This is a genomic window from Burkholderia sp. MSh2 (assembly GCF_000731655.1).
Taxonomy (GTDB): Bacteria; Pseudomonadota; Gammaproteobacteria; order Burkholderiales; family Burkholderiaceae; genus Burkholderia; species Burkholderia paludis.
Map to the genome: position 1 here is coordinate 172,420 of NZ_JPGM01000012.1, position 43,895 is coordinate 216,314.

The 43,895-nt window shown below is 69.0% G+C and carries 39 protein-coding genes and 1 pseudogene (1 of these 40 running past the window's edge); 12 read left to right on the forward strand and 28 right to left on the reverse strand.

What is annotated here, in order from left to right; translation table 11 throughout:
* Both GQ57_RS09645 and GQ57_RS09650 read right to left on the reverse strand, forming a co-directional pair.
* On the reverse strand, positions 1-1,507 hold the 5' portion of the coding sequence (locus GQ57_RS09645; protein ID WP_031399196.1) for an ABC transporter permease. It extends 245 nt beyond the left edge of the window; the window shows 1,507 of its 1,752 coding nt (coding positions 1-1,507); it begins with the start codon at positions 1,505-1,507; its stop codon lies off the left edge, out of view.
* An 80-nt stretch (positions 1,508-1,587) separates the two neighbouring features.
* Positions 1,588-3,177, reverse strand: a complete 1,590-nt coding sequence (locus tag GQ57_RS09650) for an inorganic phosphate transporter (RefSeq protein WP_034197722.1) — start codon at positions 3,175-3,177, stop codon at positions 1,588-1,590.
* A 255-nt stretch (positions 3,178-3,432) separates the two neighbouring features.
* Here GQ57_RS09650 and GQ57_RS09655 point away from each other — a divergent pair, with 255 nt between their 5' ends.
* The 3 genes from GQ57_RS09655 to GQ57_RS09665 all read left to right on the forward strand — a co-directional run bounded on the left by GQ57_RS09655 (position 3,433) and on the right by GQ57_RS09665 (position 5,987).
* On the forward strand, positions 3,433-4,377 hold the full coding sequence (locus tag GQ57_RS09655) for a metallophosphoesterase family protein (RefSeq protein WP_031399198.1): 945 nt from the start codon (positions 3,433-3,435) through the stop codon (positions 4,375-4,377).
* A 25-nt stretch (positions 4,378-4,402) separates the two neighbouring features.
* Positions 4,403-4,744: a cupredoxin domain-containing protein gene (locus tag GQ57_RS09660; protein ID WP_031399199.1), complete on the forward strand. Its 342-nt coding sequence runs from the start codon at positions 4,403-4,405 to the stop codon at positions 4,742-4,744.
* A gap of 106 nt (positions 4,745-4,850) precedes the next feature.
* Positions 4,851-5,987, forward strand: coding sequence for a patatin-like phospholipase family protein (locus tag GQ57_RS09665; protein WP_034197723.1), 1,137 nt, complete (start codon positions 4,851-4,853; stop codon positions 5,985-5,987).
* Positions 5,988-6,261: 274 nt separating this feature from the next.
* On the opposite strand, the pseudogene GQ57_RS09670 reads toward GQ57_RS09665, so the two are convergent.
* The 6 genes and pseudogenes from GQ57_RS09670 to GQ57_RS09700 all read right to left on the reverse strand — a co-directional run.
* Positions 6,262-7,230: pseudogene (locus tag GQ57_RS09670) on the reverse strand (D-2-hydroxyacid dehydrogenase family protein); the annotation flags it as partial.
* Between the two features lie 121 nt (positions 7,231-7,351).
* Positions 7,352-8,509, reverse strand: a complete 1,158-nt coding sequence (locus GQ57_RS09675; RefSeq protein ID WP_031399202.1) for an alpha/beta fold hydrolase — start codon at positions 8,507-8,509, stop codon at positions 7,352-7,354.
* Between the two features lie 337 nt (positions 8,510-8,846).
* On the reverse strand, positions 8,847-9,335 hold the full coding sequence (locus GQ57_RS09685) for a Dabb family protein (protein ID WP_034197726.1): 489 nt from the start codon (positions 9,333-9,335) through the stop codon (positions 8,847-8,849).
* Positions 9,336-9,374: 39 nt separating this feature from the next.
* A complete protein-coding gene (locus GQ57_RS09690; RefSeq protein ID WP_034197727.1) occupies positions 9,375-10,223 on the reverse strand; it encodes a helix-turn-helix domain-containing protein in 849 nt (282 codons plus the stop codon).
* A gap of 74 nt (positions 10,224-10,297) precedes the next feature.
* Complete coding sequence (locus tag GQ57_RS09695; RefSeq protein WP_031399206.1) at positions 10,298-10,972, reverse strand: HAD family hydrolase; 675 nt, start codon at positions 10,970-10,972, stop codon at positions 10,298-10,300.
* 83 nt (positions 10,973-11,055) lie between these two features.
* The gene (locus GQ57_RS09700; protein ID WP_031399207.1) at positions 11,056-11,367 is read right to left on the reverse strand and encodes a winged helix-turn-helix transcriptional regulator; all 312 of its coding nucleotides are present in this window, start codon (positions 11,365-11,367) and stop codon (positions 11,056-11,058) included.
* A gap of 55 nt (positions 11,368-11,422) precedes the next feature.
* On the opposite strand from GQ57_RS09700, the gene GQ57_RS09705 reads away from it, so the two are divergent.
* Positions 11,423-12,160: a carboxymuconolactone decarboxylase family protein gene (locus GQ57_RS09705; protein WP_235215042.1), complete on the forward strand. Its 738-nt coding sequence runs from the start codon at positions 11,423-11,425 to the stop codon at positions 12,158-12,160.
* A 34-nt stretch (positions 12,161-12,194) separates the two neighbouring features.
* On the opposite strand, the gene GQ57_RS09710 is transcribed toward GQ57_RS09705, so the two are convergent.
* Entirely contained in the window at positions 12,195-12,701 is a 507-nt protein-coding gene (locus GQ57_RS09710; protein ID WP_031399209.1) for a winged helix-turn-helix transcriptional regulator, read from the reverse strand.
* 161 nt (positions 12,702-12,862) lie between these two features.
* Here GQ57_RS09710 and GQ57_RS09715 point away from each other — a divergent pair, with 161 nt between their 5' ends.
* The 5 genes from GQ57_RS09715 to GQ57_RS09735 all read left to right on the forward strand — a co-directional run bounded on the left by GQ57_RS09715 (position 12,863) and on the right by GQ57_RS09735 (position 16,163).
* Positions 12,863-13,654, forward strand: coding sequence for an SDR family NAD(P)-dependent oxidoreductase (locus GQ57_RS09715; RefSeq protein WP_031399210.1), 792 nt, complete (start codon positions 12,863-12,865; stop codon positions 13,652-13,654).
* A 42-nt stretch (positions 13,655-13,696) separates the two neighbouring features.
* Complete coding sequence (locus GQ57_RS09720; protein WP_031399211.1) at positions 13,697-14,116, forward strand: tautomerase family protein; 420 nt, start codon at positions 13,697-13,699, stop codon at positions 14,114-14,116.
* Between the two features lie 88 nt (positions 14,117-14,204).
* The gene (locus tag GQ57_RS38135; RefSeq protein WP_052001191.1) at positions 14,205-14,528 is read left to right on the forward strand and encodes a hypothetical protein; all 324 of its coding nucleotides are present in this window, start codon (positions 14,205-14,207) and stop codon (positions 14,526-14,528) included.
* 185 nt (positions 14,529-14,713) lie between these two features.
* On the forward strand, positions 14,714-15,022 hold the full coding sequence (locus tag GQ57_RS09730) for an ArsR/SmtB family transcription factor (protein ID WP_031399212.1): 309 nt from the start codon (positions 14,714-14,716) through the stop codon (positions 15,020-15,022).
* A 79-nt stretch (positions 15,023-15,101) separates the two neighbouring features.
* The gene (locus tag GQ57_RS09735; protein ID WP_034197728.1) at positions 15,102-16,163 is read left to right on the forward strand and encodes an alkene reductase; all 1,062 of its coding nucleotides are present in this window, start codon (positions 15,102-15,104) and stop codon (positions 16,161-16,163) included.
* Positions 16,164-16,181: 18 nt separating this feature from the next.
* Here GQ57_RS09735 and GQ57_RS09740 read toward each other — a convergent pair whose 3' ends face one another.
* A complete protein-coding gene (locus GQ57_RS09740; RefSeq protein WP_031399214.1) occupies positions 16,182-16,709 on the reverse strand; it encodes a GNAT family N-acetyltransferase in 528 nt (175 codons plus the stop codon).
* A 244-nt stretch (positions 16,710-16,953) separates the two neighbouring features.
* Between GQ57_RS09740 and GQ57_RS43025 the strand changes: the two genes are divergently transcribed.
* A complete protein-coding gene (locus GQ57_RS43025) occupies positions 16,954-17,097 on the forward strand; it encodes a hypothetical protein (RefSeq protein WP_160257515.1) in 144 nt (47 codons plus the stop codon).
* 82 nt (positions 17,098-17,179) lie between these two features.
* Positions 17,180-18,145: an alpha/beta hydrolase family protein gene (locus GQ57_RS09745; RefSeq protein ID WP_031399215.1), complete on the forward strand. Its 966-nt coding sequence runs from the start codon at positions 17,180-17,182 to the stop codon at positions 18,143-18,145.
* Here the strand turns inward: GQ57_RS09745 and GQ57_RS09750 are convergent.
* On the reverse strand, positions 18,142-19,062 hold the full coding sequence (locus GQ57_RS09750) for a phosphatidylinositol-specific phospholipase C (RefSeq protein WP_152603226.1): 921 nt from the start codon (positions 19,060-19,062) through the stop codon (positions 18,142-18,144). The genes GQ57_RS09745 and GQ57_RS09750 overlap by 4 nt on opposite strands.
* A 6-nt stretch (positions 19,063-19,068) precedes the next feature.
* On the opposite strand from GQ57_RS09750, the gene GQ57_RS09755 reads away from it, so the two are divergent.
* Positions 19,069-20,091, forward strand: coding sequence for a LacI family DNA-binding transcriptional regulator (locus GQ57_RS09755; protein ID WP_034197730.1), 1,023 nt, complete (start codon positions 19,069-19,071; stop codon positions 20,089-20,091).
* A gap of 32 nt (positions 20,092-20,123) precedes the next feature.
* Here the strand turns inward: GQ57_RS09755 and GQ57_RS09760 are convergent, their stop codons facing one another.
* The 17 genes from GQ57_RS09760 to GQ57_RS09840 all read right to left on the reverse strand — a co-directional run bounded on the left by GQ57_RS09760 (position 20,124) and on the right by GQ57_RS09840 (position 43,617).
* Positions 20,124-20,984, reverse strand: coding sequence for a carbohydrate ABC transporter permease (locus GQ57_RS09760; RefSeq protein ID WP_031399218.1), 861 nt, complete (start codon positions 20,982-20,984; stop codon positions 20,124-20,126).
* Positions 20,981-21,850 (reverse strand): carbohydrate ABC transporter permease, encoded by an 870-nt coding sequence (locus GQ57_RS09765; RefSeq protein WP_031399219.1) that lies wholly within the window; start codon positions 21,848-21,850, stop codon positions 20,981-20,983. The genes GQ57_RS09760 and GQ57_RS09765 overlap by 4 nt, the downstream gene beginning before the upstream one ends.
* Positions 21,851-21,884: 34 nt before the next feature.
* The gene (locus GQ57_RS09770) at positions 21,885-23,123 is read right to left on the reverse strand and encodes an ABC transporter substrate-binding protein (RefSeq protein ID WP_031399220.1); all 1,239 of its coding nucleotides are present in this window, start codon (positions 23,121-23,123) and stop codon (positions 21,885-21,887) included.
* A 197-nt stretch (positions 23,124-23,320) separates the two neighbouring features.
* A complete protein-coding gene (locus GQ57_RS09775; protein ID WP_034197731.1) occupies positions 23,321-24,529 on the reverse strand; it encodes a porin in 1,209 nt (402 codons plus the stop codon).
* Positions 24,530-24,675: 146 nt separating this feature from the next.
* On the reverse strand, positions 24,676-25,614 hold the full coding sequence (locus GQ57_RS09780; RefSeq protein WP_031399222.1) for a helix-turn-helix domain-containing protein: 939 nt from the start codon (positions 25,612-25,614) through the stop codon (positions 24,676-24,678).
* 67 nt (positions 25,615-25,681) lie between these two features.
* A complete protein-coding gene (locus tag GQ57_RS09785) occupies positions 25,682-26,272 on the reverse strand; it encodes a DUF3156 family protein (protein WP_034197732.1) in 591 nt (196 codons plus the stop codon).
* Positions 26,269-27,771 (reverse strand): APC family permease, encoded by a 1,503-nt coding sequence (locus tag GQ57_RS09790; RefSeq protein WP_031399224.1) that lies wholly within the window; start codon positions 27,769-27,771, stop codon positions 26,269-26,271. Before GQ57_RS09790 ends, GQ57_RS09785 begins: the two co-directional genes overlap by 4 nt.
* Positions 27,772-28,001: 230 nt before the next feature.
* Positions 28,002-29,342 (reverse strand): aspartate aminotransferase family protein, encoded by a 1,341-nt coding sequence (locus GQ57_RS09795; protein ID WP_031399225.1) that lies wholly within the window; start codon positions 29,340-29,342, stop codon positions 28,002-28,004.
* Between the two features lie 70 nt (positions 29,343-29,412).
* Positions 29,413-30,915: an aldehyde dehydrogenase family protein gene (locus GQ57_RS09800; RefSeq protein ID WP_031399226.1), complete on the reverse strand. Its 1,503-nt coding sequence runs from the start codon at positions 30,913-30,915 to the stop codon at positions 29,413-29,415.
* A gap of 918 nt (positions 30,916-31,833) precedes the next feature.
* On the reverse strand, positions 31,834-32,535 hold the full coding sequence (locus GQ57_RS38140) for a DNA-binding protein (RefSeq protein WP_052001193.1): 702 nt from the start codon (positions 32,533-32,535) through the stop codon (positions 31,834-31,836).
* A gap of 827 nt (positions 32,536-33,362) precedes the next feature.
* Complete coding sequence (locus GQ57_RS09810; protein ID WP_235215043.1) at positions 33,363-33,998, reverse strand: hypothetical protein; 636 nt, start codon at positions 33,996-33,998, stop codon at positions 33,363-33,365.
* Positions 33,999-34,061: 63 nt separating this feature from the next.
* Complete coding sequence (locus GQ57_RS09815) at positions 34,062-34,802, reverse strand: helix-turn-helix transcriptional regulator (protein ID WP_031399229.1); 741 nt, start codon at positions 34,800-34,802, stop codon at positions 34,062-34,064.
* A 145-nt stretch (positions 34,803-34,947) separates the two neighbouring features.
* A complete protein-coding gene (gene ypfJ, locus GQ57_RS09820; RefSeq protein WP_031399230.1) occupies positions 34,948-35,829 on the reverse strand; it encodes a KPN_02809 family neutral zinc metallopeptidase in 882 nt (293 codons plus the stop codon).
* 377 nt (positions 35,830-36,206) lie between these two features.
* Positions 36,207-38,234 (reverse strand): sigma-54-dependent Fis family transcriptional regulator, encoded by a 2,028-nt coding sequence (locus GQ57_RS09825; RefSeq protein ID WP_244980400.1) that lies wholly within the window; start codon positions 38,232-38,234, stop codon positions 36,207-36,209.
* A 355-nt stretch (positions 38,235-38,589) separates the two neighbouring features.
* A complete protein-coding gene (locus GQ57_RS09830; RefSeq protein ID WP_034197734.1) occupies positions 38,590-39,096 on the reverse strand; it encodes an acetone carboxylase subunit gamma in 507 nt (168 codons plus the stop codon).
* 40 nt (positions 39,097-39,136) lie between these two features.
* Positions 39,137-41,461 carry a hydantoinase B/oxoprolinase family protein gene (locus tag GQ57_RS09835; RefSeq protein WP_034197735.1) on the reverse strand — a complete coding sequence of 775 codons (2,325 nt, stop codon included), beginning with the start codon at positions 41,459-41,461 and terminating at the stop codon, positions 39,137-39,139.
* Complete coding sequence (locus GQ57_RS09840) at positions 41,458-43,617, reverse strand: hydantoinase/oxoprolinase family protein (protein WP_174923100.1); 2,160 nt, start codon at positions 43,615-43,617, stop codon at positions 41,458-41,460. Before GQ57_RS09840 ends, GQ57_RS09835 begins: the two co-directional genes overlap by 4 nt.
* Positions 43,618-43,895 lie beyond the last annotated feature (278 nt).

Here is a 43,895-nt window from a genome sequence, read left to right on the forward strand (position 1 = left end):
TCACGTAGTACGGGAAAATGCCGGGCAGGATCGCCTGCCGCCACCATTGCTTGCCGCGGATATGGAAGTTCTTCGTCACTTCCTTGTAGTCGTTCGGGTAGGACATCGCGCCCGCGATCACGTTGAACAGGATGTACCACTGCGTGCCGAGCACGATCAGCGGCGACAGCCAGATGTCCGCGTTCAGGTGGAAGCGGACGATCACGATCACGAACACCGGGAACAGCAGGTTCGCCGGGAACGCGGCGAGGAACTGCGCGAGCGGCTGGATCTTCTCGGCCAGCGCCGGGCGCAGCCCGATCCACACGCCGAGCGGCACCCAGATCACCGAAGCGATCAGGATCAGCAACAGGACGCGCAGCAGCGTGATGAGCCCGAGCACGAACACGTGGCCGACCTCGGTCATCGTCACGCCGGTCGCCACGAAGGTGACGACGCGCCACACGACGTATACGGTCAGCAGGATCACCAGCACGCCCCAGACGACGTCGCCGATCCGCGACGACCGGCGGCTGACCGGGCCGCGCGCCACGACACCCTTGAACGACGGCAGGCGCAGCGGCACGCGGGCGGCCTGCGACAGCAGCCAGCCGGCCGGCACGAGCAGCTGATGGATCAGGTGCGTGCGGCGCATCATGTCGAGCAGCCAGGATTGCGGCGCGTCGCCCGATGCGGTGTTTTCCATGCGGAACTTGTCGGCCCACGCGACGAGCGGGCGGAACAGCAGCTGGTCGTACGCGAGGATCACGACCGTCATCGCGACGATCACCCAGCCGACCGCGCCGAGGTTCTTGTCCGAGATGGCCTGCGCGAGATACGCGCCGATCCCCGGCAGCGTGATGGTCTGGTTGCCGACCGTGATGGCCTCCGACGCGACGACGAAGAACCAGCCGCCCGACATCGACATCATCATGTTCCAGATCAGGCCCGGCATCGAGAACGGCACCTCGAGCTTCCAGAAGCGCTGCCACGCGGTCAGGTGAAAGCCGCGCGACACCTCGTGCAGGTCGCGCGGCACCGTGCGCAGCGACTGGTAGAAGCTGAACGTCATGTTCCACGCCTGGCTCGTGAAGATCGCGAAGATCGCCGCGAGCTCCGCGCCGAGCACGCGCCCCGGGAACAGCGCGATGAAGAACGTGACCGTAAACGAGATGTAGCCGAGCACCGGCACCGACTGCAGGATGTCGAGGATCGGGATCAGCACCATGCCCGCGCGGCGGCTCTTGGCCGCGAGCGTGCCGTAGATCAGCGTGAACACGAGCGACGCGACCATCGCCGCGAGCATCCGCAACGTGGTGCGCAGCGCATATTCGGGCAGGTTCGACGGATCGAGCGAGATCTTCTGCGTCTGCAGCACGCCGATCGGCGCCATCGTCTGGTGAAAGCCGATGATCGTCATCGCGAGCAGGCAGATGATCAGCGGAAACGCGACGGCATCCCAGCGGTTGGGTAGCACGCGCCACGCCGAGGCGTTCGCGGTGCGGTTCGGATCGAAACTGATATCCATCGGTAGCGTCTTGTGTTGAATGAAAAATCGATGGGACCGGCCGCGTGCCGCACGGCCGGACGTCGCGCCCCCCGGCGCGGTCAGAACAGTCCGTGCAGCGCCCAGTACAGGGCGGCAGACAGCGCGATCGACGCGGGCAGCGTCAGCACCCAGGCAAGCACGAGGTTGCGCACGGTATCCCAGCGCAGGCCCGAGCCGCTCGCCGTCATCGTGCCGGCTACGCCCGACGCGAGCACGTGCGTCGTCGACACCGGCAACCCGTATGCGTCGGCCATGCCGATCGTCAGCATCGCGACGGCCTCGGCCGACGCGCCCTGCCCGTAGGTCAGGTGCGACTTGCCGATCTTCTCGCCGACGGTCACGACGATCCGCTTCCAGCCGACCATCGTGCCGAGACCGAGCGCGATCGCCACCGCGACCTTCACCCACGTCGGGATGAACTTCGTCGCGCGGTCCATCTGCTGCTTGTAGGCGTCGAGCACGCTCGCGTCCTCGACCGAGAACGCCGGCGCCTTCGCCTTCTCCATCAGCCGGATCGCCTCGGACGCGACGTACATGTTGTTGCGCACGTTGTCGACGAGGTTCTGCGGCACGCTCGAGATTCCGCCGGCCTGCGCGACCTGGTCGGCGATCGTGTCGGTGAGCTTGCCCAGTGCGGGAATCGTCGCCGGCGTCAGCTTGTGCGTGCGCACGTATGCCTCGACGTCGGCGCGCGGATGCGCGGATTGCTCGGCCGGGTCCGCGTACCTGGCCAGCGTCGTGGACGCATGGCGCGCCACCGCGACGAACGTGCTCGCCTGGTCGGGCGTCACGGCCTTGTTCAGCGCGTACGCGGTCGGCATCACGCCGATCAGGATCAGCATGATGAGCCCCATGCCCTTCTGCCCGTCGTTCGAGCCGTGCGCGAACGACACGCCCGTGCAGGTCAGGATCAGCAGCAGGCGGATCCAGAACGGCGGCGGCTTGCTGCCCTTCGGCTCCTGGTACAGCGCGGGCACGCGCACGAGCGCCTTCAGCAGCAGCAGCACGAGCGCCGACAGCACGAAGCCGACGAGCGGCGAGAACAGCAGCGCCTTGCCGACGCCGAGCGCCTGGTTCCAGTCGACGCCGCTGGTGCCCGACGGGCCGTTGACGATCTGGTTCATCAGGCCGACGCCGATGATCGAGCCGACGAGCGTGTGCGAGCTCGACGACGGCAGCCCGAAATACCAGGTCGCGAGGTTCCACGTGACGGCCGCGATCAGCAGCGAGAACACCATCGCGAAGCCGGCGCCGCTGCCGACCTGCAGGATCAGTTCGACCGGCAGCAGCTGCACGATGCCGAACGCGACGGCGCCGCTCGACACGAGCACGCCGCACAGGTTCCAGAGGCCCGACCAGACGACCGCCAGGTGCGGATCGAGCGAATGCGTGTAGATGACGGTCGCGACCGCGTTCGCGGTGTCGTGAAAGCCGTTCACGAATTCGAAGCCGAGCGCGATCAGCAGCGCGACGATCAGCAGCAGGAACGGGAGGACCGAGCTTTCCTTGACGGGACTGAGGTCGGAGACGAGATGACTGCCGACATAGACGATGCCGCACGCAATGATCAGAAAAAACAGGGCAAGGCTGATGCTGCGCGTGCGGCTGCTGACTGCGCCGCCGGCTTCCGTTGCCGCGAGATTCGGCATGAAGGGGCTCCGGAGAGGTAACTCGGAGTGGCAGGCTATCGGTCGATCGTGACGTAAATGTGACGTGTCACTTACAGGACATTGACGGTACGTGACCCCGACGTCCCGCATGCCCGCGCAGGCCCCGGACACGGGCATCCGGCCGTGTAACGCGCGGGAATAAATCCGCTGCCGCGCCGGTATCGCAGGCGAAGGCGCCGGCTTATTCCAGGACGATCCGGCCGTCCGGTTCCGTCATACGATTGCGAGGCTCACATGTCTTCATCGACCCCCACCCGCCCGTCGCGCCGCAAGGCCCTGCAATGCATGGCCTTCGGCGGGCTCGGCACGCTGTTCACGCTGTCGGGCGGCATCCTGACGCCGTTCGACCTCGCGCTCGCGCAGACCGGCGACGCCCGCCCGGCCGACGCGGGCCGGCCGCTGTTCGTGCAGATCAGCGATACGCACATCGGCTTCAACAAGGAAGCGAATCCCGACGTGGCGGCCACGCTGCGGCAGACGATCGAACTCGTCAACGCGATGCCGGCCATGCCCGCGCTGGCCATCCATACCGGCGACATCACACACCTGTCGAAGCCGGAGGAATTCGACCGGGCATCGCAGCTCCTGTCGGCGCTGCGCGTGCCGGAACTGCACACGGTGCCGGGCGAGCACGACGTCACCGACGGCTCGGGCGCCGAGTACTTCGGCCGGTTCGGCAAGGCGTCGGACAATCGCGGCTATTACAGCTTCGATCACGCCGGCGTGCATTTCATCGGCCTCGTCAACGTGATGCACTTCAAGCCGAACGGGCTCGGCAGCTTCGGCGACGATCAGCTCGCGTGGCTCGCGCGGGATCTCGAGGGCCGCACGTCGAGCACGCCGATCGTCGTGTTCTCGCACATGCCGATGTGGACCGTCTACGAGCCGTGGGGCTGGGGAACCGGCGACGCGCCGCAGACGATGGCGCTGCTGCGCCGCTTCGGGTCGGTCACCGTGCTGAACGGGCACATTCATCAGATCGTGTCGAAGGTCGAGGGCAACGTGACGTTCCACACGGCGCGCTCCACCGCGTTCCCGCAGCCGACGGCCGGCAACGGCCCGGGCCCCGTCCCGCTGACCGTGCCGCGCGACCGGCTGCCCGCGATGCTCGGCGTGACGACCGTCGAATTCGCGGGCCACCCCGCCGCTTCGGCGCTGCACGACGCGACGCTGGCCTGATGCGCCGCTGCTCGAGGAGACCGACATGACCCGCTTCAAGCCCACCGGCGCCGTCGCGGCGCTGCTCCTGTGCGTGGCCGCCGCCGGCGCGCCGCTCACCGCGTTCGCGCAAGGCCAGGACGGCCCGCTCGTGACGATCCGCAATTTCATGTTCTCGCCGATGTCGACCACGATCAAGGCCGGCGCGACGGTCACGTGGAAGAACCTCGACGGCGAGCCGCACACCGTCGTCAACGATGCCGGCCTCTTCCACTCGAAGGCGCTCGACCAGGGCGAGACCTACTCGTTCCGCTTCGACAAGCCCGGCGTCTACAAGGTGTTCTGCGGAATTCATCCGTTCATGAAGGAGACGATCACCGTCGAATGACGCGGCGCATCACGCGGGCGCGCGGCGAGCGCCCCCCGCCGCCGATCGCCTAAACTGAATCGAACCGTTCGGCTCCGACCCACCGTCATACACAGCGAGGCACGCCATGACCGCAAGCCAGCCGGCACGCATGGATCTTCCCGGGCAGGTCGTGCTGGTGCTCCAGGGCGGCGGCGCACTGGGCGCGTTCCAGCTCGGCGTCTTTCAGGCGCTGGACGAAGCCGGCATCCGGCCAGACTGGGTGGTGGGCACGTCGATCGGCGCCATCAACGCGGCGCTGATCGCCGGGAATCCGCCGGAGCGGCGCTACGAAAGGCTGTCGGCGTTCTGGCAGCGCGTGACCGAACGGACCCGTTTCGACGCCCCGCTGCTGCCCGGCTGGGACCGGACGCTGGCCGAGCTGATGATCATCGGCGGCGGCATCGCGGGGTTCTTCCAGCCCAATCCGGCGTCGTGGTTCGGGCCGATGGTGCGCCTCGGCGTCGATCGCGCGTCGTATTACCGGATCGCGCCGCTGCGCGACACGCTCGCGTCGCTGATCGAGCCCGACCTGCTCAACGCGGGCCGCCCGCGCCTGACCGTCAGCGCGGTCAACGCATGCACGGGCACGATGCGCTATTTCGATTCGCGCGAGACCCGGCTGGGACTCGAACACATCATGAGTTCGGGCGCGCTGCCGCCCGCGTTCCCGGCGATCCGGATCGACGGCGAGCCGTACTGGGACGGCGGCGTGTATTCGAATACGCCGGTCGAAGTGGTGCTCGACGACAACCCGCGCCGCAATTCGATCATCTTCTCGGTACAGGTGTGGAATCCGGCCGGCCCCGAGCCCGAAAGCATCTGGCAGGTGTCGGAGCGGCAGAAGGACATCCAGTACGCGAGCCGCACCGACAGCCACATCGCACGCCAGCAGCAGATCCACCGGCTGCGTCATGTAATCCGCGAACTGGTGCGGCACGTGCCGGAAGCCGAACGCGCGTCGCCCGCCGTGCACCGGCTGGCCGCGTGGGGATGCGAAACCACGATGCATCTGGTCAAGCTCGCGGCGCCGCGGCTCGCCGGCGACAATCAGTTGAAGGACATCGATTTCACGCCGGAAGGCATCGCCGCCCGCCGGCAGGCCGGCTACGAGGCCGCGCAGCGGGCCATTGCCGCCCGTCCGTGGGACCTGCCGACGGACCCGACCGAAGGCCTGACGGTATTCGACGCCAGCGCACCGCCCGGCACGCAACAGCCCGCATGACGCGCGGCGCCGCCGCCGCACGCCGGCCGGGCCGCCGCGCTCAGCCGCGAGCGGCCTGCAGGCGCGCGCGGCCGGCCGCGCTGACCTCGACCAGGGCCCCACCGCCATGCGCGGGGTGCCGGATCACGTAGCCGCGCGCGCAGGCTTCCTCCCATACCGGCAGGCGCGGGCACGACGTCCGCCACGCATCGATCACTTCTTCGTAGGGCCGCGTGCCGCGCCCGATCCATTCGAGCAGGTCGAGGATCAGCGGCTCGATCGACGCCGTGTCGCGCGCGAGCACCTCCGGGTTGACCACGTGGATCGGCTGCCCGGCCGCGAAGGACACGATCTGGTCGAACACATCGGAGAACTGCGTCTCGTATTCGTCCTCGGTCACGTAGCCGATGTGCGGCGTACACACGACATCGGGGCAACGCAACAGCGGATGCCGCGGATCGCGCAGCGGCTCCGTCTCGTAGACGTCCACCGCCGCCATCCCGGGCCGGCCGGCCTGCAACGCCGCCTCGAGCGCGCCCGGCGCGACGAGGCCCGCACGGCTCGTGTTGACGAACAGCGCGCCGGGTTTCATCCGGGCCAGATCGTCGGCCGTCACGATGCCGCGCGTGGCCGGCACGAGCCGCATGTGCAGCGACAGCACGTCGCAGGTTTCGAAGAACGCACGCTTGTCCGGGGCCGTGTTCCACCCGTCGTCGCGCGCACGCTGCAGCGACGCTTCGCGCGCCAGGACCAGCACGTTCATCCCGAACGCGGCGCCGTACCGGGCAACCTCCGCCCCGATCCGGCCATAGCCGTATATCCCCAGCGTGCGCCCGCGCAACGTCCGCCCGACGCCGATCTGCCAGCGGCCGGCCTGCAGCGCGCGCATCTGCTGCGGAATCCGGCGCATCGCGGCGAGCACGAGGCCCCACGTCAGCTCGGCCGCCGCATGGGACGGCGTGCCGGCGTGCTGGTTCGACGACACGATCACGCCGTGCGCGGTGCACGCATCGATGTCGATGTGCGGATAGACGCTGCGCTGGCTGATCAGCCGCAGCTTCGGCAATTGCGCGACGAGCGGCGCGCGGATCTGCGTGCGTTCGCGGATCAGCACCAGCACTTCGGTGTCGCGCAGGCGTTCCGCCAGCACGTCGACATCCTGCACGTGGTCGTTCCAGACCGTGACCGCGTGCCCGTCCAGCTTGCGGAAGCACGGCAGCGTGCGCAGCGTGTCGAAATAATCGTCGAGGATCGTGATGTTCATGGGGCGCTCCCGGCAACGTCGTCATCCTGAACCGGGAGCGCCCCGCAGGGAAATGAAATTATCTTGTCGATTCCTGCATTTTTCTGATCGATCGCCTTCGCCGCGAGGATTGCGAGCCGGCTTACGGCGATTCCGTGCGTGCCTCCGGTGCGGTGCCGGCGACGACCGGACACGACGAGGGCAACGCCTGGCCGAACAGCACGGCCTGCCCGCAGGCGGACGTGAACATGCCGAGATTGTCGTGCCCCACGCCCGGCACTTCGACGACCTGCTGCGCGAGATCGGCCGGATGCCGCTTCTTCAGGTAGTCGAAATACGCGAGCCCGCGCGCGAGCCGGTACGGGCCTTGCGCCATCGCCGCGCACGAACGGTCGATGAAATGGGTGTAAGGGTTCGTGTCGGCCTGGCCGAGCAGGTACACGACATGGCGCGCGACATAGCGCGTCTCGAGATCGCGCACATCCTGCGACGCGACGTACGGCGGCGCCGACTTCAGCCCGTATTTCCACTCCGTCGCGCGCGGGCAGGCGCCGCCCGCGAGCACCTGGCCGTCCGGCCGCTCGTCGTCGAAATACACGTAGCTCGACGGGTTCGCGACCACATAGCGCACGGCGATGCCGCCGCGCGCCAGCGCGTCGCCCTCGCGCCCGGCCACCGCGTAACGCTGCAGCAACTGCGCGCCGGCGGAATGCCCGATCACCACCACGGTCGACAACGCGGGATACCGGCTGCGGTCGGCGAAATGCGCCAGCAACGCGTCGAGCGCGGCGAACGAACTGACCGGCCCCGGCTGACGGGCGGCGTCCCCGCCTTTCCATCCTTCCTGCGTCCAGGCCAGCGTCTGCGCGGGCAACGAGAACGCGCGCGTATCGGCGCGCGTCAGGAACTGCGGCGCGACGACCATCGTGCCCTGGCCGGCCGCGCCGGCCTGTTCGACCACCTTGAGCCCCGACGCATAGTACGCGTCGGCATTGCGGAGCGTGCCGTGAATCACGATGAAGACGCGCGTGACGTCGGGCGCGGCCTGGTCGAGCGGGCGATCGGCGTAGACGGGCAGCACCGCGCCGCCTTGCGGCGTATCGACGGCCAGACGCTGGTCGGCGACGGCCTTGACCGGTGCGTCGAGGCGTTCGCGCTGCGTGGCGGCGTCGGCCGGGGGCGCGCCGCCCAGCAGGCCGGCTGCGGCAACCGCGAGCGACAGCGTGCACGACAGCGCCCGGACAACCGGCAGCGCGCGCGAGGGCAGGAATCTGGCGAAGGCGACGGACATGGGTGACATGGTGACGGATCGGGTGACGGATATCACTTTAACGACGATCGTCGCAGAATCCGTCGCGCATTGCCGGACGGTTGCGAAAAGCCGTCCGTCCGGCCGCCCGCTGGGCGGTTGCCTCGGGCCGGCGGCGCCCCGTCACCCGCACCGATATCCCGGCGGCCAACCGGGCGACCTCGCCCCGGATCGCCGGCCGCGCACGGTCCGCGCCGTCCGGTCGGGCGCGATCGCGCAGGCCGGCGGCTCGCCCGGAAAGGCGCCGCGCTTCCATCGCAGACGGCCCGCATGCCGCGGCATCGGCGGATGCCGCGGCGCATCCGGATCGACGGCCGCGATCAGCGCATCACGCCTGCCCGCCCGGCGCACCGGCGAGCGTGTAGTCGAACACCAGCACGTGCTGCGGGTCCAGCAGCGGACCGATATCCGCCTTGAATGCATGGTGTTGAAGGTCGTAGAAGGCCGGATCGTCGACCACCGGCTCGCCGACATAGTAGTTGCGATCGCCCTCGGAAGCGAAGCTCAGCAGGAACGCGTGCTCGAAGCCGCGATCCGCCCCTTCCCCGCTGCCCTGCAGCCCGTGCTCGATCGACAGGATGTACGGCCGGCCGTCGCGCACGCAACTGTCGCGCAGCGCCAGGAATGCCTCGACGGCCTCGCGCTGCAGCGATTCGGGTACGCGCTCCGCGAAACGCAGCAGCACGAGATGGCGAACCGTGCCGACCCGGTAGCCGGCCGCCGTAAACGCCCGCACCCCGACCTGTCGGAGTTCATCCCCGAGCCTCTCGGCGGCGGGTTGGCGATCGGCTTCGGCAAGCGTGAGGCTGGCGTCCATGGCGGCTCCTGTACGAAATGAATGGACGCCCAGTATTCGCTAGCGCGGCCACGCCGCATTGTAGAAATGCGCATGTCCGGCGAGCGCCGCGCGCCGCACCTCGCCGGGACTGAACCCGGTCAGCGCGCGGAATTCGTGCGTCTGATGCGCCTGGTCGGCATAGCCGGCGTCGAGCAGATCCGTCAGCGAACGATCCGGCGACGCCAGCACGATCGTCCGCAGCGCGCGCTGCAGCCGCGCGAGCCGCCTGAAGCACACGGGCGACGAGCCCGTCGCCGCGCGGAAGCGATACGCGAGCTGACGGCGACACAGGCCGGCCGCGGCCGCGACGTCGGCGATCCGCGCCGGATCGCCCCGCAGCAGCCCCGCGACGGCGTCGTCGATGCGGCTGCCGCGCGACGGCTTGCGCAATTGCGCGAGAAAGAAATCGTCGAGCAGGGCCGCGCGTTCGGCCGCGCCGGCGCCGAGCGCGATGCGCTCGGCCAGCTCCGCCGCGGGCGGGCCCCACACGTCCTCGGCGGACACGACCGAATCGGCCAGCTCCGTCGCGGGCAGGCCGGTCAGCCTCGGAATGGCGCCCGCCCGCACGCGCACGGCGACGAATCCGGGCGCCGCCGGCGTGGCGAACCGGATCGGTGCGCCGCGCACGCACGCGACATGCGCGTGCGGCAACGCCTGCACGCACGCCCCGTCGACGGAGCGGCGCTCGAACGGTGCGTGGAAATGAAAGAAGATCTCCATGCCGCCGGGCCCCGGCATGACGGGCAGCAACGCCGGCGACGGCATGCCCGCGCCGTCCCAGCTCCAGTAGCGATCGATGAGCGCGCGGAGCGGCGCGGCGGGAAGACGATGATCGACGCGCATGTCGAAAGTCGCGGTGCGAGGCATGCTCGGTGTCCTTGTCGGCGATGGCCGGGGGCGGCTCGCGCGGCGCGCCTGCGCTGCCCGCGGCCGTGCCGGCCCTATGCTGCGGAAGAGTCGCGCTGCATTTCGCGCACGATCGCGTCCAGTTCGCCGATATGCGAGGCGACCGACTGCTTGCCCGCGCGCGCCCATCCGTCGGATGACGTCATGCCGCTCACCGCGCCGACGAACGCCATGCCCGCCCGCTCCGCCGCCTGCGCATCCACCGCGTGATCGCCCACGTAGATCGCGGAGCGGGCCGGCAGGCCAAGCCGCGCCAGCGCCAATACGAGCCCTTCCGGATCGGGCTTGTGGCGCTGCACGTCTTCCCCGCCGACCAGCACGTCGACGGACGACTGCAATGCGTTCAGCGCGAGGATCGCCTCGATCCGGTAGCGGAACTTCGACGAAACGATCGCGACCGCGAGGCCCTGCTCGCGCAAGCGCGCGAGCAGCGGCGGCACCTCGGGATAGATGCGGGTGCCCTGGACCATGATCTCGTCGGCGCGCGCCACGAAGTGACGCGCGAACGCGTCGGCCCGCGCCGGGTCGGCTTCCCCCGTCAGCGAGCGGAACATCTCGTGCAGCGGCAGCCCGATCACGGCGCCGATCTGCGCCGGCGTCGCGCCGGCGGCGCCCAGCCGGTGCAACGCGTATTCCGTGCACTCGACGATCGCGGCGGACGAATCCGCCAGCGTCAGATCGAAATCGAATATGACGGCCCGAACAGACATGAAAGGACTCCGCAAACAAAAATGGCTCATGCGCACCGCATGAACCGGATTGACGTCGCGATGCGCGCCGGCGTGTCGATCGGTCAGCGCGCGTCGCCGGACTGCTCGCGATCGGCCGCCTCGAACCCTTCCGGGTCGCGCTTCGCCCATTGTCTTGCCCAACCCAGCAGCGGCTGCAGCGCCGCTTCGAGCCGGCGGCCCTCGGCGGTCATGCCATAGCCGCCCTCGCCGTGCTCGACGAGGCCCGACGCCCTGAGCTCCGCCAGCCGCATGTTGAGCAGGCGCGTGTTCGTGTCGCAGGCTTCCTGCAGCGCGCGGAAGGTGAGCGGCTCGCCGCGCAGCTCCCACAGGATGCGCAGCGTCGTACGCCGCCCGAGCAGATCCAGCACGACCATGATGGGCCGCCCTGTCTTCGATCCGCGGACGCGTTGTCCGATCCTGGGTGTAGTCATGCTGTATTTTTTAAAGCAAACGCCGCGCTGCGTCAACGCGGTGATGCACTGTCGCACGCAAGCGGCCCCGCAGGCAAGCGTCATTTTTCTCATCCGCGCTTTACTTTTTAAAGCACGCAGCCTACGCTACCGGCTCGGCCATCGGCGACTGCGCTCGTTGACACGCGCTCGCCACGTGCACGGAGGAGTTCACATGACTCAACGCATCGCATGCGCAGTACCGCCGTTCGCCCCCGACATCGCCGCGTCGATCGACCGGGTCATGCGGGGCCGCCCGCCGCTGCGGCTGTTCACCACGCTGGCGCGCGACGCGCGCCTGTTCACGAAGTTCTTTGCCGCCGGCCTGCTGGACAAGGGCCATCTCGACATCCGCCAACGCGAGATCGTCATCGACCGCACCACCGCGCTGTGCCGGTCCGAATACGAATGGGGCGTGCATGTCTCCGTGTTTTCTCCGGCAGCGGGATTGACCCGCGAACAGGTTCGCTCGCTGGCCGTCGGCTCGGCCCTGGATACCTGCTGGAACGACGCCGACCGCCTGCTGATCCGGCTGTGCGACACGCTCCACCTGCATTGCGACGTCGACGACGACCTGTGGCACGAACTGCGCCCGCGGTTCAGCGACGAGGCACTACTCGAATTGTTGATGCTCGCGGGCTTCTACCGGACCGTCAGCTACCTCACGAACGGGCTGCGCCTGCCGCCGGAGCCCGGCGCCGCGCGGTTTCCGTCATGAACCGCGCGCCGGCGGCGCACGCACGACTCGCTCGTCACGACGCGTTGCGCCGCGCGCGCGTCTTCTCGAGCCGCCAGTGCATGATGTCGTCCGCACCCGGCCCGGCCTCCACCCGCAGGTCCGCCATGTCGACCGGCTTGCCCGTCTCGGCATCGACCGCCGCCAGCCGCACCGCATGCCCCGAGCGCGCCTCCGTGAAGCACAGCGGCGGCGCCTTCGATTCCGCCAGCCCCCAGGCGTCGCCGACCTGCGCGAGCGCCATCAGCACGATGCCGATGTCCCGCCCGCGCTGCGTCAGGTGGTATTCGTACCGCTCGGGGCGCGACTGATACAGCCGGCGCTCGATCAGCCCCCTGCCCTCGAGCGCCTTCAGGCGGTCGGACAACGTCGCATGGGTCACGCCCGTCGATTGATGCAGATCGTCGTAGCGCGCCAGCCCCAGCGCCAGATCGCGCACGATCAGCAAGCTCCATCGATCGCCGAGCGCGTCGAGCACGCTCGCGATCGAACAGGTCATGCCGTCAAAACTCTTGGATTTCATCGCGAATCACCTTTCCTGACTTCGATGCGCCGCACAGGTCCGCGCGCGCGGCGCCAATCGTATCGCATCTGGCCCCGCTTGACGGCACATCGTCTCACACTTACTCTAATAATAAGAGTTATCAAAAATCTTGCCAGCCCATCCTTCCAGGAGGTTCGTACATGAAGCAGGAAAATCGAGGTGTGATCGTCGTAACCGGCGCGTCGTCGGGCATCGGCGCGGTCTATGCGGATCGTCTGGCCGCGCGCGGCTACGACCTGATCCTGGTCGCGCGCCGGCGCGAACGTCTCGCCGCGCTCGCCGACCGGCTCCAGTCCGCCTACGGATGCGACGCGGAGGCCGTCGCCGCCGACCTGTCGACCCAGGAGGGCGTCGCGCGGGTCGAGGCGCTGATCGACGGCACCGTCGATCTCGCCGGCGTCGTCAATGCCGCGGGGCTCGGCGCGCTGGGCCTGTCGGCGTCGGTCGATCCGGCGGCCGTCGACGCGATGATCCGCGTCAACGTGCTCGCGCTGACCCGGCTCTCGCTCGCGGCCGCGCGCCGTTGCGGCGCGGCCGGGCGCGGGCTGATCGTGAACATCGGATCGATCGTCACGCTGATGCCGGTGCCCGGCGCGGGCGGCTACAGCGGCTCGAAAGCGTATGTGCTCAATTTCACGCGGTCGCTGCACGCCGAGCTTGCGCCGCGCGGCGTCGCGGTGCAGGCCGTCATGCCGGGGCCGGTGCGCACGGAATTCTTCGGCAAGGCGTCCGCGCCGTTCCCCGACTCGCTGTTCATGACGCCGGAAACGCTCGTCGACACGGCGCTGCATGCACTGGATCACGAGGAATCCGTCTGCTTCCCGACGCTCCACGACCTCGGCGCGTGGCAGCAGTTCGACGGCGCGCGCGGCAACCTCCTGCACGCCGTCACGCGGGACGGCCTGCCCGCCGCGCGCTACAGCGCCGCGTAAAGCGACGCCCGCCCCCTTCTTCTCACGCACCGAGGAACATCCATGCCGCTCTGGAACATCTACCATCCCGAACTCGCCTACACCGACGCGGACAAGCTGGAGATCGCCGAACGCATCGTCGGCTTCTACGACGGATTCCTGCCGCGCTTCTACGTGAACGTGCTGTTTCAGCCGCTGCCGCCCGCGTCGTTCCTGATCGGCGGCAAGCCGACCGGCGACTTCGTGCGGATCCGGGTCGATCACATCGCGCGGCAGATCGACGATCCCGCCGAGCAGGCGCGATTCATGCACCATGTCGGCCAGCGCCTCGCGCCGTTCATCGGCGAACGCGGCCTGCGCTGGGAAATCCATATCGGCGAAACGCCGTTCGGGCTCTGGGCGATCGAGGGCATGCGCCCGCCGCGACCGGGCACGCCGGCCGATCTCAAATGGCGCACGGAAAACCGGCCGTCGCCGTACTGAACGGCGCGGCATCCGGGGCGCACCGCGCGGCTCCGCGCCCCGCCGCATCTTCGCCGCATCCTCACGATTCGCGACAGGAAGCACTGCCATGATCACCGAAATCGTCTTGTTCAAGCTGCAGCCCGACGTCGACCTCGCCACGCTGCGGAACCGCTATGAAACGACCGCCGTGAAGTGGGCGCTGAACCCCGACCTGCTGCACAAGTGGTACTTCTACGATCCGGCCACGCACGAAGGCGGCGGCGTGTACGTGTGGCGCACCCGCGAAGCCGCCGAGCGCTGGCACGGCGACGAGTACAAGGCGATGGTCGAGCGCGTGTACGGCCATCCGCCCGTGATACGCGTGCTCGACACGCTCGGCCACGTCGACGCGACGCAAGGGCGCTACGAGATCCTCGGCCTGCCGGCCTGAAGGCGGCCAGCTCCGCGGCGGGGCGGCTCCGCCCCGCCTTCACGCACGTCCCTGCTCCGTCCCCGCAATCGCGTTTCGCTATCAACCCCATTGCCGGCAGTGCTTTCAAACATATCGTCAAGTTCCGATATAAGATTCGCCCATCGACGATACCCGTTTGCCCGACCGAAACGCCCCACCCATCCATGCCGACCGAACTCGACATCGAAGCGATCCTGAAAGCGCTCTCGAACCCCGTGCGCCGGGAAATCCTCGTCTGGCTGAAAACGCCGGACGTGCATTTCCCGCACCAGACGCTGCCGTACGAACACGGCGTCTGCGCGGGCCAGATCGATGCGCGCTGCGGGCTGTCGCAATCGACCGTCTCCGCGCACCTCGCGACACTGCAGCGCGCGGGGCTCGTGACGTCGACGCGGATCGGCCAGTGGGCGTTCTTCCAGCGCAACGAGGCCGTCATCGACGCATTTCACGACGCCCTGCGCCGCGAACTCTAGCCAACGGCCGAACCGGCCATGCGGGCCTCCGCCGTGCGTGACGCACGCGGCCCCGCCTTTCGTGAAGAGGTTATCTGCCATGCCCACCCTGTTCGATCCCGTTACCCTCGGCGACCTGAACCTGCCGAACCGCATCGTGATGGCGCCGCTCACCCGCTCCCGCGCGGGCGCGACACGCGTGCCGAACGCGCTGATGGCCCGCTACTACGCCGAGCGCGCAACGGCCGGCCTGATCATCACCGAGGCAACGTCGGTCACGCCGCAGGGCGTCGGCTATGCGGACACGCCGGGCATCTGGTCCGACGAGCAGGTCGAAGGCTGGAAGCAGGTCACGCGGGCCGTGCACGCGGCCGGCGGGCGCATCGTGCTGCAGCTCTGGCACGTCGGCCGGATTTCCGACCCGGTGTTCCTGAACGGCGACCTGCCGGTCGCGCCGAGCGCGATCGCCGCGGGCGGCCACGTCAGCCTCGTGCGCCCGCAGCGCCCGTACGTGACGCCGCGCGCGCTCGAACTCGACGAGATCCCGGGCATCGTCGCCGCATACCGCAAGGGCGCCGAGAACGCGAAGGCCGCCGGCTTCGACGGCGTGGAGATCCACGGCGCGAACGGCTACCTGCTCGACCAGTTCCTGCAGGACAGCACCAACCGGCGCACCGATGCGTACGGCGGCCCGGTCGAGAACCGTGCGCGCCTGCTGCTCGAAGCGGTCGACGCCGCGATCGACGTGTGGGGCGCCGGCCGCGTCGGCGTACACCTCGCGCCGCGCGGCGACGCGCACACGATGGGCGACTCCGATCCGGCGGCGACGTTCGGCCATGTCGCACGCGAACTCGGCCGCCGCAAGATCGCGTTCATCTTCACGCGCGAATCGTATTCGGGCGACCAGTTGAGCCCGCGCCTGAAGGAAGCGTTCGGCGGCCCGCTGATCGCGAACGAGCAGTTCACGCCCGACACCGCGCAGGCCGCGCTGACGAACGGCACCGCCGACGCGATCGCGTGGGGCAAGCTGTTCATCGCGAACCCCGACCTGCCGCGCCGCCTCGAACTCGGCGCACCGCTCAACAAGCCGGTGCCGGAGACTTTCTACGCGGAAGGCGAAACGGGCTACACCGACTACCCGGCGCTGAGCGACGCGGCCTGACGGCCGGGCGGCGCGTGTTCAGCTGCGCACGTCCGCGCACATGAATACGCGCCGCGTCTCGTCGAGCCCGAGCTCGACGTGGTGCGCGCGGATCGCACGCAGCGCGTCGTCGAGCGCGGCGGCGTCGACGATCCTGAAACCCAGGCGCGCGTAGTACGGCGCATTCCACGGCGCGTCGCGGAACGTCGACAGCACGACCTGCGCGATGCGGTCCTGCGCCGCGCGCGCCGCCACCTGTTCGATCAGGCGTGCGCCGATGCGCTGTCCGGCATGCGACGGCGCGACATCCAGCTCCTCCAGATAAAGCCGCTGCGCATCGAGCGGCCGGTAGAACGCAAACCCGACGCACGCACCGAGCGCGTCGACGGCCACGTACGCGTGGCCGCGGTCGATGCGCGCGAGCACGGCGTCCGGATCGGTCGGCCCGGCTTCGGCGATGCCGGCCATGCCGATCTCGCGAAACCGCTGCGCGGCGGCGACTTCCACGGCGGCCATCGCGGCCGCGTCTTCCCGCGTGGCGGGGCGAATCAGGATCGGTGCAGTCATGACGGCAATTCAGGCGGACAGGCTGGAACGGCCGTCACTATAATCGAAACCTCATACGTTTCGAACACCACGCGCGCCGCGCTCGATCAGAACGGGAAAGCGGTTGACGCCGGGCCTGCGGTATTGCGCGTCGTGAGGGAGATCGCGATCGGACCGGATCGAAATTTCCTGTACGCACGAGGTTGCCTGCGTCAGGACAGTCGCCCGAAAGCCAGCATGACAAGACACCGCGCCGCAAGGCACCGTGTGTCTCGCCGATTGGCCGCCTGCGGATGCCGCCGGGTTCTGCCGCAGCACGATGGTGTCCGACGCGCAGGCCTGGCACGACGCACATCCCGACACGACGGACCGGCTGCATTTCTGCATCACGATCGGCGACGCGCACTGATCGTCGTATCCCTGCATCGCAGGCCGGCGCGTGGCCGGCGACCCGCAACCGCAGTCGCATCGTTGCTCCGGAGGATTTCACCGTGAAAAACTGGCTGTCGACCGTATCGGCCGTCCTGCTCTGCCTGTCAGCCTCGGTCGCGCATGCGGCCGGCATCAAGTTCGTCCGGATCCCGGCCGACGCCGGCGGGCCCGAACTGAAGGCGGTCGTGTGGACGCCTTGCGCGGAACCCGCGCAGACGCTCGCGATCGGCCCCTTCGAAGTGAAAGGACAGCGCGACTGCCCGACCGTCGGCGACAAGCTGCCGCTCGTCGTGATCTCGCACGGGCACGCGGGCACGCTCCTCGGCCATCACGACCTCGCGGAAACGCTCGCGGACGCGGGCTATGTGGTCGCGGCCATCAACCATCCCGGCGACACGGCGCTCGACTTGAGCCATCAGGCCGACATTCACGAATTCGCCGAGCGCCCCGTCGACATGAAGCGCCTGGTCGACTACATGCTCGCCAGCTCGGCAGACGCCGCTCGAATCGATCCCGCCCGGATCGGCTTCTTCGGTTTCTCGCGCGGCGGCTATACCGGGCTCGTGCTGGCCGGCGGCAATCCCGATTACGTGCACGCGCCGGTCGCCTGCACCGACCCGACCTGGCTTATCTGCCGGCAGATTCGCGACCGCGACCTTGCCCTCCCGCCCCCCACACGCGACCCGCGCATCAAGGCGTACGTGCTGGCCGATCCGCTCGACGAATTCCCGACCGCCGACACGGTGAAGGACATTCACGCGCCGATCCAGCTCTGGGCATCGGAGGAAGGCGGCGACGGCGTCGAGCCGGCCACCGTCCCGGCGCTGGCCGGCCTGTTGCCGCAGCGGCCGGAATTTCACGTCGTTCGGCACGCGGCGCATTTCGCGTTCGTCGCGCCGTGTTCCGACGCATTGAAAAAGATATCGCCGCGCGTGTGCATCGATGCCGGCGACTTCGATCGCATCGCATTTCACCGGACACTCGACGCCAGCGCACTCGCATTCTTCACCGCGAATCTGCACTAGCAGCGAAACGACCGGCGCCACGCACCGGGCGCCGGCGCGTAAGCGTTGCACGCGATCAGCGCGCGCACGAGCGCCCAGTCGTCATCGTCGCAGAAATCGAGCAGCATCGCGCCATGCGGGCCGGGCCGCTCGCGCAATCGCTCGGCGAGCCGCGCATGAATGCCCCGCACCCTGCCGTCGCCGTGCGCGACCACCGACGGATTCGCCCCCATCCCGGTGCCGCTGCAGAAGCTGATCGCCCAGCGGCCGCTGTCCGGCGCCGGCAGGTCCGTCAGCAGCGCGTCGATCGCCCGCCACTTCCAGCCGATCGACGCGGCCACCGGCACGCGATACTCGTCCTGGATCACGAACGCGCCGTCGGGATGGTCGATCGTAAACGTCGCGTTGTCGGGCCACGCGGTCAGGTCGATGCCGAGCGGCCGGCCGCTGCGGAAGCGCCGCAACAGCACGATCGCGCCGCGCACGTCGCCGAGCGCGGGCAGCGTGCCGCCGGCGTGCCAGCGCAGCCGCGGATGCCGCGCGCGATGCGCGTCGAAGGTCGCGTCGAAACCGCGCGTGCACGCGTGCGCCGGCCACTCGTCCTTGACCGACATCACGATGCATTCGCGCGGATGCGCATCGAGGAACCGCGCGCAAGTCTCCAGCACGTCGTCGAACGTCATGCCGAGCGCGATGCCGCCGTGATGGATGTCGAATGCGTCGCGCACGTGCCGGCAGCGGATGTCGAGCAGCCGCACGCCGTGCGCGAGCTGCGCGTCGAGCGGCGCGCGCTGCGTGCGCACGAGCAGATCGTCGACGGTATACGCACAGGTGTCATGGCTGCCCGGTAGGGTCAGCGTATGCAGCGGCCGCGCGTCGTCGAGCGCCGACATCCAGTCGGCAGGCGGCATGCACGTATCGTGGCTCGAAGGGATCATGAATCGATGAATGACAAGGAAAGAAAACCGTGGGTCACCGCGTCGGACGTCGCGGCGCGGGCCGGCGTCTCGCGCTCCGCGGTGTCGCGCGCCTTCTCGCCGACGGCAAGTATCGCGCCGCAGACGCGTGAACGCGTGATGGTCGCCGCGCGCGCGCTCGGCTATCAGGTCAACCTGATCGCGCGCGACATGATCACGCAGCGCAGCAGCATGATCGGCGTCGTGACGGCCGGGTTCGAGAATCCGTTCCGCGCGCGGCTGCTGTCGGACCTGATGGCCGCGCTCGGGCAGCGCGCGCTCACGCCGCTCGTCACCAACGCCGAAGATCCGCGCCAGGTCCGGCAATCGCTCGAACAGTTGCTCAGCTACCGGATCGCGGGCCTCGTGATGACGTCCGCGTCGCCGCCGCTGTCGGTCGCGCAGCAGTACCTGGAACACCGGATCCCGGTCGTGATGATCAACCGCGAAGCGGACCTGCCGGGCGCGGATATCGTCGTCAGCGACAACGCGGCGGGCGCCGCCCACGCAGCCCAGCGTCTCGTGCGGGCCGGCGCGCGCCGGCTCGCATTCGTCGGGCCGCGCGACGCGAGCTACAGCGCGCGGTCGCGCGCCGCCGCGTTCGAGCAGGCGATCGGGCGCGGCGACGCGTTCGACGCGACGCTCGCGTGCGTGATCGACACGCCGTCCGACACCCACGCAAGCGGAATCGATGCCGCGCGGCGAATGTTCGCGAGCGGCGCGCGGCCCGACGGCGTGTTCTGCTCGTCGGATCTGCTCGCGCTCGGCGTGATCGACGCCGCACGCGGCGAATTCGGGTTGCGGGTGCCGGACGACCTGCGCGTGATCGGCTTCGACGACATTCCGGCCGCCGAATACGACGCCTACCGGCTGACGACGCTCCGGCAGGACACCCGCGGCCTCGCGCAGGCGGCGGCCGACCTGCTTGCCGACCGGATGCAGACGTTCGACGGCCCGTCGCGCACGCGCGTCGTGCCGGTCATGCAGGTGGTGCGGGCCAGTTGCGCGTAACAGCGCGGATCGGGGCGCGGCGTCGCCGCGCGTCACTTCAGCCCGCCCGCGAACCCGCGCAACAGGTAGCGCTGCACATAGCCGGCCACGGCCAGCGTGGGCAGCGACGCCATCAGCCCCGCGCTCATCAGGTCGCCCCAGTCGATGCCGTTCTCCGTCACGTAGCCCGCGATCGCGAGCGGAAGCGTGAATCGGCTCGGCGTCGACACGAACAGCAACGCGATCAGGAACTCGTTCCACGCGGCGATGAACACGAAGATCGCGGTCGCGATCAGCCCCGGCGCGCACAGCGGCAGCACGATCTGCACGAGTCGTCGCGCCAGCCCCGCGCCGTCGATGCAGGCCGCCTCTTCGTAGTCGACCGGCACGTCGCGCACGAACGCGAGCAGCATCCAGATCGCCATCGGCAACGCATAGATCTGGTACGCGAGCATCAGGCCGGGCATCGAATCGAGCAGGTGCAGCCGCTTCGCGAGCGCGAACAGCGGCACCGCGATCGTGATCGGCGGCATCAGCTTCAACGCCAGCACGAGCACCAGGAACAGCAGGTCGAGCCGCGCCGGGAACCGCAGTCGCACCAGCGCGTAGGCGGCCGGAAACGCGAGCGCCAGCGCGATCAGCGTCGTGCCGAAGCCGACCAGCAGCGAATTGAACAGCGGCGCACCGATGCCGTTGGACCATACCGACGCGAAATGCTCGAAGGTCGGCGCGGCCGGCCAGATCCGCAACGGATGATCGAGGCGTTCGAGGGTCGGCATGAACGCCGCGCCGGCCATCCACAAACATGGCAGCAGCAACAGCGCGAGCGCGACGATGCGCAACCCCCACGGCAGCGCGCGACCGAATGCGGCGCCCGTTCGCGGGGGCGCAATGCCTGCGGGGCGCGCCGTCATGCGCGCCGCTTCCGAACCGTCTGCCATACGTACCCCGAGACCAGCAGTGCGGACGCCGCGAGCATCAGCACCGACGCGGCGCTCGCCGGCCCGACGTTGAAGAAGCGGAAGCCCGTGTCGTAGATATAGGTCGACAGCGTCTGCGTCGCATTGCCGGGGCCGCCGCCCGTCAGCGCATAGACCTTGTCGAACAGCTTGAACGTGTCGATCGAGCGCAGCAGCAGCGCGAGGCCGATCTGCGGCGCCGCGAGCGGCAGCGTGACGTCGCGCAGGCACTGCCACTCGCTCGCGCCGTCGGTGCGCGCGGCCTCGTACAGTTCCTGCGGGATCGACTGCAGCCCCGCGAGCACGATCAGGAACGCCATCGGCGTCCACTGCCAGACGTCGACGAGCGCGAGCGACCACAGCGCGAGATGCGGATCGGACAGCCAGCGCACGCCGTCGATGCCGACCGTCGCGAGCAGCGCATTCAGGAAACCGTCGAAATTCAGCCAGTTGCGCCAGATCGCCGAGCACACCAGCGTCGACAGCATCATCGGCAGGATCGCGAGCGGCAGCGCGATGCGCCGCCCCGGAAACGCGCGCACGAACAGCAGCGCGAGGCCGAAGCCGAGCGCGACCTCGGCGAGCGACGCGACGACCGTGAAGCGCAGCGTGTTGCCGAAGCCGGCCGCGAACGCGTCGTCGCCGAGCACCGCGCGATAGTTCGCGAGCCCCGCAAACGCGCGGCGGCCCGCCGCGTAGTCGACCTGGCAGAACGAATCGATCAGCACCTGCACGACCGGATACAGCGCGAGCGCGGCGAGCACCAGCAGCGCGGGCCCGAGCAGCGCGACGAACGGCAGGCTGCGGCCGAAGGCTTTCATGCGCGGCCTCCGGACGACGGGGCGGGACGGGCCGTCACTTGCCGGCCGCGGCCATGGCCTGCGCGATCTTCTGCTGCGCCTGGCGCAGCGCGGCGTCGGGCGCGGCCTGCCCGGTCAGCGCGAGCTGCAGCTGGTCGCCGAGAATGCTCTCGACCTGCTGCCAGTCCTTCACGCGCGGCCGCGCGCGGCCGGCCTCGAGCGCCTTCAGCTGATCGGGATACCAGCGGTACTGGCGCACCAGCGCCGGATCGTTGAACACGCTGCGGCGGGTCGGCGGAATGCCGATGCCGGCCAGGCGCGCCTGCGTGTCGCGCGCCGTCAGGTAGACGAGGAAGTCCTGCGCGAGCTTCGCGTGCGGCGCATCCTTCGGAATGCCCATCTGCCAGATGCCGAGCATCGGCGCCGGGCCGGCGGTCTGCCCGGGCGGCGGCTGCAGCGCGATCTGACCGACCACGCGCGACTGCTTCGGATCGTCGAGCGCCGGCACCCACGCCGGCCACACTTCGATCGACTGGGCGGCCGTGCCGCGCTGCAGCGCGTCGCGCACTTCCGCCGCGCCGTACACGTCGACGTCCTTCGGCGCGGACGCCTTCAGCGCGAGGAAGGTCTTCAGCGCGGCCTGCGCCTCGCGCGAATCGATCGTCACGTTGCCGGCATGGTCGAACACGTCGCCGCCGTAGGCCCACAGGATCGGCAGGAAGCCGGTCACGACCGGGTTGCCCTTGGTGCCGCGGAACACGACGCCCGACACGCTCTTGTCCGCGCCGCCGACGGTCTGCGCGATCTTCAGCACGTCGTCCCAGTTGCGCGGCGGCTGCAGCTTGTACTTGGCGAGCAGGTCCTTGCGGTACGCGAACATCTCGACGTTGCCGACGATCGGCAGCGCGTACAGCGCACCCGCCGCATTGCGGCCGAGCGCGACGGCGGACGGCACGAGATCGGCGTCCGCGAGCGACGCGGGCAGCGGCTTGAGCCAGCCGTTGCCGATGAATTCGGGCGCCCACGTGTCGTCCATCATCACGAGGTCGTACGCGCCGGTGCCTTCGCGCATCGACAGCTTGAGCTTCTGGTACAGGTTAGCGTTCGGCAGCTTGAGCAGCTCGATCTCGGTGCCCGGGTGCAGTTTGTTGAAGCCGGCGACGGCGTCGGCCAACCCCTTGCCATAGATGTCGTCGCGACCGGCGATGACGAGATCCGCGGCGGCGGCGTGCGTGGCGGCAAAGGACAGCGCGAGGGCGGCGGACAGCGCGCGCAGGCGGCTCAGCAGGGTCATGAGGTCTCTCTCGTTCGGCGTGGTGGCGGGACGGCCAGGCGTTGCACACGTGTGCAACGCGGGCGACGCTTCTGGCCGCCTGAAGCGAACGCCATTGTTCACACCGATCGTTAAGAATTTATGGCAGGCGGCGGGATAAGCGGCGGCCGCGCCCCGCCGCCCCGCCCGGTCGCCCGTTCCGGCACGCCCCGGCCCGGTCAGAAGTTCACGCGGATCCCGGCCATCACGGCCAGTTGCCGGCTCGAGTTGCTGTTCGCGAGCACCGGAATCTGCGCGTAATTCACCGCGTTGCCGTTCGCATCGGTGCCCAGCCCCGTGCCGCTCGCGATCTGGCCGATCGCGACCGCATACAGCGCCGTGCGCTTCGACAGGCTGTAGTTCGTGCCGACGTTCACCTGGTGAAACCGCGTCGTGCCGCGCCCGTCGGTATGCGCGGCATTCAGGATGTAGGCCACGCCGCCCTGCAGCGCCGGCGTGAACATGTAGGTGACGTTCAGCTCGCCGATGTCGAACGTGAACGCCTGCGTGCCCGGCTGCGCGGCGCCCGAGAAGTAGCGGCTGTCGCCGAGGCGCGTATGCGTGTAGGTGAGCGCGACGGTCGCCGCGCCGAGCGTCACCGAGCCGCCCGCGCCGAACGCGCGCATCGAGCCGGCGTCCTGCAGCAGGCAGTACATCGCGCCGGGGTTGCTGCACGCGAAATCGCCGATATAGCCGTTCGCGCCGCCGAGCGCCGCGTCGAGCGGCTGGTGCAGGTCGAGGTAGCCGACCGAGAACGCCACCGGCGCGCGCGTGTACGTCGCGGCCACCGCATAGCCGCGCTTCGCGGAAAAGTCGCCGGCCTGCCCGCCGAAGCTGAACGTGCCGCCGACCGTGAGGCCGTTGAAATCCGTGCTGGTGAACTTCACCGCGTTGTTGAAGTTGAACGCGGCGTTCAGGTTGTCGACGTCGCCGAGATGCGAGCCGTACGGCGTCGCCCAGTTGTTGCTTGACGCGTATGCGCCGAGCATGTCCGTGTACGAGTCGTATTGCCGGCCGAGGCCGAGCGTGCCGATCGTGTCCTTGCGCAGCCCGACCCACGCCTGCCGGCTGAATGCGGTGCCGCCCTGCAGCGCCTGCCCGCTCGCCGACAGGAACTGCTGCTCGAGCGTGAAGACCGCGTCGAGCCCGCCGCCGAGCGGCTCGGCGCCCTGGAAGCCGAAGCGGGACGGCACGAGGTTGCCGCCGCCCATCTGCCATGCATGGCCGCCGCCCGTGCTGCCGTCGGCGCGCGTGAACTGCTGGTTCGTCGAGTAGATGATGCCGGTGTCCACGGTGCCGTACAGCGTCACGCTGCCCGAGGTCTGTGCGTGTGCGTGCAGGCAGCCCAGCGTAGCCGCCGCCGTGGCCAGTCGTCGTCCGATCTTCATGTCCCGCCCCTCTGTTGTCATCGGTTCGCAGTGCAAACCGATGGAGTTATCGATATGGGTGACAGGACTCTATCCAGCGAAAATTCAGGACCTCTATCGCAAATCGGCAAACGGTGGAACGCGCCGCACGCAACGGCGCGCGGACGTCATTCGGGACGCGTCGTCTGGGAAGGCAGCTCGCCGAACAGGTCGCGATATTCGCGCGCGAAATAGCCGAGATGCGTGAAGCCCCAGCTTGCGGCGGCCTCGCCGACGCCGAGCTGCTGCACCGACGTCGTGCGCAGCATGCGCCGCACCGCGTTCAGCCGGATCGTGCGCAGATAGCCGACCGGCGTGACGTCGGCCACACGCTGGAAACTCGTTTGCAGCGTGCGGCGGCTGCAGCGCAGCGCGCGGCACAGTTCGAGCACGGTGACGGGCTCCTCGGGCCGGTCGCGCAGGTGCTTCTCGCAGCGGCTCACGATGTCGCTGTAGGTGGCGTGCGTGATGTCGCGGCGCTCGACGCCGATGCCCTGTTCGAGCGCGTCGAGGAACATGCCGAGCATCGCGTCGCGGAACATCTTGCGGGTGGCCGCGTATTCGAGGTGGCCCGGATTGCGCTGCGCGTCGTCGATCAGCGCCGACAGCCGCACGCCGAGCGCGACGCCCTGCTCGTCGGACAGGCGCGTCACGTGCCGCAGCTTGCGCGCGCCGGCCGCGCCGAACTCGGCTTCGCACAGCTCGTCGACCATGTCGGACGCCGCACTGATCCCGACGAGCCCCATGCCTTCCGGCGTGTGGAATTCGAAATCCTCGCCGGCGCGCAGCGCGAGCAGCGCATAGCCGTCGATCGGCTGGCCCTGGAACGTGCCCGCGAGCGGCACGGACAGCGGCACCGCGAGCGAGGTGCGCCCGGCCGGTGCGAGCCCGGTCTGCGCGACGCGCCGGTTGGTCGTTTCGCGGAAGAAGTGGAAATCGTCGTACAGCACCTGCGTGACCGTGCCCTTGAAGCGGCCCGGCGTCATCTGGCGGTAGACCTGATGCCAGCCGGCGATCGCGAGCCCGTGGTCGTGCACGTCTTCGTGTGAGCGTGACTGGAACAACATCGGCGCCTCCGGTAAAACCCTGATTCTGGATGCGGCCCGCACGTTCGCCCGGCCGCAACGCCACAGCTTACCCGTGCAAAATCCCGCGTAGTGCGGTTTCGAACGCAAGCAGCGCCGCCGACAGCGCGGCGGCCTGTTCGCCGGTCAGCCGGACGTAGCGGCGAAACGACGGCATCCGGTTCACGACCTCGCTGCCGCCGAACGGCACGATCGCGAGCGTCCAGCGGCCGTCGCGCGCGTCGATCGTGCAGTCGGTCAGGTGCAGCGGCCGCAGCGCGCCGGCCAGCGCGGGCGCCGCGACCAGCGCCGCCACCGTGCGGATGAAAACAGGGTCGCAATCCGCCCCGGGCACCGCGTCGATGCCCGTGCGGCGCAGCCAGCCGGTCTGACGCACGCGCGCGCTGCCCTGCGCGGCCGGGCCGGGTACGGTCGCCGCGACCTTCACGCAGACCGTATGCATCAGGAACTGGCGCTCGACCCGCTCCTCGACGCCGATCCGCACGCCGTTGGGCAGCCGCGCGGCCAGGCCGCCGCCGACGACGCCGTCGTCGCGGGCGGCCTGCAGGTCGACCAGCACGCGCGCGGCGATCGCGCCCGGGCGATGGCCGGGCGGCGGCGCGGCGGGCGCCGCGCGCCAGCGGGCGAGCGCAGGCTTCACGATGCGACGTGCTCGTTGCGCAGCACTTCCTCGACCGGCACCGGCTTGAACGGGTGGCGGCGCTGCACGACGAGCGTCCAGAACAGCGCATACAGCGCGGTCAGCCCGAGCATCGCGCCGAACGGCACGTAGATGTCGCGCGCGTTCATGCCGGGCGGCGTGATGTACCAGATCGCCAGCACGATGCCGACGCTCGATACGATCTGCGGCAGCGGGAACAGCGGCGAGCGGTACGGGCGCGGCAGGTCCGGGCGGCGGATGCGCAGCATCACGACCGACGCGGTGACGAGCAGGTACGCGGTGCCCCACGCGCAGGTCGCGGCGAGTACGAGGTGCAGGATGCTGTCGAGATTGCCGTTGATCAGCCACGCATGGACGATCGGCACGATCGCCGCCGCGACGATGCCGACCACGGGCGTCTTGAAGCGCGGATGCAGGTAGGCGAAGCAGCGCGGCAGCGCGCCGTCGATCGCCATCCCGTACAGGATGCGCGGCAACCCGGCCATCAGCGTGTTGATCGTCGCGGCGCCCGCGCACAGGAACGCGATGCCGAACCACACGCGGCCGAACGGCCCGAGCACCTGCAGCGCGAACGCGGGAATCGCGCCCGGCGTGTCGAGCAGGTGCGTGAGGCCGTCGGGGCTCACCGGCACGTTCGCGACCTGGCGGCGGATCGCCGCGCCGTACAGGAACATGCAGATCGCGACGCCGACGAGGCCGAGCGCCATCGCGCGCGGAATCGTGCGGCCCGGCGCCTTCATTTCCGGCGCGAGCGGCGTGACGAACTCGCAGCCGACGAACATGAACATCGCCATCCCGACGAGCGACAGCACGGCCGGCACCGACGTGCCGACTTCGGAGCCGCCGAACCAGCCGTCGAGGTGCACGGCCGGCGCGGCCGCGAGCCCGAGGATGCCGAAGATCATCAGCGACAGCCACATGCCGGCCGTCAGCACGATCTCGAGCTTGCTGAACACCTTGATGCCGATGATGTTGGTGATCGCGAACGTGATCACGAGGCCGACGCCGACGAGCCACGAGCTGTTGTGCTTCTCGAACGCGGCGTTCAGCGATTCGAAGTTGACGAGCGCCATGATGCCGCTCAGGATCGTCTCGGCCGTGCCGGCGAACACGTGCACGAGGAAGTACGCGGAAATCGTGCCGGTGATCGCCCAGAAGCGGCCCAGCCCGCACGACAGGTAATCGTAAACCGAGCCGGCCGTCGGCAGCATCGCGGCGGCTTCGGAGAACGTGGTCGCCTGCGCCTGCATCATCACGAACGCGATGATCATCGCGACCGCGAACGCCCAGCCGCCCATCCCGAAGCCCGAGGTCGCGGTGAGAATCACCGGGCTCGCCATGATGAGGCCGACGGCGCTCGCCAGCGCGGTCGGAAAACCGACCGCACCCGCCTTCAGCGCCGTGCCGCCGCCCGCTTCCCCCGGTGCGCCCGCGGACGTCTCGCCCGCCGCGCCGGTCACTCCTGACCATCCCGACATCTTTGTCTCCTTCCTTGATCGGCCTCGACCGGCGCGTTGCCGGCGCCCGAGGCCACATGCCTTGCGGTCGGCCCGGGGCGGCGCTTCAGCGCTTCGGTACCCTGGACCCCTGTCGATCACATCGTGATCCGATGTCGAAAAAATACGCAGGCAAAATAATCCGGTCATAGCGCAAATCGGCAAACCCGCGACGGCCGTCACGCCGCCCGCCGCGGGTCGCCGTCACGCGGTCATGCGAACGGCACGGCCTCGAAGCCCGCCGCGAGCGCGTCGACGATCCGGTCGAGCTGCTCGCGCTGGATCACGAGCGGCGGCGACAGGATGATCTTCGTGCCGACCGGGCGCACCAGCACGCCGTTTTCGCGCGCCACTTCCGCGACCGCGTTCGCATAGCCGGACAGCGGGTCGATCGGCTCGCGCGTCGCCTTGTTCGCGACGAGGTCGAGCGCGAGCATCAGCCCCTTGCCGCGCACTTCGCCGACCGCCGCGAAGCGTTCCGCGAACGGCTGCAGCGCCTCGAGCAGATACGCGCCCTGTTTCGCCGCATTCGCGGGCAGGTCTTCCTTCACGACGATGTCGAGGCTCGCGATCGCGGCCGCGCACGCAACCGGGTGGCCCGCGTACGTGTAGCCGTGCATGATCGCGCCGCCGAAATCCGCATTCGCGGCGAAGGCGTCCTCGATCCGAGCGTTCACGACCGTCGCGCCGAGCGGCACGTAGCCCGACGAGATCCCTTTCGCGAGACACATGATGTCCGGGCGCACGCCCCAGCCGCGGCTGCCGAACAGGCTGCCGCTGCGGCCGAAGCCCGTGACGACCTCGTCGGCGATCAGCAGCACGCCGTAGCGGTCGCACACCTCGCGCACGAGCGGCCAGTAGTTGGCCGGCGGCACGATCACGCCGCCCGCGCCCTGGATCGGCTCCGCGATGAACGCGGCGACCGTGTCGGGGCTCTGGAACTGGATCTCGCGCTCCAGCAGTTCCGCGCAGATCCGGCCGAGTTCCTCCGGATCCTGCGTGAACGGGTTGCGGTACAGCCACGGCGTCTCGACGTGGAAGCAGCCGGGCAGGTTCGGCTCGTAGTTGCGGCGGAACACCGTGTTGCCGTTCACCGACGCGCCGCCGAAGTGCGTGCCGTGATAGCCCTGCTTCAGCGAGATGAACTTGGTGCGGTCGGCCTGGCCGCGCACCTTCCAGTACTGGCGCGCGATCTTCAGCGCGGTCTCGATCGCATCGGAGCCGCCCGAACTGTACAGCACGCGCCGCATGCCTTCCGGTTCGAGCAGGTCGATCACCTTCTTCGACAGCTCTTCCGCGCGCGGATGCGAAATGCCGTCGAACAGCTGGAAGTATTCGAGCTCGTCGAGCTGGCGCACGATCGCGTCCTTCACTTCCTGGCGGTTGTGGCCGACGTTCACGTTCCACAGGCCCGCAACGCCGTCGACGAGCTTGCGGCCCTGTTCGTCGAACACGTAGCAGCCGTCGCCGCGCACGATACGGATCGGCGTGCGCTGCTTCATCTCGTTCGGGTGCAGCATCGGGTGCCAGAATTTCGCTTCGTTGTAGCTCATTGCAGTCTCCACTGTCGGATCGTGTGAACCCGGATCGCCCGGGGTTCGGGTTCGAGGTTGGGGGCGCGCGTCAGTGCGCGATGCAGACGGATTTGGTTTCGGTGAAGCCTTCGATCGCGTACTGGCCGAATTCGCGGCCGATGCCCGATTGCTTGTAGCCGCCGAACGGCATCGACGGGTCGAGCGGGATATGGCAGTTCACCCACACGGTGCCGGCCTCGATCTGCGGCACGAGGTTCATCACGCGCGTCAGGTCGTTGCTCCAGATGCTCGCGGCGAGGCCGTACGGCGACGCGTTCGCGAGACGCACGGCGTCGGCCGCGTCGTCGAACGGCACGACGACGAGCACCGGGCCGAACACCTCGTCGCGCACGATCGCGCTGTCCGGATGCGGATCGGCGATCACGGCCGGCTTCACGTAGTAGCCGGGCAGATCGTCGGCCGGCGTGCCGCCCGCGAGGAACGTGAGGCCCGCACGGCGCGCGCCCTCGATGTGCTGGACGACCTTGTCGCGATGGTGCGCGGACACGAGCGGGTTGATCTGCGCGGTCGTGTCGAGGCCCGCGCCGAGCTTCATCGACTGCGCGACGCCCGCGAGGCCGTCGGCGAGCTGCGCGAACTTGCTGCGGTGCACATAGATGCGCGACGCGGCCGCGCACACCTGCCCCTGGTTGAAGAACGCGCCGGCCGCGACGCCGTCGAGCGCCTGCGCGACGTCGACGTCGTCGAGCATCACGATCGGGTTCTTGCCGCCCAGCTCGAGCGAGAAGCGGGTCATGTTCTGCACGGCGGCCGCGCCGACCAGCTTGCCGGTCGCGGTCGAGCCCGTGAACGAGATCTTCGCGACCGACGGATGGCGCGCGAGCGCGGCGCCGCACGTGCGGCCGCCGGTGACGACGTTGAACACGCCGGGCGGCACCCCCGCCTCGCGGGCCAGCTCGGCGAGGCGCAGCGCGGTGAGCGGCGTTTCCGGCGACGGCTTCAGCACGATCGTGCAGCCGGCCGCGAGCGCGGGAATCAGCTTCCACACCGCGATCATCAGCGGGAAATTCCACGGCACGATCGCCGCGACCACGCCGACCGGCTCCTTGCGCGTATAGGCCGTATAGCGCGCGCCGGGCGGGAACGGGATCGACACGTCGAGCGTCTGGCCGGTGATCTTGGTCGCCCAGCCCGCCATGTAGCGCACGTACTCGACGCTCGCGCCGACCTCGATCGCGCGCGACACGTGGATCGACTTGCCCTGGTTCAGCGTTTCGAGCTGCGCGAGCGTCTCGGCGTCGCCCTCGATCAGGTCGGCGAGTTTCAGCAGGATGCGCTCGCGGTCGGCCGGGCGCAGGCCGCTCCACACGCGGGTGTCGAATGCGTGTTTCGCGCTGGCGACCGCGCGGTCGACGTCGTGTTCGTCGGCATCCGCGACCGTCGCCAGCCGCTCGCCCGTCGCGGGGTCGTACACGTCGAGTCGCGCGGCCGCGTGCGCGGGCCGCATGTCTCCGTCGATGAAGAGGCCGAATTCGCGCGCAACGAAGGTGCGCACGGTGTCGCTGACGGCGACGAGGTTCGTGTTGCTCATGGGCGTCTCGAGGATTGTCGTGGCGGGCCGCGTGCGCGGAGGCACGCGGACGTCGGACCACTGTATCGGCGAGGGATCGCGCCCGGTGAGCGCAAATTGGCAGCGCGTGGAAGACAGGTGGCGGGTTCGAACGCCGTGGGGCGGCCGGCGGGAAAAACGGGCCTTGCACGATGCCGGTCGTGCAAGGCGTTCAGGTGCAAGCTCTCACGCGACGATCGACATGGCCTTGCAAGCGAGGGCGGAAGGCGCCGGCGTCGGACCAGCCTGCTCGCCGCCGCATGGCCCCGCCGGGGTCTCGTCATGTCTGATGAATGAGCCGCGACGGCTCGCTCCGAAGGGGACGACTCACGAACGGCTTGCGCGATTGACGGCACCGGCATGCGCGATCGAGGGACACATTCGGACCCGACGCATGACACGATCACAACTGTTCACAATGCCGCAGATGGACCGGCGTTAATATCGTTTCGCAGTCCGGGCTATCGTATTTTGAGCAAGCGATAGCGACTCCCCCGGTCTCTCCGGACTGCATTGCTCCCGCGCCCTTCGCGCCCCTCCTCCCGGGTACGGCATTCCGGGTTCTTCGCGGAAGATTGCCGCGGGCGATCGGACATACGGGCCACATCGCGCCCGACGCAATTGCGCAAGACCGGGGAGTGTCGATCGCCACCGATCCGGAGCGCCCTCACGCCGGCTTTCAGCGGTATTCGTCGGCCGCCGACCTCACGGTCCGGATTCGCCCCTTCCATCGGAAGCGCCATTCACCGGGCACTACTTCCCCGCGCCGGTCGACTTCTTGTCGACACGCGGAGCGTCGAACGGCGCGCGCGCCCTCGGCCGCCGGATCGCCGTACGTCGTTCGGAACGAAGGGGCGCCGCCACGCCGCGCCGCTTCCTGAGTTCCGCACGGAGATCGGACTAATCGGCCTCCTTCTCCCGCCCATGCAACCGAAACGCTTCGAGCGTGCGCTCGAGCACTTGCTGCGCGTCGCGAGCCGCGTCGGATTTCGCGGCCGCCACCGCTGCCGCCTGATCGGCCTTCATGCGCGCGACGCGTTCCTGCTCCAGGCCCTCGCGGGCGGCCTTGAGATCCGCCTCCAGACGTGACAGCGCTTCGAGCCGAAGCAACGCCCTGGCCAGATCCAGGCGCACGGATTCTGCCGCCGCGCGTTCGGCCGCCGCGCCTCGGCGAGCCTCGTCACGCTCCGCTTCCATCCGCGCAAGACGCCCGGAAAGCGCGGCCTTTTCCGCGTCCGCGCGCACGAGCGACGCCGACAGATTCTCGCCGACTGCCGCTTGCCGTTCGAATTCGAGGACGAGATCCGCATTGACCTGGTTCGCGATTTCAAGGTCCGTCCGCAACTCGGCCCTGCCCCGCTCCACTTCCGCCGCGACGAAATCCAGCACCCCCCGCTGTACCGCATGCGGAAGGACGACCGGGACCTCCGCCGGCCGGATCTGGGCGTCCTGCCATACCTGAAAGAACTTCAGCACGGTCGTCATCGAGCCCGTTCCCAGGCGCTCGCGGATGGCGCGAACCGTCGGGCGACCGCCCGCGTCGCGGATCTGTTCCGCCACCTTGCTGACTTTCTCCTGAGAGATGTTCGGTTCGTTCGCCATCACTGGGGTCGGGGAGTCACGGAGCAGGGAAATCGATCAAGCCCGCCGGGCGGATTCGCGTAGCGAGGACTTGCCCGCGATGAATGCCGCATGGCCCTTGCCCGGGCCCGCGAGACGATACGTGACGAACACTGCGGTTCGGGTATCCGCGAATCGACGTTGTCACGATCGGGAGGGGATTGCTCTCCCGGCTTGGCTGGCGGCGGGCTTCGCTGAAGGGGCAAACCCAAGCAGTTGCGCCAACGCGACCGCTGCGGGGTTGGCACGCCCGTGCCGGCGGACAGCGTCTTCCTGACGCACGCGCCACCCTGCCGCGATACCGTCGGGAAAGCCATCGGGAGGTGACACTGACGATTTCGACACGAGAAACGCCACATCAACGCATGGTTCCAGGCCGGAGCGACGAGGACTCCATGCTACCGATCCGGATACGGCAAAAATTGAACATTTGTCACTTGCGGCACTTGCCTTGAGCGGCGTTCGGTGCGAATCGCAGCGTGCCAGCCCCCGTCATCTCCGATCGAATTGTCCGGTTGCGCCGAACCAGCGCCGGATTGCATGGCCGCACGGCGGAAGTCGACCCTGCAGGATTTCGTCGCCGGAAGTGCGATCCTTCGGCGGAATTCGGCTGCTGGCGCACCGTGTACATCCACGCTTCTCAGCGGCGGCGTGCCGCCGGCAAGATGGATGCCGGATCGATCCCGGTCGATTCGACAAGCGCGCGACGTACCGCACGGCCCGCAGCGCCGACATGCCGAGTCATGACAGAAACAGCGCCCCGACCCGTTCCGCCCGTTCAGCCGGCACGCATCCCCATCGATTGCCGGTCAGCCGCTGATCTCCGTGCAGCCCGCGCGTCTGACCCGCTCGTTCCGGCCGGCGCCGCGCGAGGTGAACAGGCAGACGTTCGCGCCGATCCCGCTTTCGAATTCCATCAGGAAGTCCGGCCCGCCGTCACGATCGAGGTTGCCCGCCCAGATCAGGGTCGCGCGGAACGGCGGCATGCTGCCGCCGAAATCATGCAGGACCGACCGCCGGCCGCCTCCTTCTGCGATCACCGAACCGGATGCGGTGTAGCGCAACGCATACCGGCGGCCGTGAAAACCGACCCGCAACGGTTCGACACCGGGCTCGATCACCGCCCCGCCGTTCGGGAGCGCCACGTTCGCCGCGTCGACCTTGCCCGGCCTGAGCGATCCGCAACGAAACAGCGCGACGGCATTGGCGAGGTCGGACCGGATGTCGACGACTTCACCGTCCGGTTGCACCGGTTCGAGGCGGAGGCGCGCCGGCGCGAGCTTCCAGCGGCGCCCGTCGGGCGCGAGCCCGAGCCACCCGTCCGCCGGCGGGGTGCCGACATCGTCGGCCATCATCCGGGTCGGTAGCAGCACGACGCATGCGTCGCCATCGCCCTGCTGCGCGAAGGCCAGGGTGGAAGACGCGCCCGGCAGGACGAGCAGCACGGCCAGCAGCGCTTGGGTATTCATGAATCCGCGATCGGGAAAAGGTCGATGTCCGGACCGCGATTATGCGCCGGATGACAGAAACAGCGCCCCGACCAGTTCCGTGCGGTTCGACACGCCCAGCTTGCGGTACATGCGCATCAGGTGCGTCTTGACGGTCGGTTGCCCCAGCGCGAGATCGCGCGCGATCTCCTTGTTCGAGCAGCCGTCGCGCACGAGGCGCGCGATCTGCTCCTCGCGATAGGTGAGCCGCTCCTCGCAGCCGATCCGGTGAATCCCGCGCCGGGCGCGCAGCAGCGGGCTCAGCGCGGCCTCGGCGACCGGCTGCAGCCGCGCGAGCGCGTCGATTTCGCCGGGCGCGAAGCGCCCTGCCGTGCCGTCGCCGTCGGCGCGCCCCGCGCCGAAGCGCAGCAGCGAGAACGCGCCGACCGTGCGGCCCGCGTCGCGCAGCCAGATCTCGACGACGTCGGCCACGTCGTGCCGCCGCAGGAAACGGGTCCAGTACGCGGAGGCGTCGCGTCTTTCGTCAGGCAGCTGGGACGCGAGCGTGACGACCGCGCGCTCGCCGGCCGCGCAGCGCGACGGATGCAGCGGATCGAGCATCCGGTAGCGCGCGACATAGGTGCGATGCATCGATTCAGGCATCCCGAACAGCTCGAAATCGGCCGGTTCGCCGCTCTGGTCGAGCCGGTAGAACACGATCGCGGACGGGCTCGCAAACGCGTCGAACGCGTCCACGCACGCGCGCAGCGCGCGTTGCCAGTCGGCGGCGCCCTGGTCGGCGGAAACGGATGAGGTCGGCATGGCGGAATCGGCGGGCGGGCGAACGGATCGAATCTCGAGGTCCGGGCCAGCCTACCGGCGCCGCCACGTGCCGGTGAGCACAAATCGGCAAATCGTCCCGGCCGGGCCGGGCCGGGACGACGCGGACGCGACGACGGACGCGCCGTCAGCGCGCGTTCGCGGCGAACGTGTCGCAGGCGCTCACCTCGCCCGACTCCATCCCGCGCCGCAGCCAGTACACGCGCTGGTCGCTGGTGCCGTGCGTGAAGCTTTCCGGCACGACGTAGCCCTGCCCTTGCTGCTGCAGGCGATCGTCGCCGATCGCGGCCGCCGCCTTCAGCCCCTGCTCGAAATCGCCGGGCTCCATCAGCCGCCGGTTCGCGCGCTGGGCGTTGTTCGCCCATACGCCGGCGAAACAGTCGGCCTGCAGCTCCATCCGCACCGACAGCGCGTTCGAGTGCGCGCGGGTCGACCGCCTGCGCGCGGCATCCACCTTGTCGGAAATGCCGAGCAGGTTCTGCACGTGATGGCCGACTTCGTGCGCGATCACGTAAGCCTGCGCAAAATCGCCGCCCGCCCCGAATCGCCGGCGCAGCTCGTCGTAGAAGCCGAGGTCGATATACACCTTGCGGTCGGCCGGGCAATAGAACGGCCCCATCGCGGTCTGGCCCGTGCCGCAGGCGGTCGGCGTCGAGTTCGTGAACATCACGAGCCTCGGCGGCTGGTACTGCGCATGCAGCTGGGTCGAGAAGATGCCCGACCACGTATCCTCGATGTTGGCGAGCACCTTGCGCGTGAACACCGCGCCCGGATCGTTCGCCGGCGCACCCTGGCGCTGCGCCGGGGCCGGCTGGGCCTGCTGCTGGCGGCCCTGCAGCGCCGAGGCGCCCTCGAGCACCACGCGCGGGTCGATCCCGAAAAAATACGACGCGGCCAGCGCAACCACGATCGTGCCGATGCCGATCGTCGCGCCTCGCCCGCCGCCGAAACCGCCGGCGCCGCGACGATCCTCGACGTTCGTGCTTTCCCTTTCGTCGTCCAGCCTCATGGACGGCCCTCCCTTCGTTGTCGTTGTACGTGCCGGACAGACCCCGGCACGCGATGGATTCCCGTTGCGACGGGCGGCGGGCGGCGTCCGGCCCGCCATCGCATCGAGGCGTCATCCGGCCGGCCACGCGTTCGCCCGCTCGCAGACCTGTCGATACACGACGACCGGGGCACCCGCATGAAACACCGGCGCGCGTCCCTCGACGGCGCGAGCGCGGACATTGTGCCGTCCCCGGCGGCCTATCGCAAAAAAGCGAAGCATAGTGGGATCGGGCCGGCAACACCGTCATTCTTTGCAAAATGCCGACAGGCGCGGCCGGAAGGACGCGACGACGCCACGGGCGGCTGCGCCCGTCGCACGGCGGCACCCGCCGCGGCTTACCGCGCGCGGCTCCGGCGGACGTCGCTCACCGCATCGAGCAGACGATACTTGCGGATCTTTTCGTAGAGCGTGCTCTTCGCGATGCCGAGCTGGCCCGCCGTCTTCGTGAGGTTGCCGGCATGACGCGCGAGCGCGCGGCGGATCGATTCCGCCTCGGCCTTCTTCAACGAATCGCCGACGTCCGGCGCGAGCGCGTCCGCGGCCTGCACCGCGCACGCATCGACCGACGCCGCCGCCCCGATCTCCGCAGGCAGCCTGTCGGCCCTGATCACGGGGCCGTCCGACAGCAGCAGCGAGCCTTCGATCGCGTTGCGCAGTTCCCGCACATTGCCGGGCCACGGATAGCGCAGCAGGCGCGCATACGCGTCGTCGTCGAATGTTCTCGGGGCCAGGCCATAGCTGTCGCACAGCTGCGCCAGCCAGTGCGCGATCAGCGCCGGCAGATCCTCGCCCCGCTCGCGCAGGCTCGGAATCGACACGGTCGTGACCGCGATCCGGTAGTACAGATCCATCCGGAACCGGCCTTTCGCGACGGCGTCCTTCACGTCGCGGTGCGTCGCCGCGACCAGCCGGAAATTCACCCTGCGCGGCGTGTTCTCGCCGAGCCGGTAGATTTCGTTCTCCTCCAGCACGCGCAGCAGATGCGGCTGGATGTCGAGCGGCATCTCCCCGATCTCGTCGAGAAACAGCGTGCCGCCGTCGGCGGCCTCGATCTTGCCCGCCGCGCCGGATTTGCGGGCGCCGGTAAATGCGCCTTCCGCATAGCCGAACAGCTCGCTCGCGAGCAGGTCTCTCGACAACCCGCCGCAGTTGAGCGCGACGAACGGGCCGTCGGCGCGCTCGCTCGCCTGATGAATGCCCTGCGCGAACAGCTCCTTGCCGACGCCGGTCTCGCCGAGCAGCAACACCGGCACCTTGGACGGCGCGAGCTGGCGCGCCCGGTTCACGGCCTCCCGCAACGCGGCGCTATCGCCGACGATGCGCGCGAACCCTCGCGGCGCATCGCCGTGCCGTTCCCGTCCGCGTGCGAGCGGCACGGCGCCGCGCGGATTCGCGACGCCGGGCGTCACGATCAGGTAGCCGAGCACGTCCGCGCCGTCGCGCACCGTTTCGATGTGGCTGAGTCGCAGCCACGCCGGCGCATTTGCCGGCAGGCGGCCGTCGCCCGTGTAGCGGTCGAGTTCGGGCAGCGCCAGCGACGCGTCGCACCGGATGTCGAAGCCGAACCGGCGCAACACGGGAACGACCTGCGCGTTGGCCTTGACGAGCCGGCCGCGTTCGTCGACGACGAGCACCGCATCGGTGGAAGACGCCCCGAAGCGCGACGCGCAGCGGTCGAGCAGGCTCAGGCGGCGCGCCATGCCCAGCTTCGCGAGCCGGCTCTCGATACGGCCGGCGAGCGACACCGCGAGCGCGAGACCGTAGCGGTTGTAGGTGTCGGCCAGCCCCGAGATGTCGATCACGCCCAGCACGTGCCCGTCGCGCGGATCCTGGATGACGGTCGCCGAGCAGGTCCAGCGCTTGATGCCCGCGCAGAAGTGCTCCGCGCCATGGATCTGGACCGGCTGCCTGAGCGCGAGCGCGGTGCCGATCGCGTTGGTGCCGCAATTCAGCTCGGTCCACTCGCATCCCGGCACCAGGCCGACCTCGCGCGCGGGCTCGACGATCCGCAGGTCGCCTTCCTGCTGGAGGATCATCCCGCTGGGATCGGCCAGCAGCATCACCGTGCCCGTCTGCGAAAGGAAATCGCGGGTCTGCTGCATCAGCGGCAGGCTCGCGTCGACGAGGCGCGCGTTCGACGTCCGCCACTGCACGAGCCCGTCCTCGTCGAGCGGCGGCGGCGCGCGGTGAACGCCGGGATCGACCTGGCCGACGAGACAGCGCTGCCATGAGTCGTCGATCACGCCGCGTACGTCGGGCGAGCGCCAGTCGCTGCCGGTCACCAGATGCTCCCAGGCGGCCATGATGCTCGCGTCGTGATGCGGACTGGGAAACCAGTCCATCGGCGTGCCTCTCTGTTGCATGTCTGTCTCCTGGCGGCTTCGCGACGGCACGAACCGCAAGGCCGTCGCAGCGGCCTTTTTGTCGACTTGTGGGGGCCCGGCCGCAGCCGGCGGCGGGCGTGGCGACTATCGTACTCCGTTCCGGCGCAGCGACGGCCGTCCGGACGCAAGCCACCGCAAGCAATGCGCGGGCCAGCCGGCGCGCGCCCGCGCGTGGTCGCCCGGCCCCGCGCGCCGGCGAAAACCCGCGTCGACCGGCGGACGAAAAGAAACCGGCCGTTCGAAAATCGAACGGCCGGAAATCGAACGCCTCGCGCGGACGCGCCGAAGCGGGGCCGGCGCATCGCGAGCCGCGCCGGCAGCGTCGAGCGTCAGATCATTGCGCGCGCTCCGGCACCGGCAGCTTCACCCATTCCGAATAGAACGCATCGATGTCGGGTTCGAAGTCGTGAATCACCGGATACCACGGCGTGGGCGCCTCGACGTCGTGCATCGCGCCGCAGGTCGGGCAGTAGTACTCGCGATACACCTGCCATTGCGTGTCGGGGGCCATCAGGCGCGGATAGACCTCGTCCATCGCCTCCTCCGATTCGCGCACGAAGATGCTCGCGTGCAGCTTCCAGTTGTCGCGGTAGTCGCAGAACACGTGGCCGCAGTCGCACTGCGTGACCCAGTGCTTCGTCGCCCATTGCTGCACGATGTACAGGTGCGGGCCGAGCGGCAGCACGATGCGGTCCTTCCAGCCGAGCTTCTGCTGCAGCGCCTCGACATACATCCGGAAGCGCTCCCCGTCCTTCGGCATCGACAGCATGCGCAACGTCGTGTCCCAGTCGAGCTTGCCGTCGACCATGTTCCTGATCTGTTCCTTGGTGTAGGTAGACATCTCCAGTCCTCCATATGGGTGGTGGTGCGAACGGTCCGGCTCACTCCTCGACCAGCACCACCGTATTGACGTCGGGCATCTTCGACAGGTCCATGCGGAATTTCGAGCCGTAGGTCGGCACGTCGAGTTCGTCCTCGGTCAGCGTCCACGTGTCCGGCAGCTCCCAGAACGCGCGGAACCGCTGCTCGAATTTCGTCGACAGGCCGAAGCTCGTCGCGAACATGTGCTGCACCTGGGTCGATGCGTGCTTGCGCAGGATCCGCTCGCGTTCGCCCTTCATCCATTCGCGGGTCGGTTGCGCGCGTGCGAGACGCTCGTTGCGGATCTCGATGCGCCGCAGCGCCGTGGCCTGCGCATCGACCGTCCAGATCCCGTTGGCGTCCCGCGTCGCGACCGCCCCGTAAACCTTCCTCGCGTATTCCGGCAGCAGCACCGCGTTGTTGAGGTCGTGCTCGATCGCGTCGGTCTCGCGGTCGAGCGGATCGCCGAAGCCGGGGCCGCCGCGCAGGTAGTTCAGGTAGAGGTCGTAGTTGTCGTAGCAATCCTCCGTGGTCATGCATTGCTGGTCGCGCTTGACGACCGCGCCGGCATTCAGGTGATGTTCGTAGTCGGGGAGATCCGGATTCGCGTCGCCGCCGAGCGGCAGGCTCTCGCCGCGCGCGATGCGCTCCTCGAGGCCCGTGCGATGCGCCTCGAAGCGATAGCCGGTGGCCGGCGGATAGCCGCCCATCAGGCCCCAGTCGCTGTTCATGTAGCCGTTGCCCATGAAGAACATGGTCCAGTCCTGCGCCTTCCAGACCATGCGCAGCGTCTCGAATCCGCAGCCGCCGCGATACTTGCCGTAGCCGCCCGAGTTCGCCTTCACGTTGCGGCCGAGGTACAGCAGCGGTTCGGCCATCTCCCAGATCTCGATGTCGCCCATGTCGCCTTCGGGGTTCCAGATCGCGGCCGCGTGATTCAGGCCGTCCTTGATCGCGCACGCGCCGGTGCCGCACGACGACGCCTCGAAGCTGTTCACCGCGTGGATGTCGCCGTCCTGGTTGATCCCGCCGCCCTGCAGCCAGTTCGACGTGTTCGCGTTCCCCGCGTTGACTTCCTCGAGATAGCCGCGGCTGAAGTACGCCTGCGACAGGCCGCGCCACATCGCGCTCCAGCCCGACACCAGGAAGTGCCATGCGTACGCATGCCCGGTGCGGCGGTCGTCCGGGTTCATCCACGCGCCCTTGGGCAGGTGGAACTCGGTGCCGAAATACGCGCCGTCGTTGATGCGCTGCGTCGGCACCAGCGTCTGCGTCATCATCACCCAGATGCCGCTCGTGAACGCGACCTGGTGCGCGTTGTACGAGTGCCAGCCCCAGCGGCTCGCGCCCTCGAAATCGAGACGCCACGAGCCGTCCTTGCGGATCTCCATCTCGACCGGCGAATGCATGATCGAGTCGAGCTTCGCGAACGCCGACGAGGTCTGCACGTCCGGATGGTTGTACGGCACGTCGACGAACGCGACCTTGCGATACTTGCCGGGCAGCGTCATCGCCTTGATGCGCGTCTGCAGGCCGCGCCGTCCTTCCTCGATCACCTCGAAGCTGAATTGCTCGTACGCGTCGAGGCCCTCCTCGCCGATCACTTCCTCGATCAGCGCGCGGATCATGTGGCAGCCGGCGATGCGCGTGCGCTCGTCGAGAATCCAGTACTTCGGCGTGCGGACCGAGCGCTGGCTTTCGTGCAGCCAGTCGCGCAGCGGCGTGTCGTTCACGCCCGTCTTGCGGCACGTGATCATGTAGCCGTCACCGAAACGCTGCACCTGGCCCGTCGACATCGAGCCCGGCGTCACCGCGCCCGTGTCGATCACGTGCGTGACGCCGCCGACCCAGCCCACCAGCTTGCCTTGCGCGAAGATCGGCACGATCGTCGCGATGTCGCACGGGTGGACGTTGCCGATCGAGCAGTCGTTGTTGGTGAACATGTCGCCGGGCTGGATGCCCGGATTGGTTTCCCAGTTGTTCTCGATCATGTACTTGATCGCCGCGCCCATCGTGCCGACGTGGATGATGATCCCCGTCGACGTGAGCACGCAGTCGCCCGCCGCGTTGTAGAGCGTGAAGCACAGCTCCCCTTCCTGCTCGACGATCGGGCTCGCGGCGATCTTCTTGGCCGTTTCGCGCGCATGCACGAGGCCGCCGCGCAGCTTCGAGAACATCTTCTCGTAGCGGATCGGATCGCGTTCGCGCAACGCGAGCCGCTCGAGCCCGTTGTAATGGCCGGTTTGCGCGGTGCGCGCCAGAATGCCATCGCGAAACTGCTTGAGCGTCTGGCCGTTCTTCAGCAGGTCGGCAAAGCCGACTTCCTGGCTGGACATCATGTTCATCGCATGTCTCCTTGGACAACTTCCCTGAGGTGGAAAAGGCGGTGCTTGTCGAGCGTGGTGGCGAAACCCTTCGGGACGACGAACGTCGTCGCGTCGGACTCGATGATCGCGGGCCCCGCGATCTCGTTGCCCGGCCTGAGCGACTCCATGCGCCAGATCGCCGCGTCGTGCCACTGCTTGTGCCGATACAGGCGCCGCGTGCCGATGCGTGCGTCCGCCGGCGGCGTGGGGCCCGCGACGGGGTCTTCCGGCAGCACCGGCTTCTGCGTGACGACCATGCCGCGCATGATCGCGCCCGTGACCGAGAAGCCCAGCTCCGGCGAGCGCGCCGAGCTGGCATACACGCGGCCGTAGGTGTCCTCGAAGGCCGTCACGATCCGGTCCCAGTCGTCCGCGCCGGACGCGCTCGCGATCGGCGATTCGATCTCGAGATCGTTGAGCTGGCCCATGTACTGCATCCGGAAGCCCGGCCGCAGGATCACGTCCCGCTCGCTGAAGCCGTTGATGCGAAATTCCTCGACGACCTTGGCGGCCAGTTCGGACCACGCCTTCTGGATCGTCTGCGCGGCCTGCGCCTTGTCGGCGTCGGGCGCGAGCTGCGGCAGCGCGAGGTCGACGCTCTTGTCGTAGCGGTACTCGAAATCCGCGCACGCGCAGCCGAAGGCCGAGAAGCCGGCCGCCCACGCCGGCACGATCACGTCCCGGAAGCCGAGGCCGCCGGTGTAGCCGTACGTGTGGACCGGCCCCGCGCCGCCGTACGAGAAGCACACGAATTCGGTCGGGTTGTAGCCTTTCGCGCTGACGTTCGAGCGCAGGTATTCGCGCAGTTGCAGGTCGAGCAGTTCGATCACGCCAGCCGCCGCGTCCTCCACCGAGAGCCCGAGCGGCCCGGCGATCTGCGCGGCGATGTGCTCGCGCGCGCGATTCACGTCGAGCCGGATCTGGCCGCCGAGGAAGTTGTCCGGATTCAGGTAGCCGAGCACGACGTGGCAGTCGGACACGGACACCGTCGTCAGGCCGCTGTCGGGCCAGCACGTGCCGACGCGATAGCCGGCGCTGTCCGGGCCGAGCTTGATGGCGCCGCTGTACGGATCGAGCCGCACGAAGCTGCCGGCGCCCGCGCCGACCGAATCCATCGTGACGAGCGGCAGCGACAGCACGAGGCGCGCCATGTCCGGGTCGGACGCGATCGCGAATTTGCCCTTGGTGATGAGGGCCATGTCGAACGACGTGCCGCCGATGTCCGAGCACGCGATGTTGTCGTAGCCGAGCGCCTCGCCGAGGAGCTTCGAACCGATCACGCCGCCGATCGGCCCCGATACGATCGTGCGCGCCAGTTCCTTCGCCTTCCAGCTGATCGTGCCGCCGTGCGTGGCCATCACGCGCAGGTCGAATTTCGCGCCGTGCTTGCGGAAGCGGTCGCTGACCTTCCTGAGCGTCTGCCGCGACGGCTCGGCCGCGTACGCCTCGAGCACCGTGGTGTTCATCCGGTGGCTCTCCTTGCGCTGCGGGTAGTAGTCGACCGACGCGAACACCGGGAGATCGACGCCGCGCGCGGCCAGTTCGTCGCGCACGATGTCGCGCGCCGCGCGCTCGCTCGTCGCGTTCTTGTGCGACTGGAGAAAGCAGATGACGATCGCCTTCGCGCCGGCGGCGACCAGCTCCCGCGTGGCCTGCCGCACTTCGTGCTCCCGCAGCGGAATGACGATCTCGCCCTGGACGTCCGTCCGCTCGGTGACGCCGCGCGTTCGCGACAGCGGCACGAGCGGCTCGTCGTAGCGGTGCGTATTCAGGTGGATGCGCTCTTCGAGCGCGTAGCCGAGGTAGCTCTGGATCGCCCGCCCCATCAGGTGCACGTGCTCGAAGCCCTTGTTGACGAGCAGCCCGACGTCGAGCCCCTTGCGCTGCACGACGCGATTGAGCATCGCCGTGCCGGAGTACACGCAGGTGACGAGCTCCGGATAGACGTCGTCGACGTCGCGCTGCCAGTGCGCCAGCGCGTCCTGCGACGAGTTGAAGATCGCGAGCGATTCGTCGTCCGGATTGCTTTGCGCCTTGCCGACGACGAACCGTCCGTCGTCGCGCACGAAGAAGGTATCGGTCATCGTGCCGCCCGCGTCGATGCCCAAGACCTGGACTTGCGAAAGTCCTTCCATGGTGATGTCTCCAATGATTGAAGTCGTGACGAGCCGCGTTCCGGTTCGAGCGGGGTCGTCGTTCGATCCCGGGCGGCGGCTCGCTTGCAAGGAGGCAACAACCATGCCACTCGGTGGCCCCGATCCGTCCGGCACGGCCAGGCCCCGCCGGACGGTGCGCTCGCGGGCGCAACGGGCCGCGCCGAACGGCGGCGCGCCGTGCGGACGGCCGGATTCCGGACGGTTCCCGCGTTCGAAGACCGGTCGGCGCAGTCGGTGGGCGGTGGGCGGTGGGCGGT

Bases quoted from the DNA above. Each gene is read 5' to 3' on its own strand.
- GQ57_RS09650 (WP_034197722.1), bottom strand. From the start codon at position 3,177: ATGCCGAATCTCGCGGCAACGGAAGCCGGCGGCGCAGTCAGCAGCCGC.
- GQ57_RS09655 (WP_031399198.1), top strand. From the start codon at position 3,433: ATGTCTTCATCGACCCCCACCCGCCCGTCGCGCCGCAAGGCCCTGCAA.
- GQ57_RS09660 (WP_031399199.1), top strand. From the start codon at position 4,403: ATGACCCGCTTCAAGCCCACCGGCGCCGTCGCGGCGCTGCTCCTGTGC.
- GQ57_RS09665 (WP_034197723.1), top strand. From the start codon at position 4,851: ATGACCGCAAGCCAGCCGGCACGCATGGATCTTCCCGGGCAGGTCGTG.
- GQ57_RS09675 (WP_031399202.1), bottom strand. From the start codon at position 8,509: ATGTCACCCATGTCCGTCGCCTTCGCCAGATTCCTGCCCTCGCGCGCG.
- GQ57_RS09685 (WP_034197726.1), bottom strand. From the start codon at position 9,335: ATGGACGCCAGCCTCACGCTTGCCGAAGCCGATCGCCAACCCGCCGCC.
- GQ57_RS09690 (WP_034197727.1), bottom strand. From the start codon at position 10,223: ATGCCTCGCACCGCGACTTTCGACATGCGCGTCGATCATCGTCTTCCC.
- GQ57_RS09695 (WP_031399206.1), bottom strand. From the start codon at position 10,972: ATGTCTGTTCGGGCCGTCATATTCGATTTCGATCTGACGCTGGCGGAT.
- GQ57_RS09700 (WP_031399207.1), bottom strand. From the start codon at position 11,367: ATGGTCGTGCTGGATCTGCTCGGGCGGCGTACGACGCTGCGCATCCTG.
- GQ57_RS09705 (WP_235215042.1), top strand. From the start codon at position 11,423: ATGCTGTATTTTTTAAAGCAAACGCCGCGCTGCGTCAACGCGGTGATG.
- GQ57_RS09710 (WP_031399209.1), bottom strand. From the start codon at position 12,701: ATGAAATCCAAGAGTTTTGACGGCATGACCTGTTCGATCGCGAGCGTG.
- GQ57_RS09715 (WP_031399210.1), top strand. From the start codon at position 12,863: ATGAAGCAGGAAAATCGAGGTGTGATCGTCGTAACCGGCGCGTCGTCG.
- GQ57_RS09720 (WP_031399211.1), top strand. From the start codon at position 13,697: ATGCCGCTCTGGAACATCTACCATCCCGAACTCGCCTACACCGACGCG.
- GQ57_RS38135 (WP_052001191.1), top strand. From the start codon at position 14,205: ATGATCACCGAAATCGTCTTGTTCAAGCTGCAGCCCGACGTCGACCTC.
- GQ57_RS09730 (WP_031399212.1), top strand. From the start codon at position 14,714: ATGCCGACCGAACTCGACATCGAAGCGATCCTGAAAGCGCTCTCGAAC.
- GQ57_RS09735 (WP_034197728.1), top strand. From the start codon at position 15,102: ATGCCCACCCTGTTCGATCCCGTTACCCTCGGCGACCTGAACCTGCCG.
- GQ57_RS09740 (WP_031399214.1), bottom strand. From the start codon at position 16,709: ATGACTGCACCGATCCTGATTCGCCCCGCCACGCGGGAAGACGCGGCC.
- GQ57_RS09750 (WP_152603226.1), bottom strand. From the start codon at position 19,062: ATGATCCCTTCGAGCCACGATACGTGCATGCCGCCTGCCGACTGGATG.
- GQ57_RS09755 (WP_034197730.1), top strand. From the start codon at position 19,069: ATGAATGACAAGGAAAGAAAACCGTGGGTCACCGCGTCGGACGTCGCG.
- GQ57_RS09760 (WP_031399218.1), bottom strand. From the start codon at position 20,984: ATGACGGCGCGCCCCGCAGGCATTGCGCCCCCGCGAACGGGCGCCGCA.
- GQ57_RS09765 (WP_031399219.1), bottom strand. From the start codon at position 21,850: ATGAAAGCCTTCGGCCGCAGCCTGCCGTTCGTCGCGCTGCTCGGGCCC.
- GQ57_RS09770 (WP_031399220.1), bottom strand. From the start codon at position 23,123: ATGACCCTGCTGAGCCGCCTGCGCGCGCTGTCCGCCGCCCTCGCGCTG.
- GQ57_RS09775 (WP_034197731.1), bottom strand. From the start codon at position 24,529: ATGAAGATCGGACGACGACTGGCCACGGCGGCGGCTACGCTGGGCTGC.
- GQ57_RS09780 (WP_031399222.1), bottom strand. From the start codon at position 25,614: ATGTTGTTCCAGTCACGCTCACACGAAGACGTGCACGACCACGGGCTC.
- GQ57_RS09790 (WP_031399224.1), bottom strand. From the start codon at position 27,771: ATGTCGGGATGGTCAGGAGTGACCGGCGCGGCGGGCGAGACGTCCGCG.
- GQ57_RS09795 (WP_031399225.1), bottom strand. From the start codon at position 29,342: ATGAGCTACAACGAAGCGAAATTCTGGCACCCGATGCTGCACCCGAAC.
- GQ57_RS09800 (WP_031399226.1), bottom strand. From the start codon at position 30,915: ATGAGCAACACGAACCTCGTCGCCGTCAGCGACACCGTGCGCACCTTC.
- GQ57_RS38140 (WP_052001193.1), bottom strand. From the start codon at position 32,535: ATGGCGAACGAACCGAACATCTCTCAGGAGAAAGTCAGCAAGGTGGCG.
- GQ57_RS09815 (WP_031399229.1), bottom strand. From the start codon at position 34,802: ATGCCGACCTCATCCGTTTCCGCCGACCAGGGCGCCGCCGACTGGCAA.
- ypfJ (WP_031399230.1), bottom strand. From the start codon at position 35,829: ATGAGGCTGGACGACGAAAGGGAAAGCACGAACGTCGAGGATCGTCGC.
- GQ57_RS09825 (WP_244980400.1), bottom strand. From the start codon at position 38,234: ATGCAACAGAGAGGCACGCCGATGGACTGGTTTCCCAGTCCGCATCAC.
- GQ57_RS09830 (WP_034197734.1), bottom strand. From the start codon at position 39,096: ATGTCTACCTACACCAAGGAACAGATCAGGAACATGGTCGACGGCAAG.
- GQ57_RS09835 (WP_034197735.1), bottom strand. From the start codon at position 41,461: ATGAACATGATGTCCAGCCAGGAAGTCGGCTTTGCCGACCTGCTGAAG.
- GQ57_RS09840 (WP_174923100.1), bottom strand. From the start codon at position 43,617: ATGGAAGGACTTTCGCAAGTCCAGGTCTTGGGCATCGACGCGGGCGGC.